Source organism: Paenarthrobacter sp. OM7, from assembly GCF_029873575.1.
Lineage (GTDB): Bacteria > Actinomycetota > Actinomycetes > Actinomycetales > Micrococcaceae > Arthrobacter.
Genome location: NZ_CP123579.1, coordinates 2286134 through 2343804 on the forward strand (window position 1 = coordinate 2286134; position 57671 = coordinate 2343804).

Sequence of the window (57671 nt, forward strand, 5' to 3'; positions counted from 1 at the left end):
GGCCAAGGAAGACGCAGACACCCAGGAACTGCTCAACAACAACCGACTCGCCAAGGGCGGCAAACGCGGCAAGTCGGCAGCCAAGGGTGCGGCGACAGTTCGGCAGGATGGCCTTGCCGCCGCTCCCGCCGAGGACCTGGTGGGACTCATTGAGCAACTCACCGAACAGATGCACGGGGCGGCTGCTGAGCTGCAGTTCGAAGTCGCTGCCCGCATCCGTGACGAAGTCAAGGAGTTGAAGCGCGAATTACGCCAGATGCAGTCCGCCGGGCACGCCTAAGGTAAGGTTTAGGTCACGTAGGGGAGTATCCCAAGCGCTACGTCCGTCAGCACGCAAGGCACAGATGCCTCGCCGGATCTAGCGGGCCGCCAATTCTTGCATTCACCGCACCCTGGCAGGCCGGAGAGACTTACACCGCTTTCCCGTACCCTGCGAAAGGCACCTTTAATGCAGCTTCCCGTCTGGTTTGAGATCGGCTCGTTTGTCGTTCTCGGAATCATCCTGCTGATCGACCTCCTGTTGGTCGTCAAGCGTCCCCATGAACCTTCCATGAAAGAAGCCGGCCTGTGGGTCGCCTTCTATGTAGGACTGGCACTGCTCTTTGCCGTGGCCATGTTCATCTTTGCCGGTGCAGAGTATGGCGGCCAGTTCGTCGCCGGCTGGGTCACTGAGTACAGCCTGAGCATCGATAACCTGTTCGTTTTCATCATCATCATGGCCCGTTTCTCGGTGCCCCGTAAGTACCAGCAGGAAGTGCTGATGGTGGGCATCATCATCGCCCTGATCCTCCGCGGTATCTTCATCGCGCTGGGTGCCGTGGTCATCGAGCAGTTCAGCTGGGTCTTCTACATCTTCGGCGCCTTCCTGCTGTGGACTGCCTGGAAGCAGGCGAAGGACTCCGGCGAAGACGAGGAAGACACCGAGAACCCGCTCATTGCCCGCCTTCGCAAGGTCCTGCCGATGTCCGAAAAGTTCGACGGCAACAAGATCCGCACCACCGTGGACGGCAAGAAGGTCTTCACCCCCATGCTGATCGTCTTCATCACGATCGGCCTGACAGACCTCCTCTTCGCAGTGGACTCCATCCCGGCGATCTTCGGCCTGACGCAGAGCGCGTTCATCGTGTTCACCGCAAACATCTTCGCACTCATGGGCCTGCGCCAGCTGTACTTCCTCCTCGGTGGCCTCATGACCCGCCTGGTGTACCTCAAGCACGCACTGTCCGTCATCCTGGCGTTCATTGGCGTCAAGCTCGTCCTGCACGCCATGCACGTCAACGAGCTTCCGTTCATCAACGGCGGACAGCACATCGAATGGGCACCGGAGATCCCCACCTACGTTTCCTTGGCGGTCATCGTTGGAACGATCGTCGTTGCGGTTGTAGCCAGCCTCCTGAGCCCGGCAGCACGCCAGGCCAAGATCGATGCCCGGTTGGAAGAAGACGCACGAAAGAGCTTGAGCGAGGCAGAGTAACTCTCCTTGGAAAGTTGTAGTCTCGTGAAGTGACTACCACTTCAACTACGGCGCTGGACCCACAACGGGTTCAGCGCCGTACTGTTTTCCTGCTCAGTTCCGCACAACTTCTCAGCGGCGTCGGCAACGGAGCCACGCTCTCCATCGGATCGTTGCTGGCAGTGGACCTGTCAGGGTCAGAAGCGTGGGCCGGCTCCATCACCACAGTGCTGACACTGGCCGCAGCGATCGCGGCTCTTCCCCTGGCGCGGCTGGCAGAAACGCGGGGACGCCGGACAGGTTTGGTGACAGGACTGGTGGCCGCGATGATGGGGGCGCTCCTGGTTATTGCGTCCGTGGTGGGCCAGTCCTTCGTGCTGCTCTTGTTGGGCGCAGCTTTACTGGGTCTTGGAACCGCCGCGAACCTGCAGGCGAGGTTCGCCGCCGTCGACCTCGCTGACCCGGAGCACCGCGGACGGTCATTGTCCACCGTGGTCTGGGCCATCACCATTGGTGCTGTCGCCGGCCCCAACCTGATCCAGCCGGGTGCAGTGGTTGGGGAGGCACTCGGGTTGCCGCCCATTGCCGGCCCCTTCGTATTTTCTGCGGCCGGCCTGTTCCTTGCAGCCGTCCTGTTGTTCGCGGGCCTTCGCCCGGACCCCCTGGTGCTGTCCAGGCGGCTGGCATCCCAGGCAAACGGCGACGCAGGCGAGGGCGCGCTGCCCGTCAGGGGTACCATCCGTTCAGGATTGCGCGCCGTGCGCTCATCACCGTCGGCGATGCTGGCGCTGGCCGCCGTTGTGGCCGCGCACGGCGTCATGGTGGCCGTCATGTCCATGACGCCCCTGCACCTGCAGCAACTCGTCGGCGGTTTCCATGCAGGACACCATGGCGGAACCACGGACAGCGAGGATGCCTTGGTGATCATCGGCCTCACGATTTCGCTGCACATTGCCGGAATGTTTGCTTTGTCGCCTCTCTGGGGGTGGCTCACTGACAAGGCAGGGCGCCTGCAAACCATCGCCATGGGCCACGGCCTGCTGCTGGTTGCCGTGTTCATTGCCGGTTTTGGCCAGCACGAGCCTGGTCTCGTCACCGCTGGCCTGATCCTCCTGGGCCTGGGCTGGTCCGCCGCAACCATCTCCGGGTCAACGTTGCTGGCTGAAAGCGTTGCCCCCGATGCGCGCGTTACCGTTCAGGGCGTCTCTGACACCCTCATGGGTGGCGCCGGCGCCATTGGCGGCGCCACCTCCGGTCTGCTGCTCGCGTGGATCGGATACCAAGGCTTGAACATCGCCTCGGGCGCCCTGGCTGCCGTAGTGCTGGTTTTGACGCTCGTCATGGCCGTACGGTCAGCACGGGCCCAGGACGCGCCGTCGCACCAGCCGCCGGCCTAACGGACCGCCCGAACCATCCCAAGGAGACGTGCGAAGATTCCCTCGCCGTCTTCCCCGATACCATCGTGGTGGAAATCCGCGGTGACCCATGGTTGAAGGCCCCGCACTGCAGCCGCAGTTTCCAGGGACAGGTCATGGTCCACATAGATATCGTCCTTATAGACGGCAGCCGCTACGGGGACAGTGTTTACCGCCAGCCGTTCGGGGCTGTACAGGGGCTTCCAGTCCTTCTTGGCCGCCAAATGCCCAGCCACGTCCCGCAGGGGAACCAAGGCCGGATCCTGTTCGAAATACCAGGGGTAGACCATCTCACCGGTGAGCAGTGGCTCGTTCGCGTCGGGTTTGAATTCCGGATGGTCCTCCAGCACCCGCCACGCGGCCCAGTTGGTTGCCTCACCCTGTCCGTAAATCGACTCATGGACGACGGCGTACAGAGGGTTGGCCGCGCGACTCACGAGGCTCCGCACTTGTTCAAGGAACGCCTCGGACAAGCGTGGACCGGAGGGCGTGTCAATAAATGCATCCTCCAGGAGGTAGTGCAGCGCATCCACCCGGGTGTTGCCCCCGAGGAAGGACCCGACCATCTGGAAACGCTCGGTCGTGAGCCTTTCGCCGCTGGCGAGGAACTCAGCATGCTGGTCCAGGTGGCGGGCGATCCGGGTGACGATGTCCCGGTCTTCCGGGTACCAGGAGAAGTATTCCGCGTTCCGCAAAGCGACACGGTGGAACGTGGCCTGGTACACGCGGTCCGCCGGACCGTGGAGCGGCGCCAGCCCACCAGTGATAAGGACCTCGCGGAGGCCCTCCGGCGCGAAGGAGAGGTACGTCAACGCGCAGAAGCCGCCGAAACTCTGGCCGAGGACAGACCATGGACCGGAACCGAGCACACGGCGGATGTACTCAGCGTCAGCCACGATCGAGTCGGCACGGAAGTGGGTCAGGTATTCGGCTTGTGCTGAAGGGTCGCCCCGGAGTTCGAGTGACTGTTGTTCAACGGGTGTGGACAAGCCTGTGCCGCGTTGGTCGAGCATCAGGATGCGGAATTCCTTCGCGGCCGCCTTCATCCAACCCGACAATGATGTGACCCGGTTGCCGCGGCCGCCCGGGCCGCCCTGCAGGAACAACAACCAAGGCAGCCTGGCGGCTTCCTCGGCCGTGTGGTCGGTGGAGGAGTATTCCCTGGCAAAGACCGTGATGGTCTCGCCGGCGGTGGCTGATTCATCCGGTACGTGCACCAAGGGAACGGTGAAATAGTGCTCCGCCGTTCGCAGCCCGCGGAACTCGTGGCGTGCGTGGACACTGTGCACGCCGGCAGTGCTGCGGCCGGCGGTCTGTCCGGGGGACTGGTCAGCCACGGGCGAGAGCCTCGTTCGCCTGGCCCGCGTTCGTGCCGAAGGCCTCAAGGGCCTCGCCGGTCAGGCGGAACGTGGACCACTCTTCCATGGGGAAAGCGCCCAGGTTCTTGTAGAACGTGATGGAGGGTTCGTTCCAGTCAAGGACGCTCCACTCAACACGGGCGTAACCACGTTCGACGGCGGTGGCCGCCAGATGCTGCAACAGCGCCTTGCCATGGCCCTCGCCACGTGCTTCGGGGATCACGTAGAGGTCTTCCAGGTAGATGCCGTGGACGCCCTCCCACGTGGAGTAGTTCAGGAACCAGAGGGCAAACCCTTGAACTGCGCCGGCACTGTTTTCGGCCATGGTGGCGTAGACACGGGGGTTCTCGCCGAAAAGTACTTCGGTAAGCATGGCCGGTGTATTTTTGACTGCGTCCGGTTCCTTCTCGTAGATCGCAAGATCATGGATCATACGGAGGATGGCAGGGACGTCGTCTACAGTGGCTGGGCGGATTACACTCATGGCTCCGAGCTTACTAGGGGAGCCGCGCCTGCCGCTCCCGGTTCTTCCTTACTGCCAAGCCAAGGCGGACGTTCCGTACTTCACCGGCGCTTTGCGGTATTGGAGGGGGACACCGTCCACGGTCAGGGGTGGCCCTACGAAGCGGAGTGGCCCGTAGGGGCTGTCCACCAGACGGAAGTCCGGGATGGGCATTCCGCCGACGCCGCTGGCGGGCCCGGGCACCGACAGGCGGAAGAGCACCTCCGCCGTGCGGACCAGGGAAACGTGTGCCGATCCTCCTCGTCCAGTGTGGAGGCGCTCTGACAGGAGAGCCAGGGCGGCTGCAGCAACACCGTACCCCGTTGCGTGGTCCAGTGCCTGGACGGGCAGCGCGCCGGGTGTCCACCCGTCGTCGACGTTTCCGTATCGCTCCGCGATTCCGCAGGCTGCCTGTACCAGGCTGTCGAAGCCGCGCCGGCCATTCCACGGTCCTGAGTCGCCCCAGGCGCTTAATGTCACCACCACCAGATCAGGCCTGGCGGCCAGCATCCCGTCCGGGTTCATACCGAATCTGTCCAGTCCACCGTGGCGGTAGCCGGTCACTGCGACGTCGGCCGCCGAAAGCAGGCGGTGCACCACGTCCAAAGCCTCGGCATTGTTGAGGTCGGCTTCGGCACTGCGCTTATCGAACCCGGAATCAACAAAGGCATCAGTGAGCTCAGGAAGACCCGGCGGATCGATCCGCAGGACATCCGCACCCAGGGCGCCCAGAAGTCGGGTGGCCGTGGGCCCCGCTATGACGCGGGTCAGGTCCAGGACCCTGAGTCCGGCCAGGGGACGGAATGGGTCCGTTGAGGGAACCCACGACGACGACCGCGGACTTTCACCCGGCGCTGCAGGAGACGTGAATCCGATCCACGGTCCCGTGCTTGCCGCGGTATGCATGGGTGTGGCAGTCCACTCTTCCCGGCTACGGACGGCCGCGGCCACACCCCTCCCGGCAATAATTGCTTCCTCTGCCTCCAGAGCGGTCATGGAAAGCAGCACTCGGTCAAGCCCATCGGGCGTCGAAATCCGAAGCGTTTCCATCAGCCGCGCCGCATGGTGCGGATAGTTGGCATGCAGACGGATCCAGCCATCTGCGGTGGGACGGAACCCGGACATCGGAGCAAAACCCTGGGGTTTCCGGCCCGAGATCCTCAGGTGCCCCAAGGAATCAAAAGACGCCGCCGTCAATTCTGACGACACCGCGTAACGGCCCGTAGAACCCGTCAGGGATTCGAGTGCAGTGGCTGCTGCCTGGACGGACCCCAACGCGAGCCCTTCGACGTCCAGGCTGCCACCCCACCACCAGCGCGGACCGATGCAGGCTGCCGGCTCTGCAGTAGCGAAGGCGTCCAGCAACCGCAGGCTGCCGGTCAGGTCCGGGACCGGTTCCACAGCGGTTGGCCTAGAGCCTGCCGGCGTCTGTCACGCGAACCACGGCGGTACCGGTCTCGTCAGATGCGGCCAGGTCAACTTCGGCCGAGATTCCCCAGTCATGGTTGCCCGCGGGATCATCGAAGATCTGCCGCACTTTCCAGGCGCCGGGTTCCTCGGTGATGATGAGCAGTCCCGGGCCACGGGCATCAGGACCCGTGCCGATGTCGTCGTGTTCATCAAAGTAGTCATCCAGGACTTCTTCCCAGCGTTCTGCGTCCCAGCCGGCATCGCCATCCAGCTCGCCCAGTGCCGCTGAGTCCTCATCAGCAAAGAGTTCAACCCGGCGGAACATTTCGTTCCGGACCATCACACGGAAAGCCCGGATGTTGGACGTCAGGAGCGGTGGCGGGGGAGGGGGAGCGTCGTGCGGTGTGGGGGCAAGCCCCGAAGTGAGCTCTTCCCATTCATCCAGCAGGCTGGAGTCAACCTGGCGGACCAGTTCTCCCAGCCACGCAATCAGGTCTTCAAGGTCCTCCCGCAGCGAATCCTGGGGAACGGTCTGGCGCAGGGCGCGGAACCCGTCCGCCAGGTAGCGCAGGACGATGCCCTCCGAGCGGGCCAGGCCATAGAACTGCACGAACTCACCAAAATTCATGGCGCGCTCGTACATGTCCCGGATGATGGATTTCGGCGCAAGCTCAAAGTCGCCCACCCACGGCGCAGCCTTGCGGTAGACCTCAAAAGCTTCGCCGAGAATGTCCGCCAAAGGCATGGGGTACGTAACTTCGTCAAGCATGGCCATCCGCTGGTCGTACTCGATGCCATCGGCTTTCATCGCCGCAACGGCCTCGCCGCGTGCCTTCTTCTGCTGCGCCGAAAGAATCTGGCGGGGCTTCTCCAAGGTTGACTCGATCACGGAGACAACGTCCAGGGCGTAGGACGGCGACTCGGGATCAAGCAACTCCAAGGCGGCCAACGCGAAGGGGGAGAGCGGCTGGTTCAGGGCGAAGTTTGCCTGCAGGTGAACTGTCAGGCGTACGGAGCGCCCCTCAACTTCCTGCTCCTCCTCCGGGATGCGTTCAACCACACCTGCGGCCAGCAGCTCGCGGTATATTCCCAAAGCTTTCTTCATGAGCTTGAGCTGGGAAGCGCGGTTCTCGTGGTTCTCGCTGAGCAAGCGCCTGGTGGCCTGGAACGGGTCACCCGGGCGCTCCATAAGGTTCAGGAGCATCGCGTGGGTCACAGTGAAACTGGACGTCAGCGGCTCAGGCACGGACTCCACCAGCCGCTTGAACGTGGGCTCACCCCAGGAGACAAATCCCTCAGGAGGCTTCTTCTTCACCACCTGCCGCAACTTCTTTTGGTCATCGCCGAACTTGGCAGTTGCCTTGGCCATCGCCTTGGTGTTTTCAACCACGTGGTCCGGCGCCTGGACGACCACCGTCCCGGCAGTGTCGTACCCCGCGCGTCCGGCGCGTCCGGCAATCTGGTGGAACTCACGTGAGTTAAGCGATCTGGTGCGTACGCCGTCGTACTTGCTCAGAGCAGTCAACAACACGGTCCGGATGGGCACGTTGATGCCCACCCCCAAAGTGTCGGTACCGCAGATGACTTTCAGCAGCCCGGCTTGGGCCAGTTGCTCCACCAAGCGGCGGTATTTGGGAAGCATGCCGGCGTGGTGGACACCGATACCGTGGCGGACCAGCCTGTTGAGGGTTTTTCCGAAACCGGCGGCGAACCGGAAACCTGCAATGAGCTCAGCGATCCGGTCTTTCTCCGCGCGGCTGCACATGTTGATGCTCATGAGGTTCTGGGCACGCTCAATGGCTTCGGCCTGGCTGAAGTGGACCACGTACACCGGGACCTGCTTGGTGGAGAGCAGTTCTTCCAGGCTCTCGTGGACCGGGGTCAGGTGGTAGTAGTAGTGCAGCGGGATAGGACGTTCGGCTGAGCTCACTGTGGTGGTGGACCGGCCAGTGAGTTCGGTCAGACCGGTTTCGAAGCGTGTGACGTCGCCCAGGGTCGCGGACATCAGGAGGAACTGTGCCTGGGGGAGTTCCAGCAGGGGTACCTGCCACGCCCATCCGCGCTGGGGATCGGAGTAGAAGTGGAATTCGTCCATGACCACAGAGCCGAGCTCCGCCGTCGAGCCTTCGCGGAGGGCAATGTTGGCCAGGATTTCAGCGGTGCAGCAGATGATCGGGGCATCCTGGTTGACGCCGGAATCGCCCGTAATCATTCCCACGTTCTCCGCGCCGAAGATGTCGCAGAGGGCAAAGAACTTTTCGGACACCAATGCCTTGATCGGAGCCGTGTAGTAGCTGCGCTGGCCCCGTGCCATCGCCTCGAAGTGTGCCGCGATGGCCACCAACGATTTTCCGGAGCCCGTGGGGGTGGCGAGGATGACGTTGGCGCCGGAGGCAAGCTCCATGATCGCTTCGTCCTGGGCCGGATACAGCTGCAGCCCGCGGGTTTCCGTCCACTCCACGAACCGTGTGTAGATTTCGTCCGGGTCCAGGGGACCGGTGGCGGTGGAACCGGGAAGCTGCTCAAGAAGTTTCATTGGTTTCCAGCTTAGTGCCCGCACGGTTTAGGCTCGGCCCAGCAATGGTGGCAGATGCGAGGAGGCTTTGATGAAGTGGGATCCGTCCAAGTATGTGGAATTCGGAAACCATAGGGACCGTCCATTCCACGACCTCGTCGCGAGGGTCCAGGCCAGTGAACCCCGCACGGTAGTGGACCTCGGCTGTGGCCCCGGAAACCTTACTGCTACGCTCACCGAGCGCTGGCCAGGCGCCCGCATTGTTGGCCTGGACTCCTCTGCGGAGATGCTCGCTCAAGCAGGCGCCCTCACGCAGCAGTTCACGCATCTGGAATTTATACAGGGCGATATCGCGAAATGGTCGCCCGACGCCGATACCGATGTAGTTGTCAGCAATGCGGCGCTCCAGTGGGTTCCCGGTCACCAGGACATGCTGGCCGGCTGGCTGCGGGCCCTGCAGCCCGGGGCATGGTTTGCCTTGCAGGTTCCCGGCAATTTCACCTCTCCTTCCCACGCCCTGATGCGGCACCTCGCGGAATCGCCCCAGTGGTCGGCCCGGCTGGACGGCGTTCTTCGACATGACGGTGCAGTAGGGAGCCCGGCGGACTACTTGGGAATCATGCTCGACGCCGGATGCTCGGCCGACGCTTGGGAAACCACCTACCAGCAGGTACTGCCGGGCAGTGACCCGGTCCTGCAATGGGTCCGCGGCACAGGTCTCCGTCCCGTGTTGGCGGCATTGTCCTCTGAAGAAGCTGCCGACTTCGAGACGGAGTACGCCGCAATGCTGCGCGAGGCCTATCCCGCAACAAGCCATGGAACCGTCTATCCGTTTCGACGCATTTTTGCCGTGGCACGGAAGAACGCGTGACGCCGTTGGATTCCCCGGGAGGGGAGGCAGCGACCTTCTTGCGCCGTGAGCTGCATGGTGATCTGCCTGGTCCTCGATGTGGATGTGCCTGTCGTCATGGCTTGTCCACTGCCGTCGTCGCTGGTCTAATTCTCGGCATGGACCAAGGACGCTTCCGACATCAAACGCCCCGCCACATGCCGGCACCCGGGCGGAGGTCGTTGTGACTCCCACCGGCGATTTCCCGGGCACCTGGCGGCCCAACACCACCAGCGCTGTCGCCCTCTTTGAACAGTTAAGGTTGCGGATCATCGAGCTCGCTGACTCGGGAGTCCTGGCGGTTGGAGCGAAACTTCCCCCCGTGCGCAATCTGGCCGGCGTACTGGACGTCGCACCCCACACCGTCGCCCGGGCTTACAAAGAACTGGAAGCCGCGGGCGTCGTGGCAACCCGCGGTCGGAACGGCACCGTGGTCTGTGCACGGGACGATCGCTGGGGAGCGCTGGCCGAGGTGGCCGGGCAGTATGCGTCCGCCGCGAAGGCACAGGGCGCCTCTTTCGCCGAGGCAGTCCAGCTTCTCGCCGCAGCGTATGACGCGGATTGATACCGATCGGTAGCATGTGAGGCACGACATGGAAATTCGAAGAAGTTTTCGATTAGCATTGGTAAGTGCCCAAAGCCTTAGCTGAAGATACCGCCATCGAATCCCCGAACAGCATCCCTGTGGTTCCTGACTCCAAACCCGCGAGGCCAGACCTCTCGCGGCTGGTGGTCAAGGGTGCCCGGGAACATAACCTGCGCAACGTGGACGTCGACCTTCCGCGCGATGCCATGATCGTGTTCACGGGACTCTCGGGTTCCGGTAAGTCATCGTTGGCTTTCGACACCATCTTCGCCGAAGGGCAGCGCCGCTACGTAGAGTCGCTGTCCGCGTACGCGCGCCAGTTCCTGGGCCAGGTGGACAAACCTGATGTCGACTTCATCGAGGGATTGTCGCCCGCGGTCTCCATCGACCAGAAATCCACCAGCAAGAACCCCCGTTCCACCGTGGGTACCATCACGGAGATCTACGACTACATGCGGTTGCTGTGGGCCCGCGTTGGCCGCCCGCACTGCCCCGTATGTGGCGAACCCATCGCCCGCCAGACACCGCAGCAGATTGTTGACCAGCTTCTGGAACTTGAGACAGGCACACGTTTCCAGGTCCTCGCCCCGGTGGTCCGCGGACGCAAGGGCGAATTCGTCGACCTGTTCAAGGAACTGACCGCCAAAGGCTATTCCCGTGCACGCGTTGACGGCGAGCTCGTCCAACTGAGCGATCCTCCCAAGCTGGGGAAGCAGTTCAAGCACACCATCGAAGTGGTGGTTGACCGCTTGGTGGTCAAGGAAGACATCAGCCAGCGGCTCACGGATTCCGTGGAGACCGCCCTGGGCCTGGCGGAGGGCCGTGTCCTGGTGGAGTTCGTGGATCTTGACCCCGCGGATCCCGGTCGTATCCGGGCTTTCTCCGAGAATCTTGCCTGCCCCAACGAGCACCCTTTGGCGATCGATGAAATCGAGCCCCGCTCGTTCTCCTTCAACAACCCCTTTGGTGCCTGCTCGGCATGCAGCGGCATCGGAACCAAGCTTGAAGTCGACGAAGAACTCATCGTCCCCAATCCTGAACTCTCCTTGGGTGAAGGCGCCATTGCCCCGTGGTCCTTGGGAACGGCAACCACTGAGTACTGGAACCGCCTCCTTGAGGGCCTGGCCCATGAGCTTGGTTTCTCCATGAAGACGCCCTGGGAGAAACTCTCCAAAGAAGTCCGGAACACCGTGCTGCATGGCAAGGACCACAAGGTTGTTGTCCAGTACAAGAACCGTTTTGGCCGTGAACGCAAGTACAGCACGGGCTTTGAAGGCGCTATCCAGTACGTCCACCGGAAGCACGGTGAAACCGATTCCGACTGGGCCCGTGACCGGTACGAAGAGTACATGCGCCAGATTCCCTGCCCTGAGTGCAATGGTGCACGCCTCAACCCGGCATCGTTGTCCGTGTTGATCAACGGCAAGTCGATCGCAGCGGTTGCTGCCATGCCTATGCGCGAATGCGCTGAGTTCCTGGGCAGCCTGACCCTCACCAGCAGGGAAGCGCAAATCGCCAATCAGGTGCTGAAGGAGATCCAGGCCCGCCTGACCTTCCTTCTGGACGTGGGGTTGGAATACCTCAATCTCGAGCGGCCGTCAGGAACCCTGTCCGGCGGGGAGGCCCAGCGCATCCGGCTGGCAACCCAGATCGGTTCCGGCCTGGTGGGCGTCCTGTATGTCCTTGACGAGCCGTCCATCGGTCTCCACCAGCGTGACAACCGTCGACTCATCGAGACCCTTACCCGTCTCCGGGACCTCGGCAACACGCTGATTGTGGTGGAGCATGACGAAGACACCATTCACGAGGCTGACTGGGTGGTGGACATCGGACCAGGCGCCGGTGAGCACGGAGGCCAGGTGGTGCACTCAGGTACCTACAAGGAGCTGTTGGAGAACACGGATTCCCTGACGGGTGACTACCTGTCAGGACGCCGGAAGATCGACATTCCCACCAAACGCCGTAAGTACGACAAGAAGCGTGAGCTCAAGGTTGTCGGTGCCCGTGAGAACAACCTGAACAATGTCGATGCCACGTTCCCGCTGGGGCTCTTTACTGCGGTGACCGGCGTCAGCGGTTCCGGTAAGTCCACGCTGGTCAACGAGATCCTGTACAAGGTCCTCGCCAATAAGCTCAACGGTGCCAAGCAAGTGGCAGGACGGCACCGGACGGTGGCCGGCCTGGAACACCTGGACAAGGTGGTCCATGTCGATCAGAGTCCCATCGGGCGTACTCCGCGCTCCAACCCCGCGACGTACACCGGGGTGTTCGACAACATCCGCAAGCTCTTCGCCGAGACCACCGAAGCCAAGGTCCGTGGATACCTGCCCGGACGGTTCTCCTTCAACGTCAAGGGCGGTCGCTGCGAGGCGTGTTCGGGCGACGGCACCTTGAAGATCGAGATGAACTTCCTGCCGGACGTCTATGTTCCTTGCGAGGTCTGCCATGGTGCCCGGTACAACCGGGAAACCCTTGAAGTCCACTACAAGGGCAAAACCATTGCTGATGTCCTCAACATGCCCATTGAGGAGGGTGCGGAGTTCTTTGCCGCCTTCACTCCCATTGCGCGCCACTTGACTACTCTGGTGGACGTTGGCCTTGGCTACGTGCGTCTGGGACAGCCGGCAACCACGCTGTCCGGTGGCGAGGCCCAGCGCGTGAAGCTTGCCGCAGAGCTGCAGAAGCGCTCCAACGGACGCAGCATCTATGTCTTGGACGAGCCCACCACGGGCCTTCACTTCGAGGACATCCGTAAGCTCCTGATGGTGCTTCAGGGCCTGGTGGACAAAGGCAATACGGTCATCACCATCGAGCACAACCTCGACGTCATCAAGTCCGCGGACTGGATTGTGGATCTGGGCCCCAACGGTGGCTCGGGTGGCGGAAAGATTGTTGCCACCGGAACACCCGAACAGGTGGCAAAATCCACGGAGAGCCACACAGCAACGTTCCTGGCCGAGATTCTCGGATAGGCGCCAGAAGTATTCCGGTAGCGGCATGCGAGTTTCAGGCATGCCGCTACTCGTGAGAAACTAACCCGGTGACTCAAACAACGGTGCCCGTAATATTCGATCTGGACGGCACCCTTGTCGATCCAGCCGGCGGTATCACGGGAGGAATCTCCGCGGCCCTCCGTGAATTGAACCTTCCCGTTCCTGGGCAGGCCGTGCTGAATTCCATGGTGGGTCCCAAGCTCAGCGATTCCCTGCTGCATTTGGCCAACGTCCCGGAAACCCTGGTCAATGAAACCATTGAGCGTTACCGGCGCCATTACAAGGAAACGGGTATCGGGCAGAGCAAGCTTTACCCCGGGATCTTCGAACTTCTTGAGTACTTTGCTGAATCCGGCCGGGCTGTAGCAGTTGCTACTCAGAAGCCGCAGTCCATTGCGAGGCTCGTCCTCGAACACCATAAAATTGCTGATTTCTTCGTGTCCATACGCGGGGCGGCTGACAACGAGTCCCTGGAAGCGAATACGGCATCCGGCAAAGTCGAGATTGTTGGGGCAGCCTTGGCTGACCTGCATTCACAGCCGGCAGTGATGGTGGGAGACAGGCATCAGGACGTCGCAGGAGCCATGGCAAACGGCCTGGATTGCATCGGGGTGGCCTGGGGATTCGCCCCGGACGGTGAACTCGAAGAAGCCGGCGCTGTGGCCGTAGTGCAAACCGCAGCCGAATTGCGGATCAAAATTGAAGAACTTGACGCTGTCCGTGCGGCAGCCCTGAGCGAGGTACAAAACGATGGCAGTCTTTGATGCGATCCGGTGGACAACCCGTGGACTGATTTCCTCCACGTGCCGGCCTACTGTCATTGGTTTGGAGAACGTTCCCAAAGAGGGGCCCTTCATTGTGGCCCCCAACCACCTTTCCTTCCTTGACAGCGTGATCGTCCAGGCTCTGATGCCGCGCCCGGTCGCCTTTTTTGCCAAGGCCGAATACTTCACCACCAAGGGCGTCAAAGGTGCCGTCATGAAGTCCTTCTTCGAAGCCGTGGGATCCATTCCGGTGGAACGAGGTGAGCAGGCTGCCAGCGTGCAGGCGCTCAAGACCCTGCTGGACATCCTCGAGTCAGGCAAAGGCATCGGCATCTACCCCGAGGGCACCAGATCGCGCGATGGCATCCTCTACCGTGGGCGTACGGGCGTGGGGTGGCTTGCCCTGACCACAGGCGCGCCTGTCATTCCCGTGGGCCTGATCGGGACCGAAAGGCTGCAGCCTGCGGACAAGAACGCTGTAAGGCCACAGCACTTCACCATGAAGGTGGGCGAGCCGCTCTATTTCGAGAAGACCGGGCCGGACCACTCCCTTCCGGCGCGGCGTGAAGTCACCGACAGGATCATGGACGCCATCGCCCTGCTCAGCGGCCAGGAACGCTCTGCAAGCTACAACCAGAGCAAATCCGTCGACTAGCAGCAGCTGCCGGGGGATGACGTGGCAATGGTTGTCGTTCCGGTTCACTAGACTGGAAACGTGGCAGATCCAGCAAGTTACCGGCCCCAAACAGGTGAGATTCCGACCACCCCGGGCGTCTATCGATTCCGCGACCCCCATGGCCGGGTCATCTATGTAGGCAAGGCAAAGAACCTCAGGTCCAGGCTTAATTCCTACTTTGCCAACCCTGCAGGACTGCTTCCCAAGACCCACGCCATGGTGCATGCGGCCAGCAGCGTCGAATGGACCGTGGTGGGCAGCGAGCTGGAATCGTTGCAGCTGGAATACACGTGGATCAAAGAATTCAAGCCGCGCTTCAACGTAGTTTTCCGCGACGACAAAACCTATCCCTACCTTGCCGTCACCATGGGGGAGAAGTACCCCCGGGTGCAGGTCATGCGAGGTGAGCGCAGGAAGGGCACCAAGTACTTCGGGCCCTACACCGCCGGCGCCATCCGCGAAACGATGGATACCCTGCTGAGGGTTTTCCCGGTCCGCAGCTGCAGCGCGGGCGTCTTCAAGCGCGCGGAATCCAGCGGGCGTCCTTGCCTGCTCGGCTACATCGACAAATGTTCGGCCCCTTGCGTCGGCCGGGTGAGTCCGGATGAACACCGCAACCTCGCCGAGGATTTCTGTTCCTTCATGGGCGGCGAAGCGAAACGATTTATAAGCCGCCTGGAAAAGGACATGGCAGCAGCCGTGGCCGAACTCGACTACGAGCGGGCTGCCGGGCTCAGGGACGACATCATCGCGCTCCGGAAGGTTTTTGAGCGCAATGCCGTGGTCCTCGCCGAAGATACCGACGCTGACGTCTTCGCGCTCCACGACGACGAACTGGAGGCTTCCGTGCAGGTCTTCCACGTCCGCGGTGGCCGGGTCCGCGGACAGCGTGGCTGGGTGGTCGAGAAGGTTGAAGATGCCACGACCCCAGAGTTGATCGAACATTTGCTGCAGCAGGTCTACGGCGAGGACAGCGAGGTCCAGGGCCGGATTCCCCGCGAAGTCCTGGTGCCGGAAGCACCCAGCAACCATGCCGAACTCACTGAGTGGCTGGGCGGACTGCGTGGTGCCAAGGTGGACATCCGCGTGCCCCAGCGTGGTGACAAGGCCGCCCTGATGTCCACGGTGCGCGAGAACGCGGAGCAAGCCCTAAAATTGCACAAGACCCGCAGGGCCGGCGACATCACTGTCCGCTCCGTGGCGCTTCAGGAATTGCAGGAAGCCCTGGAAATTCCGGTTCCCTTGCTGCGGATAGAGTGCTTCGATATCTCGCACGTGCAGGGCACCAACGTGGTGGCCTCCATGGTGGTGGTGGAGGACGGTCTGCCCAAGAAAGCGGACTACCGCAAGTTCTCCATCACGGGCGCAGCGGCAGCTGACGACACCGCGGCGATGCATGACGTCCTGACCCGTCGGTTCCGGCATTACCTGACGGACAAGGCTGCCCAGGTCCCCGTGATATCCGGCGAGATCGTCAACCCGACGCGTGCGGGGGCCAAGAGCAACACTGAAGCCCCGCCGTCGGACCCCACGATGCCGGCCCCCAAGGCCAAGTTCGCGTACCCGCCCAACCTGGTGGTGGTGGACGGCGGGCAGCCGCAGGTCAACGCCGCCAAGCGTGCGCTGGCGGAGCTCGGCATCGACGACGTCTACGTGGTGGGCCTTGCCAAGCGCCTGGAAGAAGTCTGGCTGCCTGACAGCGACTTCCCGGTCATCCTGCCGAGGACATCGCAGGGACTGTATCTACTTCAACGGATCCGTGACGAAGCCCACCGCTTCGCCATCACTTTCCATCGGCAGAAGCGCGGGAAGGCCATGACGGTGTCCGTCCTGGACGGGGTGCCGGGCCTTGGTGAAGCCAAGCGCAAGGCTTTGGTGGCGCACTTCGGCTCGCTGAAAAAGATCAAAGCGGCTTCCGTTGAAGAGCTCACGTCTGCCAAAGGTATCGGCCCTGCGCTGGCAGCTGCCGTGGTTCAACACCTGGGTAACACGGAAGACTCCGCCGGGGCAGTCCCGGCGATCAACATGACCACCGGCGAAATCCTTGAATCTTAGCTAGGGTTAGAACCTGGCCGATGGCCGCATCAGCGGCCACCGGCCCTTGAACATGTCGAGGGTGCGTTGACCCAAGGGGAGCGCACCTCAGGCCGTAAACACCACTTCGGACGAAACGGGGAACAACTCATGGATGAGGCAACGGCAGGGTCCGGAACGGAGCAGGACGGCCTCACGCCCGTCAAGCCCCCGGAGGCGGAACTGCTGGTCGTCACCGGCATGTCAGGGGCAGGACGCAGTACGGCCTCGGATGCCCTGGAAGACCACGGCTGGTATGTGGTGGACAACCTCCCACCGCAGATGCTGGGAACCCTGGCCGAAATTGTCTCGCATGCTCCCAAATCCATTCCCAAGCTGGCGGTGGTGGTGGATGTCCGCAGCAAGGACCTCTTCACTGACATCCAGACGGCGCTGGGCGCGCTCAGCGCCAGCGGCATCACCTTCCGGGTGCTCTTCCTGGACGCCAATGATGACGTCCTGGTCCGCCGTTTCGAGCAAGGACGCCGTCCGCATCCCCTGCAGGGCGGCGGCAGGATCCTTGATGGCATCGGGGTCGAGCGCGAGGTCCTGAGGGAACTGCGCGAGCATGCCGACGTCGTGCTGGACACCTCCGACTTCAATGTCCACGGCCTGGCAACAGCCATCACCGAACTGTTCAGCGACACAGGCCCGGTGACCCTGCGCCTGAACGTCATGAGCTTTGGATTCAAGTACGGACTCCCTGTGGATGCCAACTTCGTGGCCGATGCCCGTTTTATTCCCAACCCGCACTGGGTTCCCAAGCTTCGGCCCCATACAGGGCTGGATGAGGACGTCAGCAACTACGTGCTGGCTGCCGATGGCGTGCACGAGTTCGTGGACAGGTACGTACGGGCCCTGGAGCCTGTCCTGGACGGCTACCGCCAGGAGAACAAGCACTACGCCACCTTGGCTGTTGGCTGCACTGGAGGCAAGCACCGATCGGTGGCGGTCGCCGTCGAACTTTCGAAGCGTTTGGCGCAGTATCCCCGTGTCACAGTCACCACCACCCACCGAGACCTGGGACGCGAGTAGTGGGCGTCCTCACCGGCCCACTGCCCCTGATCCCGCCCAAAGGCGTCCCCGGCAGCCAGCAAAAGAAAAGTCCGTCAGTGGTTGCCCTGGGTGGCGGCCACGGACTGGCGGCGTCGCTGTCGGCACTGCGCCTGCTCACCTCCGAGCTGACGGCAATCGTCACAGTAGCGGACGACGGCGGCTCGTCCGGGCGTCTTCGCGAGGAGTACGGCGTCCTTCCGCCCGGCGACCTGCGGATGGCGCTCAGCGCCCTGTGCGACGATACCGACTGGGGCCGGACCTGGCGGGACGTCATGCAGCACCGTTTCAATGCCGGGTCCGCCAAAGGCGGCTCACTGGACCATCACGCCATGGGCAATCTGCTGATCGTGACCCTGTGGGAGCTCTTGGGAGATACGGTTGCCGGCCTGAAGTGGGCCGGCGCCCTGCTGGGAGCCAGGGGCCAGGTGCTGCCCATGTCCAGCGTTCCCCTCACCATTGAGGGCCAGGCCCACATTGACCTTCCGGGAGGTGGCCAGGAACTGCGTACGGTCCGGGGCCAGGCAAAATGCGCTGTGGCGGGCAAGCTTGAAGACGTCAGGCTGCTGCCTGAGGATGCTCCGGCCTGCACAGAAGCCCTGACGGCCATCGAACTGGCTGACTGGGTCATCCTTGGACCCGGTTCCTGGTACACCTCGGTCCTGCCGCATCTGCTGCTGCCTGAGCTGCGCCAAGCCCTGGGCGACACCGCTGCGAAGCGCTGCCTCACCATGAACCTTGACGTCGAAACCAAGGAAACCTCGGGCATGACGGCCGCGGACCATCTGGACGTCCTGCGCCGCTATGCACCTGAATTCAGCGTCGATGTGGTCCTTGCGGATCCTGCTGCAATCCAGGACCTCAAAGCCTTCGAGAAGGCCGCGGGGATGATCGGGGCTGAAGTGGTGTTGGGTAGAGTGGGGGCGTCGAGGCGCCGCCCCGTCCATGATCCACTGCTGCTGGCAGCGGCGTACCACGATATTTTCGGGAACAGTTAGGAATACGCGATGGCACTTACTGCGTCGGTCAAGGACGAACTGTCCCGGCTGGACATCAAAAAGTCTTCAGTCCGCAAGGCTGAAGTTTCGGCAATGCTGCGCTTCGCGGGTGGCCTGCACATCATTTCGGGCAGGATCGTCATCGAGGCTGAAGTCGACCTCGCTTCCACGGCACGCCGCCTCCGGGCCGCGATCGCGGAAGTGTACGGCCACCAGAGCGAAATCATCGTCGTTTCCGGTGGCGGCCTGCGCCGGGGAAGCCGCTATGTTGTCCGTGTGGTCCGGGACGGTGAAGCACTCGCCCGCCAAACGGGCCTGCTGGACGGACGCGGACGTCCTGTGCGAGGGCTGCCCTCGGTGGTGGTCAACGGCTCGGCTGCAGACGCCGAGGCTGTCTGGCGGGGAGCGTTCCTCGCCCACGGTTCACTCACTGAGCCGGGTCGTTCTTCCTCGCTGGAAGTCACGTGCCCCGGCCCCGAATCCGCGCTGGCACTCGTTGGGGCTGCCAGGCGGCTCGGCATCCAGGCCAAGGCCCGTGAGGTGCGCGGAGTGGATCGCGTAGTCATCCGAGACGGAGACACCATTGCTGCCCTCCTGACCCGCATGGGTGCGCATGACGCGCTGATGGTGTGGGAAGAACGGCGCATGCGCAAGGAAGTCCGGGCGACGGCCAACAGGCTTGCCAACTTTGACGACGCCAACCTGCGCCGGTCTGCCCAGGCAGCAGTGGCCGCGGGTGCCAGGGTGGACCGTGCCCTGGAAATCCTGGGAGACGACGTACCGGACCATCTCAAGTACGCCGGGGAGCTCCGTGTTGCCCACAAGCAGGCCAGCCTGGATGAACTCGGACGCCTGGCGGATCCGCCCATGACCAAGGACGCCATTGCGGGTCGCATCCGCCGCCTCCTCGCCATGGCGGATAAGCGGGCCCTCGACCTGGGCATCCCGGGTACTGAGGCAAATGTGACTCCGGAAATGATGGACGAGTAGTCCGCACCCATAGAATCGAAAATGCGTGGAGGAAATACTGCGAGGCCACCCGGGGTTGTTCCCGATGGAGGCAAGAGCAGGCTTCTTCGCCAAGGATTTCCGGCCAGCATGCTGGCCGGATGACATAACGAGAGTTACCAACCCGGACGTCAGTCCATTACATTGGAGGATTTCGTGACAGAGTACGTTCTGCCCGAGCTCGGCTATGACTATGCAGCACTCGAGCCGCACATTTCGGCAAAGATCATGGAGCTGCACCACAGCAAGCACCATGCTGCTTACGTTGCAGGCGCCAACAATGCCCTCTCCCAGCTGGCCGATGCCCGCGAGAAGGGTGACTACGCCAACATCAACCGTCTCTCCAAGGACCTCGCGTTCCACACCGGCGGACACATCAACCACTCCGTTTTCTGGAACAACATTTCCCCGGACGGCGGCGACAAGCCCGAAGGTGAGCTCGCAGCAGCCATCGATGACGCCTTTGGTTCGTTCGACGCTTTCCGTGCGCAGTTCAGCGCTGCCGCACTTGGCTTGCAGGGTTCCGGCTGGGCTTTCCTGGCCTACGAGCCCATCGGTGGCAACCTGCTCATCGAGCAGCTCTACGATCAGCAGGGCAACGTTGCAGTAGGTACCACGCCGCTCCTGATGCTGGACATGTGGGAGCACGCCTTCTACCTGGACTACGTCAACGTCAAGGCTGACTACGTCAAGGCCTTCTGGAACATCGTCAACTGGGCGGACGTTGCAAAGCGCTTCGAAGCCGCGCGCGCCAACGCCACGGGCCTCATCGTCCTTTAGTTGGTGAGCCCCGGTTCACGCCGATGTAACAAAAGTCACTTTTTGCGTGAATTGGGGCCAAATGCTGGAAAGCCTGCCTCCGCAGTTGCGGGGGCAGGCTTAGTTAAACGTAAGATGGATCACGGAAGGCGGTTAGCCTTCAGCAACGTGGCTGGTCGCCCTCCGATCTGATAATCACCTCTGCCCAAAGACGTGCGGGGTCTGTTGGTTGGAAATAATAAATCCGACTCACTAGGCGTGCTTGCAAGAGCACCAAGGAGATTGACACATAGTGACCACCCGTATTGGTATCAACGGCTTCGGCCGCATCGGCCGTAACTACTTCCGCGCAGCACTGGCCCAGGGCGCAGACCTTGAGATCGCCGCCGTCAACGACCTCACCAGCCCCGAGACTCTCGCCCACCTCCTGAAGTACGACTCCGTCGGTGGACGCCTCGCCCAGACCGTGGAAGTTGTCGATGGAAACCTGGTAGTCGATGGCAAGTCCATCAAGGTCCTGGCTGAGCGCGATCCCGCCAACCTTCCGTGGGGCGAATTGGGCGTTGACATTGTCATCGAGTCCACCGGCTTCTTCACCAAGGCCGCAGCAGCCCAGAAGCACATTGATGCCGGCGCCAAGAAGGTCCTCATCTCGGCTCCCGCAAGCGACGAAGACATCACCATCGTCATGGGCGTCAACCACGAGCTTTACGATCCCGCAGCGCACAACATCATCTCCAACGCCTCCTGCACCACCAACTGCCTCGGCCCGCTGGCCAAGGTAGTCAATGACGCCTTCGGCATCGAGCGTGGCCTCATGACCACGGTCCACGCCTACACGGCCGACCAGAACCTGCAGGACGGACCGCACGGCGATCTCCGCCGCGCCCGTGCCGCCGCCATCAACATGGTTCCTACGTCCACCGGTGCAGCCAAGGCAATCGGACTGGTCCTGCCGGAGCTCAAGGGCAAGCTGGACGGCTACGCCATCCGCGTTCCGGTCCCCACGGGTTCCGCTACGGACCTCACGTTCACCGTCTCCCGCGAAGTAACGGTTGAAGAAGTCAACGCAGCAGTCAAGGCTGCCGCTGAGTCAGAACAGTTCGCCGGCATCCTTAGCTACACCGACGCTCCCATCGTGTCCTCTGACATCGTCGGAGACCCGGCGTCTTCCATCTTCGACTCCGGCCTGACCAAGGTCATTGGCAACCAGGTCAAGGTTGTTTCCTGGTACGACAACGAGTGGGGTTACTCCAACCGCCTCGTAGACCTCACGGAGCTCGTCGCATCCAAGCTGGGCTAGGGTAGACACATGACATCTCACACCCTCAACGAACTCATCGCTGAAGGTGTCCGCGGGCGGTACATTCTGGTCAGAAGTGACCTCAATGTGCCGCTCGACGGCTCTACAGTGACCGACGACGGCCGCATCAAGGCCTCACTTCCGGTCCTCAAGAAGCTCTCGGACGCCGGTGCCCGTGTGCTCGTTACCGCACACCTTGGACGCCCCAAGGGCGCTCCCGAAGAAAAGTACTCCTTGAAGCCCGCTGCGGCCCGCCTTGCGGAGCTGGCGGACTTCCCGGTACAGCTCGCCGCGGACACGGTGGGGGACTCCGCCAAGGAGCTCTCATCCGGCCTCAACGACGGGGACGTACTCATCTTGGAGAACGTTCGCTTCGATGCCCGCGAAACCAGCAAGGACGACGCCCAGCGCGGCGCCTTCGCCGACGAGCTGGTTGCCCTCACGGGAAGTAACGGCGCCTTCGTGGACGATGCCTTTGGAGCGGTCCACCGCAAGCACGCGAGCGTTTATGACGTGGCCACCCGGTTGCCGTCCTACCTGGGCGACCTCGTCCACACCGAGGTAGAGGTTCTCCGGAAGCTCACCACGGACACGCAGCGCCCGTATGTCGTAGTTCTTGGTGGCTCCAAGGTCTCGGACAAGCTGGCGGTGATCGAGAACCTTCTGGGCAAAGCGGACACCATCCTTGTTGGCGGCGGCATGCTCTTTACTTTCTTGGCCGCAGCAGGCCACAAGGTTGCGGGAAGCCTTCTTGAGGAGGACCAGATCCCCGTAGTCCAGGACTACCTCCAGCGCGCTTCGGCTGCGGGTACCTCCTTTGTGATCCCCACCGACGTAGTAGTGGCCAGCCGCTTTGCAGCTGATGCAGACCACGAGGTCGTCAGGGCGGACGCCATTGAGGACAGCGCTTTCGGAGCTTCCGGTATCGGCCTGGACATCGGACCGGAATCCGCTTCCGCGTTCGCAGCCCAGATCGAAGGCGCCAAGACCGTCTTCTGGAACGGCCCCATGGGTGTCTTCGAATTCGAGGCCTTCTCCAGCGGCACGCGGGCCATCGCCCAGGCGTTGACGGATACGGTTGCCTTCACCGTTGTGGGGGGTGGCGATTCCGCCGCAGCCGTTCGGACCCTAGGGTTCGAGGACTCGCAGTTCGGACACATCTCCACTGGTGGTGGCGCAAGCCTGGAATACCTTGAAGGCAAGGAACTTCCCGGCCTGAGCGTCCTGGACCGCTAAGCACCATCCGGCCGGCAGGACGCCATCGCGTTCTGCCGGCCGTTCCATATTTCAACGCATTCTTTGGAGTTCATGTGACTACCTCTGCCAACGGCAACTTTGTCCGCAAGCCCTTCATCGCCGGCAACTGGAAGATGAACATGGACCACGTCCAGGGCATCACCTTGCTGCAGAAGCTCGCCTGGACGCTGTCCGACGCCAAGCACGACTACAACCGTGCCGAGGTTGCCGTCTTCCCGCCGTTCACGGACCTCCGTGGCGTCCAGACGCTGGTCCAGGGTGACGACCTCGAGGTGGTCTACGGTGGCCAGGACCTCTCGCAGTTCGACTCCGGAGCCTACACCGGTGATATCTCCGGTCAGTTCCTCAGCAAGTTGGGCTGCACCTACGTCCTGGTGGGCCACAGTGAGCGCCGCACCGTCCACAACGAATCCGACGACGTCCTGAACGCCAAGGTCAAAGCTGGGTTCCGCCACGGCGTCATCCCTGTCCTCTGCGTCGGCGAAGGCCTCGAGATCCGCCAGGCAGGAACGCATGTGGAGCACACCCTTGCCCAACTGCGCGCCGGTGTTGAAGGACTCACGGCTGAGCAGGCTGCGGAACTCGTGGTTGCCTACGAACCCGTCTGGGCCATCGGCACGGGCGAAGTTGCCGGTCCGGAGGATGCACAGGAAATGTGTGCAGCCATCCGAGCCGAACTTGCCGAACTCTTCGACGAGACCGTCGCAGCAAAGACCCGTCTCCTTTATGGCGGTTCCGTCAAGGCCAACAATGCAGCCGCCATCATGGCCGAAAGTGACGTTGACGGATTGCTTGTGGGTGGCGCAAGCCTTGACCCCGCTGAGTTTGCTAACATTGTCAGGTTCGAGAGCCACCTCGTCACGGACTAGTCCGGCTCCCGTTTTCCGCTTCTTCGAAAGGCCGTCGTGGACGTTCTTCAAGTCATTCTGCAGATCCTGCTGGGAATCACCAGTCTTCTGCTGACGCTGCTCATTCTCCTGCACAAGGGACGTGGCGGCGGTTTGTCCGACATGTTCGGTGGCGGAATGAGCTCCGGATTGAGTTCGTCCGGTGTAGCCGAGCGCAACCTGAACCGCTTCACCATCATTCTCGGTATCACATGGGGAGCTGTCATCATCGGCCTTGGCCTGATCATGCGCTTCACCTCAGGTGGCGACTCCTAGTCCCCACCTCAACGGATCTGTCACAAGAGGAGTGGTTCCTTCCCAGGGACCACTCCTCTTTTTGTTGGTTACCCATCCCCAGTGCCGTCGTCGAGCACTTCGCACTAGAATGTCCGTGTTGGCCGAAAGGCCCACGGGCCGTGACGGCCGACCACCGAGTCGCTAGGGGTTCGAAAATGGTTCATGGCACGCCAGGATATCGGGGCACCCGCGTAGGTGTGGCCCAAGGTTCTACTCCGAGAAACCAAAGCGACCATGGCGGGGGAGTCCAGCTGCCGCGGATTCGGGTTCCCTATTGGTGCGCCAAAGGACACGAAACCCGGCTTGTTTTTCTTAAACTGCCGGACGAGCAAATTCCCAGGACCTGGGACTGCCCTAAGTGCGGCCTTCCGGCCTCCCGTGATCCCGGCCATCCGGCCTCGGCCCGGCCAGAGGACGAGCTCTTCAAATCGCACCTCGATTACGTTAAAGAGAGACGCTCCAGCCAAGACGCAGAAATTGTCCTGACTGGAGCGTTGGAGCGGCTACGCGCCCGCGGGGTCCTTCCGGACCAGCTGCTGGGGGACGCGTGAGGCTGCGTTCTCGTCGATAAGCCACAGGGTCCGCGCACGGCCAACGGGACCGGAGGCGGGCACCTGGACCGGGTTGGCGCCAGCCAAGGCCAGGCCAACAGCTCCTGCCTTATCCTCGCCGGCAACAACCATCCAGATCTCCTGGGCGGTGTTGATGGCGGGCAGCGTCAAGGAGATACGCGACGACGGCGGCTTGGGCGAGTTCTCGACACCCACCACCGTGCGTTTCTTCTCACGGACGCCGGCCTGCTCGGGAAAGAGCGACGCCACGTGGGCGTCCGGGCCCACGCCAAGAAGCAGGACATCAAAGCGCGGCAGGAGGCCAGGCTCGTCGGAGCGGCTATCAGACATGTCAGCTGCATGCTCGGCTTCGGCTGCTGCCTTGAGTTCCTCGGCATAGGCAAAGGCGGCTTCGTCAGCTGTGGCAAAGTCGTCCGCCGAGCCGGGCTCGTGGATCCTGGCAGGATCTACAGCCAGGTGGGCCAGCAGGGCCTGGTGCGCTTGACGGGTATTCCTGTCCTCGCTGTCAGCAGCAACGAAGCGTTCATCACCCCACCAGAAGTTAACTTTTGACCAGTCGACGGCCGGTGCTGCAGCTGAATCGGCCACAGCCTTCAGCGTTCCGATTCCGACGGTGCCGCCGGTCAGGACCACCGTGGCCTCGCCGTGCTTGTCCTGGACATCCACAAGCTTGGTAATGAGGCGTGCCGCGATGGCGGCCATCAACACCTTGGAGTCGGGATGGATGCTAACTCTTGGCTCAGCGTGCACTTGTCTGGACTCTCCTCTGGCTGGTAAGTGGCAGTCCCATCGTAATCACTTCTCCGAAGACTTCGTCGGGGTCGAGCCGTCGGAGTTCTTCGGCGAGGCAATCTTTAAGGCTGCGCCGGGGGAGGGTGATACGCTGTGCCGGCTGTCCAGGTTGGGTCAGTTCCGCCACGGACAGTCCGGGACGGAAAAGCTGGACATCGCCGCTTGCACGGGTCAGCCGGACCCGCCGAATGCCGGTACCTGCAGGGTCCGCCACAATCGTGACGGGCGCCTCCAGCGCCAGGCTCAGCCAGGCAGCCAGCAGCAGGGTGCTGGGAGAGTCCGATGCGCCTTCCACAGCCACGGCTGAGACGGGGTCGCTGTCGACTTGGTCGAAGACAGCTGCGAGTTGCATGCGCCAGTTGGTCAGGCGGGTCCAGGCAAGGTCGGTGTCGCCGGCTTTGTACGTTGCCCGGATGTTCTCCAGTGCCCGGCGGGGGTCAGGTTCGTTGGCGGAGTCGGTGATGCGGCGGTGCGCGATGCGGCCGATGGAGGTTTCGCAGGCGCTTTCCGGGGCTCCGTGCGGCCACCAGGCAACGATCGGGGCATCCGGCAACAGCAGGGCGGCCACCAGGGATTCGCTCTCGTGGGCCATGTGCCCATGCCCGCGCAGGACGATGACCTCGGATGCGCCGGCGTCGCCGCCGACACGGATTTGAGCATCAAGACGGTCAGGACCCTCAACGCCGGCATCGGCCAGGACAATGATCCGGCAGGGGTGTTCCCGGCTGGCTTCATTGGCGGCCTCGATGGCTTCTTCTTCCTGCCCGGACTTGGTCACCACCACCAGGGTCAGGACACGGCCCAAGGCGATGACGCCGCCCTGTTCACGCAGCGACATGATCTTCTTGGAGATCTTGGAGGTGGTGGTATCGGGAAGATCTACAATCATGGCCTTCTCCAGGTTCGTCCGTCACGGGCGAGCAGGTCATCGGCCGAGGCCGGTCCCCAACTGCCGGGTGCATAGGGTTGCGGTTGTTCGTCCAGGCCGGCCCAGTATTCCTCGAACGGGTCCAGGATCTTCCAGGACAATTCCACTTCCTGGTGGCGCGGGAAGAGCGGCGGTTCACCCAGGAGTACGTCCAGAATGAGTCGCTCGTAGGCTTCGGGGCTGGACTCCGTGAAGGAGTGGCCGTAGCCAAAGTCCATGGTGACGTCGCGGACTTCCATCTGGGTGCCCGGGACCTTGGAACCGAAACGGATGGTGGCGCCTTCGTCGGGCTGGACGCGGATCACCACGGCGTTCTGGCCGAAGTCGTCCTCACCATGGTCGCGGAACAACAGGTTCGGCGCGCGCTTGAACACCACGGCGATTTCGGTGACACGACGACCCAAACGCTTACCGGCGCGCAGGTAGAACGGCACACCGTTCCAGCGGCGGGTGTTGATGTCCACCCGGATCGCAGCATACGTCTCGGTCTTGGAATCGGCAGGGATGCCGTCCTCATCCAGGTAACCGAGTACTTCTTCGCCGCCCTGCCAGCCACCGGTGAACTGACCACGTGCGGAGTGGGTGGAGAGGTCGTCGGGCAGCTTGACCGCCGCGAGGACTTTTTCCTTCTCCGCCCTCAAATCATCGGCATTAAAGGAAATGGGCTCCTCCATCGCCGTCAACGCCAGCAACTGGAGCAGGTGGTTCTGGATGACATCGCGGGCAGCACCCACGCCGTCGTAATACCCTGCACGCCCGCCGGTGCCGATGTCCTCGGCCATGGTGATCTGGACGTGGTCCACGTAGTTGGCGTTCCAGAGCGGCTCAAACAACTGGTTCGCGAAGCGCAAAGCCAGGATGTTTTGCACCGTCTCTTTGCCGAGGTAGTGGTCAATCCTGAACACGGCATCGGCCGGGAACACGGATTCGACGATGTCGTTCAGCTGGCGGGCGGACTCGAGGTCATGCCCAAACGGCTTCTCGATCACCACACGTCGCCATTGGCCAGGCTTGGCCTGGGCAAGGCCATGCTTGGACAGCTGGCGGCAGACCTGCTCAAAGGCCTTGGGTGGGATCGACAAGTAGAAGCCGTGGTTCCCGCGGGTTCCGCGGGTCTCATCCAGCTCATCAAGGACATCACCGAGGCGCTCAAAAGCGTCGTCGTCGTCGAACTCTCCCTGGACAAAGCGAATACCCGAGGCCAATTGCTCCCATACCGCTTCATCGAACTTGGTCCGGGCGTGGGCTTTGACGTTTTCCTTGACCTCGGCCGCGAAGTCAGCGTTGTCCCAGTCACGGCGGCCGAAACCAACCAGCGCGAAGCTGGGAGGCAACAGACCACGGTTGGCGAGGTCATAGACCGCCGGCATGAGTTTTTTACGGGCGAGGTCGCCGGTGACTCCGAAGAACACCAACGACGACGGCCCGGCGATGCGGTTCAGGCGCCGGTCCCGCGGATCCCGCAGAGGATTCCGCAGACCGGCGTTTTTCCTGCCGTTTTCAGTTTCTGGCATGTTTGGTTCTGTGCCTTAGCTTTCGAGTGCGCTGGCTTGGTCGGCCAACGCAGCGACGACTTCCTGGAGTTGGGCCACGCCGGCAGCACGTTCGGTGAGGTGCAGGCGCAAAACAGGACGGCCATGGCCTTCCAAGACCTGGGCGTCGCCCGAGGCCTGGGCGGCAATGAGCTGGCCGAAAGTGAAGGGCCGCTCCGGGATGTCCAGATCAGTGGAGGATGCTGCAGTGACCTGCAGGAATACTCCGATGGCCGGTCCGCCCTTGTGGAACTGGCCCGTGGAGTGAAGGAACCGCGGACCCCAACCGAATGTCACAGGACGCCCGCTGACGGCCGCGAGTTCATCCCGGATACCTTCAAGCGGCGCGTGGGAAATACGGTCGAGGTATGCCTGCACGCTCAAGTAGCCATCCGTGCCGAGCTGGCTGAGCAGTGCCTGCACAGCCTCGCTTACCGTTGAGGCGTTACCGAGCCATCCACCTCCGCGTACTTCCACAGCACCGTCGGTGAAGGCCGCGGGGGTGGGTTCGGGACGGGCGTCCAGCAAGCCGCGGGCTGCCACCTTGGCGGCCTCGACGTCGGGCTGGTCAAACGGGTTGATGCCCAGGAGCCGGCCCGCCACGGCGGTTGCGAATTCCCAGACAAACATCTGCGAGGCCAGCCCACCGGCGATGGCTACCTCGTTCCCACGAAGCTCGACGTCGGCATCCGCGCTGACCAGCCGCACCACCAGGACGTCGTCGGCACCGTTCAGGGCCTCAGGAGAGTCCGGGCCGGCAACGACAGGCAGGACGCCCGTACCCAGTTTGCCGGTGGATTCCGCAATGAGCTGTTCGGCCCAATCAGCGAAACCGACAATACCTGATCCGTCTTCGGCGATGACCACCTTGTTGCGCAGCGGGCTGGTACCACCCAAAGCTATGCCCAGTGCCAGGCCGATGTTGTCGGCGGAGTCCTCGTTGAGGATCTCCGCAGCTTCCTCCGCCTCATCCAGGAAGGCCTGGATGTCCACACCGGCAAGCCCACAAGGGACCAGGCCGAAGGCAGTCAGTGCTGAGAAACGGCCTCCCACGTTGGGGTCGGCGTTGAATACCGCGCGGTAGCCTGCCTCGCGCGACGCCTTATCCAGGGGCGACCCCGGATCAGTAACGATGATGATGCGGCTCCCAGCGTCGATGCCGGCGTCGTTGAACGCCTTCTCGAATACACGGCGCTGGGAGTCGGTCTCGACGGTGGAGCCGGACTTGGAGGAAACGACGATCGCCGTTTCCGCCAGCCGATCCGCCAGTGCAGCACTGACCTGTTCAGGATCAGTGCTGTCCAGCACAGTCAGCTCGACGCCGGCAGTAACGGCAATGACCTCGGGAGCCAGCGAAGACCCACCCATGCCACACAGGACAATGCGGGTAACGCCTTCGGCACGAAGGGCGTCACGAAGTTCCAGAATGTCACCGACCAAGGCCTGGGACACTGTGGCGGCCTCTACCCAGCCGAGACGGATCGCAGACTCGGACTCTGCCTCAGGACCCCACAGAGTGTGGTCCTTGGCGAAAATCCGCGTGGCGATCCTGTCCTCAACCAGGCTGTCAATGTGCTGGGCGATGGCCTGTTGCGCGGCACCGCTGGCGTCGTAGCTGATTGTGCTCATGGTGGGTTAGGAAACCTTCCGTGCGGTGGCGAGGGCGCCTTCGACGTCGGCGAGGAGTTCCTTCCAGGAGCCTACGAACTTCTCAAGGCCTTCGGTCTCAAGGAGGGTGACGACGTCGTTGTAGGAAACGCCGAGGGCTTCGAGGGCGTTGAGGGTCTCGTTTGCCTCGTCGTAAGTGCCGGTGATGGTGTCACCAGTGACGACGCCGTGGTCGAACGTGGCATCCAGCGTTTTCTCCGGCATGGTGTTGACCACGCCGGCTGCCACGAGTTCGGTCACGTAGAGGGTATCCGGGTAGGCAGGGTCCTTGACGCCGGTGGAGGCCCACAGCGGACGCTGCGGGAGGGCGCCGGCCTCTGCCAGCACTGCCCAGCGCTCGGTGGAGAAGAGCTCTTCGTAGACCTGGTAAGCCAGGCGTGCGTTGGCGACACCGGCCTTGCCCTTGAGTGCCTTGGCTTCATCGGTGCCGATGGCGTCGAGGCGCTTGTCGATCTCGGAGTCAACGCGGGACACGAAGAACGAAGCAACGGAGTGGATCCTGGAGAGGTCGTGGCCGTTCTCCTTGGCCTGCTCAAGGCCGGACTGGAAGGCGTTGATGACCGCGCGGTAGCGCTCCAGGGAGAAGATCAGGGTCACGTTGACGCTGATGCCCTCGGCCAGGGTAGCCGTGATGGCTTCGAGGCCTTCCAGGGTTGCTGGGATCTTGATGTGGACGTTGTCCTTGTTGACCTTGGCGTAGAGGTGCTTGGCCTCGGCGATGGTGCCGGCGGTGTCCCAGGCAAGGCGGGGATCCACCTCGATGGAAACGCGGCCGTCCACACCATTGGTGGCGGCGGCTACCGGTGCAAAGAGATCGCAGGCGTCTGCGACATCAGTGGTGGTGATTTCAAAAATGGTCTCTTCGACGCTGGCGCCGGCCGCGGCCTGCGCTGCGATGGTGGCGTCGTAGTCCGTGCCGGCGGTGATCGCGGCGTGGAAGATGGACGGGTTGGTGGTCACGCCAACCACGTTCTTTTCGTCGATGAGCTTCTGCAGGGTGCCTGTGTCCAGGCGGGTGCGGGAGAGGTCATCGAGCCAGATGGAAACGCCGGCGTCGGAGAGCTGCTGCGTGGGAGTGCTAGACATGTGTTTTTCTCCTGTGAGAGGGGAGCAGACTGTTATGCGTTGACGTCTGCGAGGGAGTCTTTGGCTGCGGCTGCGACGGCTTCGGCGGTGATGCCGAATTCGTTGAAGAGCCGCTTGTAGTCGGCCGAGGCACCGAAGTGCTCAAGGGAGATGGAGCGGCCGGCGTCGCCGACGAATTCGCGCCAGCCGAGTGCAAGGCCGGCTTCAACAGAAACGCGGGCTTTCACGGAAGCGGGGAGCACGGATTCGCGGTAGGCCTCGTCCTGCTTGTTGAACCACTCAACGCAGGGCATGGAGACAACGCGGGCTGCGATGCCTTCGGCCTGGAGGGCTTCGCGGGCCTGGACTGCCAGCTGGACTTCGGAGCCGGTGCCGATCAGGATGACCTGGGCGTCAACGGTTTCGCCGTCCTTGGAAGCTTCGGCCAGCACGTAGCCGCCCTTGGCAACGCCTGCGGTGGAACCGAACATGTCACCGGTTGCTTCACCTTCGCCGCGGGCGTAGGTGGGGATGTTCTGACGGGTCAGGACGATACCTGCCGGGTTCTCGTGGTTCTCCAGCATGGCCTTCCATGCCGCGGAAACCTCGTTCGCATCACCGGGACGGACAACGTCCAGGCCCGGGATGGCGCGCAGCGAAGCGAGCTGCTCAACCGGCTGGTGGGTGGGGCCGTCTTCGCCCAGGCCGATGGAGTCGTGTGTCCATACGTACAGGGACGGAACACCCATCAGCGCGCCAAGGCGGATGGCCGGGCGCTGGTAGTCGCTGAAGATGAGGAATGTACCGGAGAAAGCGCGGGTGCGGCCGTGCAGGGAAATGCCGTTCACAATCGACGCAGCAGCGTGCTCACGGATACCGAAGTGCAGCACCCGTCCGTACGGGTTGCCCTTCCAGGCGTCCGTGGAGCGCGAAGTCGGGATGAACGACGGCGAGCCTTCGATCGTGGTGTTGTTGGACTCCGCGAGGTCGGCCGAACCGCCCCACAGCTCCGGCAGGACCGGGCCGATGGCGTTCAGGACCTTGCCCGAAGCCGCGCGGGTGGAAACGTCCTTGCCTGCTTCGAACACGGGAAGCGCAGCGTCGATGCCGACGGGGAGCTTCTTGGCTTCAACACGCTCCAGCAGGGCAGCGGCGTCCGGGTTGGCGGACTGCCATGCCTCGAACGAACTCTGCCAGGCAGCGCGTGACTCGGCGCCACGGTCCAGGACCTTACGGGCGTGTGCCAGGACTTCTTCGTCAACATCGAAGGACTTGGCAGGATCGAAGCCGAGCACGGTCTTCAGGGCCGCGACTTCCTCGGCACCCAGGGCGGAACCGTGGATCTTGCCGGTGTTCTGCTTCTTCGGCGCCGGGTACCCAATGATGGTGCGCAGCGAAATGATGGACGGCTTGTTCGTCTCAGCCTTGGCCGCGAGCAGTGCTGCGTAGAGTTCCTGGACGTCTTCGACGTAGTCGCCGGTCTTGGTCCAGTCAACGCGCTGGGTGTGCCAGCCGTAGGCCTCGTAGCGCTTGAGGACGTCCTCGGTGAAGGCGATGTCGGTGTCGTCTTCGATGGAGATGTGGTTCTCGTCGTAGATCACTACGAGGTTGCCAAGTTCCTGGTGGCCGGCCAGCGAGGACGCCTCGGAGGTCACGCCTTCCTGGAGATCGCCATCGGAGGCGATGACCCAGATGGTGTGGTCGAACGGCGATTCGCCGGCGGGAGCATCGGCGTCGAACAGGCCGCGCTGGCGACGCTGGGAGTACGCGAAACCAACAGCCGAGGCCAAGCCCTGGCCCAGCGGGCCGGTGGTGATTTCCACGCCGGCGGTGTGCTTGTACTCGGGGTGGCCAGGGGTCAGTGAACCCCAGGTGCGGAGCGCCTCAAGGTCCTTCAATTCCAGGCCGTAACCGGACAGGAACAACTGGATGTAAAGGGTCAACGACGTGTGGCCGGGGGACAGGACGAACCGGTCGCGGCCAAGCCAGTCCGGGTTCTTCGGGTCATGGCGCATCAGCTTCTGGAACAGCAAGTATGCTGCCGGAGCCAAGCTCATCGCCGTACCGGGGTGGCCGTTGCCGACCTTCTCCACGGCGTCTGCGGCCAACACACGAACGGTGTCAACTGCCTTCTTGTCCAGATCGGTCCATGACAGTTCTTGCTCTTCCAAATGTGGCACGAAAACCGAGCCCCTCTCTGTGCTGACGGCAGGCGTATGGACACGGCACGCAGGAAGCACAGGATGGCGCCCGCTGCAATGTGTCTACCAGCCGTTCACCATTGAAACGTTGATCTCTCATCCAGACGCACGGATTCCCGAGAATACGGTTTCCCGGATCGTCAACGTGTGCTGATCTGCTCAACAGCTTAGCCCTAAACGTGTCACGGAACTCAGGGAATCCCACTAACTGGACAGAAATTCCCTTATATGAATCACGATGGCCCGGAAGCGGAGTGAAGATTCGGAAACATTGACGGATTTTGCGGACATTGGTCCACTTCCGGCCACGGTATGATATTTGGAGGCCACCAGCGGTTCATGCGCCCGTGTCAGCTTTCGAAGACCGGGACGGCAGCCGTTGCGAGAACCCCAGAGCATAGAACAGAGTGACTGCCGCCGTGAGCACAACTGATACGCCCCTCAACGCGTCCCCGGCCCGGGGAAGCATCGGAATTTCCCGTAAGTTCAAGGCGTATCTGGCACTCACCAAACCCCGGGTCATCGAACTCCTCCTGGTCAGCACCCTGCCCACCATGATCTTCGCCCAGCGTGGCTTCCCCTCCATCGGCCTGATCCTGGCCACCCTCGTCGGCGGAGCGTTTGCAGCCGGCAGCGCCGGCGTCTTCAACTGCTACATCGACCGCGACATCGACAAACTGATGCACCGCACCGAGAAGCGCCCCTTGGTCACGGGTGAGGTGACGCCGCGCGAGGCCCTGGTCTTCGCCTGGATCCTGGGTGCAGCGTCAATCGCCATCCTGTGGTTCGGCGCCAATCCTCTGTCCGCCTGGCTCGGGCTCGGTGCCATCGTCTTTTATGTGGTTATTTACACCATGATCCTGAAGCGCCGCACGGCCCAGAATATTGTGTGGGGCGGAGCGGCCGGATGCTTCCCCGTGCTGATCGCCTGGGCCGCTGTCACCAATACGGTGGAGTGGCCGGCAATCGTGCTCTTCATGGTGATCTTCCTGTGGACGCCCCCGCACTACTGGCCCCTGTCCATGCGCTACGGCGAGGATTACCGCAACGCCAAGGTGCCCATGCTCGGTGCCATCGCCGGCGCCAAGGTGGTATCGGTACAGGTTGTCCTCTACGCCTGGGCCATGGTTGCCTGTTCACTCTTGATGGTTCCCGTTGGAGGTGCCGGCTGGGTTTACACGATCGTCGCCGTTGCCGCCGGCGCTTGGTTCCTCTACGAGAGCCACGCTCTGTACAAGCGCGCACAGGGTGGCGACGTCTCCAACAAGGGCGCCATGAAGGTCTTCCACGGATCCATCAGCTACCTGACGCTGCTCTTCATCGCACTGGCCGTTGACCCGTTCATTGGCTCAGCGATCGTCGGCGGCTAAGTTCCGCGCTTCGTCAGGAAACAACGTTCGACGCCGGTGCCCGCCAGAGTGCCGGCGTCGCGCTTTTCCCTCACGCCACCTGACGCTCGCACACATCCCAAGCCCTTGATCCCAACGCCCGCTCACATCCCAAAAGACGCAACCAAGTGAGCCAACGGGGGAGGCGCCTTGCCGGCGGGCAGCGCAGAGACCAGCAGGGGAGCGTAGCGAATCTTGTTGCCACTCCGGCCCCCGAAGAACCGCCGTAATTGGACTTCCACGGACCGGTCCCGCAGTAAGGGCTGGCGTTGGAGGAGCCTGAACGAGGCCAGCTCGCCTTCAGCCCCGATGACGTCGAGCACGGCGTCGATTCCCAGGCATCGGATAAGTTCATCCTCCAGATCGGTGTCACAAACCTGGAACCCGCGCTCTTCCAACGGTCCGGATCCCACACCGGCATGCAGGAGTGCCCTGGCAATGACTTTGGACTCGCCTGCATCACAAAGCCCAAGTATTCGGTGGCCGGCTCCCTTCGGGCCGTAGCGCTCGAGGTAGTGGACGATACTCGTGGCGCCACCCATCGGGATGATTTGCACACGTTCTGAAGCCAAGTTGTGGTCACATCGAAAGGCCAGGGCTTCTACGGCCAACCTGTCGCTTTCACCCTCGACCAGCACAGTTGTCGCCTGCATAAGACAAGTATGTCGGACGCGGCAACGGAGGGCTTTGACGCGCTTCTATACCTAGAGTTCTCGTGGCAGCACCTAGTTTCGCCCTTCCGGGCACCTATTTCTTGCCCAAATGCCACCTAGTTTGCGGAAAAGTCGTCTAGGTGGTGCCGTGCGCACCCTAATGTTCGAAATGGAACAGAGCCGTTCCACACCGCACGAGCATTGGGGAAAACAATGAAAGCGCTCCTCCGTACTGCAGGAATCGTGACCATCGCGTCGGCTTCAGTTTTGACCGGTGTGACAGCCGCGCAAGCAGCGCCGGCCTGCTCCACGGCACGTGTATGTCTCTACGACAACTACTGGTTCACCGGAACGCAGCGGACCTACAACTGGGTCGCTTCGTATGTGGGCGACGCGGCGAACGATAAAGCCAGTTCCGTCGTCATAGGCCCGGCCGCGAACGTTCAATCGCCCTACGTGTATCTGTACCGGGACCTCAATTACTCCGGGCATGCAGTGATCTTCCGTGGTGGGAACGCAGTGAACGATCTCCGGGGTGTGTCAATGTATGCCGGTGTGAACTGGGACGACGAGATCTCAAGCATTTGGGGTTAGCCTTGCAATCGCCCGCTCTTCGGTCCACCGTGAAGGTCGCCTCGTTGCTGGCAGGGATCGTGATGGCCTGCGCTGCCTGTTCCGGCCCGCCGGCATCGTCGCCCAGCGAATCCATGGCCACCAGTTTGCCCGCCATCGATCGCTCTGCCGGCGCCGGGGCCAAAGCGTCCCTCAACGAAGTGAGCGGTGAGGTGCTCCTTCCCATGAGTGCCTACTGGTACTCGGACCGTGAGAACGTGATCGTAAATTCGGCGGTCGCTTTCCTCATCTACGACTGCGTGGAAGAAGCCGGGTTTACGGTGGCGCCGTGGGGCGGCGGAGGCAAGGCCCTGCAGGACTACAGGTTTGGTCAATGGTCCCGTCCATTGGCAGCCAGGAACGGCGCCATGCCGGAGATACGCGAAGTACCAGGGGTGCTGGACGAGCAACCGGAGCGCCCGCCCCTGAGCGCCAGGCAGCAGGAGGAAGAAGTGAAGTGCACCAACTCCGTGGGGCGGGCAGGCTTGCCCGAACTCCTGGAGGGGCTGGCCGGAGACACATCCCTCCAACACCGGATCACCGGTAACGCCGTGGCGCTGACGGAGCGCGATTCCGACTACCTTGCCTACCGGAAGAGCTGGGAGGACTGTGTGGCCGGCAAGGGCCTGAAGGTCGCGGAGGCGGGTTCATGGAATCTGTCATCGAGCGGCTCCAAGGAAGACGAGATTCGAGTCGCCTTGCTGGACCTTGAATGTAAGGAGGCCAGCGGCGGGGCCAGGAAACCCTATGACATTCTCGCGGAATACCAGGCAGCACAGATGAAGGACCATCAGGCCGAGCTCAACGCCCTGGCAGAAGAGAAGACGGCCGCCGTGGAGCGGGCCAAGCAAATACTGCGGGACCATGGCGTGGCTGATGCAAGACTCTGAGTCAATCCTGATTCGACGCGGCATGCGGCGTGTTCCGCGCTGGTGGCTGATGCCTGTCGCCGCGTCCATTGTCATTGCAGGTTTGGGCGTCACCTATTGGGCGGGGGCTGCCAGCACGGCCGGGATGGAGCCAGGGCCACCCGTGCCCGAGGTGGTTCCTGTTTCGGCCACGGTGGAGCGCCGTGTGGTGGCCAAACAGGTGGTTCTTTCGGGAAAAGTCATAGCAGGAGCCCAGTCCGCACTGCAGGCAAGCCCGGCCGAAGGTGTTGACAGGCTGGTGGTGACGGCGGTGGCCAAAGAAGCTGGGAGCGTCGTGGTGCCCGGTGAACTGCTGGCGGTCGTTTCCGGCAGGCCCCTGCTGATACTGCCCAGCAGTGTGCCGTTGTACCGTGACATTATCCATGGGGAGTCGGGACCTGACGTCATCGCCCTCCAGACGGCACTGGCGATGTTTGGGTATGCATGCACCACAACAGGAACCTTTGACCTGGATACCCAGCAGGCATTGGGATCCTGGTACGGGTCCGCAGGGTTCAAGGCGCCCACAGCGCCCGCTCAACTCCCCCAGGGGGACGCCGACAAGGCGGCACGAAAGCCTGCCGGGTCCGACATCATGTTCCGTTGGCGGGAATTCGTGCAGGTCCCCGGCGACTCCGGGACAATTGCATCCGTAGCTGGCCCGGGGGCCCTGCTGGCTGAGGATGGAATCGTAGCCCGCATAAGAGTTGCCGACGATTCGATTGTTGCGCGGGCCGACGTTGTCCAGTCCGAGAGTTTTGCGGTGGGTGCGCCCGTCACGGTCAGGGTCGGCTCAACGGTTCTGGACACCACTGTGGCGAAGATCAGCGGCTTCCTGGAGGGGGACCCAAGCAAAAATGAAATCCCTGGAAGAGACATCACGGTGGCAATTCCCCCAGGGTCACCGGGATTCGCGGCGGACCAATCAGTCACCGTAACTGCAGGCAGCGAAACTGCAGAGTCCCTCGCCGTTCCCCTGATAGCGATTCGCCAGGATCGTGGGACACCGTACGTCTTGATTGAAGGGAGCCACGAGCCCCGCCGCCTTGAAGTGAAGGTCACCGCACAGGCGGATGGTTGGGCGGCGATCGCTGACGTGGATGGTCTGGTTGTTGGGGAACGGGTGAAACTCCAATGAGCGCACCGGCTTCCACGCACGAATCTGCAGGGTCTGCTCACCCCCTGCCTGTCCTTAGCCTGCGGGGCGTAAACCGGGGGTTTCCCGGAACGAAGGCACTGGTGGACGTGGATCTCGACATTCACGAGGGGGAGTTTGTCGCCATAGTCGGTCCCTCCGGTTCGGGAAAGTCCACGCTCCTCAATGTCCTGGGCCTTCTGGACAGACCCACGTCAGGTACATATCGCATCAGAGGTACGGACGTCGCCGAGTTCGACGAGAGGCAGCGGGAAGATCGGCGGGCCGAAGTTTTTGGCTTCGTCTTCCAGGAATCACATATGGTGGGCCGGGACGCCGCGGCCCGCAATGCTGTGTTGGGGCTACGTGCACGGGGCATCGGGTTTGTGGTTCAGAAACAACTGGTCATGCCTGTTCTTGACAAGTTTGGGCTTGGGCATAGGGCAGCAACCCCGGCGTCACTCTTGTCCGGGGGAGAGCGACAACGCCTTGCCATCGCCAGGGCAGTGATCGGAGCACCCAAGGTAGTCCTCGCGGACGAGCCCACAGGCAGCTTGGACACAGAGAATGGCAACATCGTCATCCGCCATCTGCGGGGGCTCAGTGATGCCGGCACCACGGTGGCCATGGTGACCCACGATCCGGACATTGCGGCAACCGCAGACCGGATCATCACGATGCGCGATGGAGCGATCGTCACGGACACAGGCCACAGCAGGGGAGCCGATCCCGTTCCAGCAACATCAGCTGCAGGTCCGGAAAGCACTCAACGCGCCTTCGTTCGGCGCCGGCGCCACGAGGCCATTGATGTTGTTGCCGACGCGCTGTCTGCGCTGACGGTTCGTCCCGCCAAGGCCCTTTTGCTGATCATGGCATTCCTCCTTGGCAGTGGAGGATTGGTTGCGGCCATCGGACTCAGCCAGAGCGCCTCTGTCAAGGTATCCGCCCGGATTGACGCAGCCTCGAGCGACGAAGTCAGGGTGACCCGAGCGGCTGGTTATGCATCATGGGAAGCCGTCAAAAGCGATCTCAAGGCATCCGAGGGACTGAACGGCGTGCACGATGCCGGAGTCATCGCCGAACTCTCATCCTCCGTGGTGCAGCCATCAACATTCCGGCCTGCGTCCTTTCCCGAACAACCCGCTTTCAACGGAGCCGTCCGGATTATCGACTCAGCTTACCTGCGGGTCCAAGGGGCTACCGTCTCCTATGGTGACGCCGCCTTGCTGGACCACTCATTCGGAGGGCCCGTCGCCGTTCTGGGTCAGGATGCCGCCCTACAGCTGGGAATCGCAAGGCCCGGTCCCGGCGTCGTGGTGTGGTTGTATGGCCAGGCGGTCCCGGTGGTGGGAATCGTTGAAGACCCGGGACGTGACCCGGTACTGCCGTCAGCGGTGATGGTGGGTGCGGGGTCTTACACTTTGACCAGCAACGTGGCAGCCAGCCTGGTCCTTCGGACGAGTCCAGGGATGCCGGCAGCTATTGCAGAGGCACTGCCAAAAGCACTCAATCCTGCTGAACCCGGGATCGTGGAAGTACAAACGGTGGCCGACCTCCGGGAACTCAAACAAGGGATTGATACGGACCTCGGCCGGCTGGTGGCCATTGTCTCCGTCATCCTGCTCGCCATGGCCGTCCTCAGCGCCGGAACCACCATGTACCTGGGCGTGCTGGCGCGATCAAGCGAGATTGCACTGCGACTGGCCTTGGGCATGCGACGAGGAATGCTGGCGTCGATGTTCCTCACCGAGGGCGCCGCAGTGGGAGCCTTGGGCGGGGCAGCAGGCGCAGCAGCCGGAATGGGCGCAGTCCTGGCCTACGCGGCCAGTGAAGGCTGGGTGGCAGTAATTCCTTGGTACGCGTCCATGTGGGGCCTGGGGGCAGGACTCGTCAGCGGCACCCTGTCTGCCGTATACCCGGCGATTCTGGCCATGCGGTCAAACCCCGCGCACCTGATCCGGGCGTAGGAGCGGCGGAGGAAATCTGCTAGCCGACCGGGCTGTGCTTCGCAAGGTCGGCCGCATTGGTAGCGGCACTCATGAGGACGGCTGCCCCGAACATGTGCGCACCGACCAGGAGAGCCGGAATTCCGTTGTAGTACTGGGTGAAGCCGATGACAGCCTGCAGCAGTGTCACGCCGAGCAGCAGGTATGCCGCTGTCCGGAACGGACCGTTGATCTTGTGGCGGACCACCAAGTACACCGCGAACAGCGTTCCGGCCGTGATCAGGTAAGCGGGGACGGCGTGGATGTGGGAGAAGAGGTCCCAGTCGAGGTCGTTCCGGGGTGCGTCAGCGTCTCCAGCATGAGGCCCGGCACCAGTAACCACGACACCCAGCATCACCGACACTGCTGAGAAAACAGCAACGGCCAGCATCACAGGGCGAGCCAAGGCCGGCAGCGCGGGCAGGATCCGGTTCATATGGCCACCGGTACGACCATAGGCCCGGTTGACAAGCAGCGTGGCGAAGACCACCAAAGCCATGGAGACCAGGAAGTGCAGGCCCACCACCCATGGGTTGAGGCCGGACAAAACAGTGATGCCGCCGATAATTGCCTGGGCCGGGATGCTTGCCAGCAGGCCCAGGGCAAGGATGAACAGGTCGCGGCGTTCTTTGCGGAGGTTCCACAAGTACACCAGCATGAGCGCGGCAACGGCTGCGAGGGCGAAGGTCAGCAGGCGGTTCCCGAATTCGATGAACCCGTGGATGCCCATTTCCGGTGTATTGACCAGCGAGTCATTGGTGCATCGCGGCCACGTGGGGCAGCCCAGCCCGGAAGCGGTAAGGCGGACGGCACCTCCGGTCACCACGAGGACCGTCTGCCCAATGAGTGACAACAAAGCCAGCCGGCGGACGGCCTTATTTACCTCGGTAGGCAGCTTGGACGTGAACCGCTGAACGGTTTTGGGGAGGCGCGATGCCGTGCTCACAGTTTTCTCACTTCTCAGTTCTGCATTGTTGTTGGTGCCCGTTGGATTAGTTCCACTTGAACCAGCGTATGGCCGCGGCGCCGGCAAGTACCGTCCACAGCAAAAGGACAAGGACCGCCGGGAATGGAACGGCGCCCATCAGGAAAGCGTCGCGGAGCGCCTGGCCAAGGGCGCCCGACGGAAGGAAGTGGACGATGCCCTGGAGCAGGCCGGGAAGTCGTTCGGACGGGACCACGATGCCGCCCAACGCACCCAACAGGATCCACAGCAGATTGGTGATGGCCAGCGTTGCTTCCGGGCGGACCGTGCCCGCTACCAGCAGTCCCAGGGCGGTGAAGGCGGCGGCACCGAGAACCAGCAGTCCGAGCCCGGGGAGCCAAGCCTCGGGCCGGGGCTGCCACCCCAGCAAGGCGGCAATGGCGCCCACCACCACTACCTGCAGGAATAGAACCACCAGCACGGCAAGGATCTTGCCGGCAATGAGCCCGCCCCTGCCCAAGGGTGTGGTGGACAGGAACCGGAGGACTCCATAGCGACGGTCGAAGCCGGTGGCAATACCTTGCCCGGTGAAGGCCGTCGACATCGCGCACAGAGCGAGGATGCCCGGCGTGGCTACGTCCACACGTGATCCCCCCAGGCCATCCAGGAGGGGCGTCACAACCAGTCCCACCAAAGCCATCAAGGGCAGAACGATGGCAAGGATCAGCTGTTCGCCGTTCCGCAGCATGGTGATGGTCTCATATCGTCCCTGCAGCATGATGCGGCGCGGCAGGGATGCGGGTCCCGCGTTGGGGGAGAGGAGCTTGCTCATCGGAGGTCCCTTCCTGAAATGTCCAGGAACACGTCTTCAAGGCTGCGGGCTTCCAGCCGAAGTGAGGCGGGCATGATGTTCCGTTCCGCCCACCAGGCAGTCAGCGCTGCAAGGTCTTTTGGTGTGATCGCACCCGTGATGGAGTAGCTTCCCGAGCGTGTCTCTGTCACTTGAAGTCCCGGGCCCAGTGCGCCGGCGAAGTCGAGTCCGCCCGGAGCATCGAAGTAGAGCGTCCGGTCCGTGATGGCAGAATCCGTGGCGTGGTCATGTCGAAGGAGTTCCGCAACCGTTCCCTCCACCACATTGTGGCCGCCGTCGATGATGTAGACGTAGTCGGCCAGGCGCTCGGCGTCGTCCATCAGGTGCGTGGTCAGGACAATCCCCATGCCGGCGTCCCGAAGTTCGGCGATCAGGTCGAAAACCATCTGGCGCGATTGCGGATCCAGCCCCGCACTGGGCTCATCGAGGAACAGGATCTCCGGGTTTCCCACCAAGGCTGCCGCCAGGGCGAGGCGTTGCTTTTGGCCGCCGGAAAGCCGACGGACGCTGGTCCTGCTGAACTGGCCGATTCCCAACCGTTCCACCAGCGCGTCAACATCCATGGGGTTTTGGTACATACCGGCCACGTGCCGCAACAGCGGGATGGGACGGGCCGACGGCGGCAGCCCGCCGTCCTGGAGCATGACGCCCACGCGGGACCTCAAGTCGGCGCCGGCAGCATCGGGGTCCGCGCCGAGGAGCGAGATACTCCCGCCGGTCCGCTTTTGCAGGCCTTGCGCACATTCAAGGGTGGTGGTCTTGCCGGCTCCATTGGCGCCGAGGAGGGCGGTCACCTGGCCGCGCTCCGCAACCAGGGACAGTCCGCTGACCACCCGGAGCATTTTGCCGTCAAGGGAGGCCAGGGGGCCTACATCCTTAATGAGTCCGTCTATGGTGAGGACAGGGGATTCGGGTGAGCGCACCAGAGTATTCTACGTGAAGTAGTACGGTCACACTTGGCGGGCGGCTGAGGTCAGTCTTGCCTTACTGGATGCATGAAACAAATTACGACATGATTGTGTTGTGTATTCCATGAGCAGTCCAACTTCCATGCCCTCACCACGGCATGCTGCAGCGGCGGGGGCATTCGCTGCCCCACCTGCGCTGCCGGACGCGGATGACCGTACAAGGGACCGGGTGCTGAGCGCCGTCCTCGAAAACGGTCCGGTGAGCGCCGCTGAACTCGGCGACCTCCTCGGTTTCACGCCGGCTGCGGTCCGCCGCCACCTTGACCACTTGGAACGCAGCGGCGTCATTGAGGTCAAACGTGTGGCAAAGGCTGGTTCCGGGGCGGGACGTCCCGCGCGCCGCTACGTCCTAAGCTCCCAGGGGCAGTCCACTCTGGGCGACGACTACCTGAACATCGCCAGTTCGGCGCTCCGCCGCCTCCAGGAACTCGCCGGCGAAGAGGCAGTCCGTGAATACGCGGAGGAACGCTTCTCCGACATGGAACGGCGCTACGCCCCCGAGGTCGACGCCGCCGGAGATGACATCACCGCCCGGGCCATGGCACTCTCCAAGGCCCTGAGCCGCGACCGCTTCGTGGCGTCAGCACACTCCGTTGAGGCCAAAGCCCCGTTTCCGGCTGCGCTGTCCAGCGTTCAGTTGTGCCAGGGTCATTGCCCCATCCAGCGGCTCGCCGCGGAGTTTCCCGTTTTTTGCGATACCGAGACCAAGGTCTTCTCGCGTTTGGTCGGCGTCGATGTCCGGCGCCTCTCCACACTCGCGCAGGGCGGCCATGTCTGCACCACCCACATACCTACCGGGCGCCCGGCTGCCACGGCATCCCCAGATGTCGCAGAGCAGACCGGGAACCCGTACCAGGAATCAAACAACCAGCAAGAAAGGCCGTGATGACGGACCAAATAGCAGAGAAAGCGGTAGCTGACGGCACTGTGATCTCGGAGATTCTGGAGAAGAATCCCGAACTGCACGGTATCGGAAACTACGAGTACGGCTGGGCCGACAAGAACGACGTAGGCGCAAACGCCCGTCGTGGCCTCAACGAGGAGGTCGTCCGCGACATCTCCTCGAAGAAGAACGAGCCCGAATGGATGCTCGATCTGCGGCTTAAGGGCCTGAAGTACTTCGACCGCAAGCCCATGCCTACCTGGGGTGCAGACCTCTCCGGCATTGACTTCGACAACATCAAGTACTTTGTGCGTTCCACCGAGAAGCAGGCGGCAACGTGGGAAGATCTTCCGGAAGACATCCGGAACACTTACGAGAAGCTGGGCATCCCGGAAGCTGAGCGCAGCCGCCTCGTCTCGGGCGTCGCTGCCCAGTACGAGTCCGAGGTGGTCTACCACCAGATCCGCGAGGACCTTGAAGCCCAAGGCGTCATCTTCCTGGACACTGACACCGCACTGCGCGAGCACCCGGAGATCTTCCAGGAGTACTTCGGCACCATCATTCCGGTGGGCGACAACAAGTTCGCATCGCTGAACACGGCTGTCTGGTCAGGCGGTTCCTTCGTGTACGTGCCCAAGGGTGTCCACGTGGACATTCCGCTGCAGGCCTACTTCCGTATCAACACGGAAAACATGGGCCAGTTCGAGCGCACGCTGATCATCGCCGATGAGGACTCCTACGTTCACTACATCGAGGGCTGCACGGCTCCGATCTACACCTCGGATTCCCTGCACTCGGCCGTTGTGGAGATCATCGTGAAGAAGGGCGCCCGCGTCCGCTACACGACCATCCAGAACTGGTCCACCAACGTGTACAACCTGGTCACCAAGCGCGCCATCTGCGAAGAGGGCGCCACCATGGAGTGGATCGATGGCAACATCGGTTCCAAGGTGACCATGAAGTACCCGGCCGTGTACCTTGTGGGCGAGCACGCCAAGGGTGAGACGCTGTCCATCGCCTTCGCCGGCGAGGGCCAGCACCAGGACACGGGCTCCAAGATGGTGCACATCGCACCGAATACCAAGAGTTCCATCATTTCCAAGTCCGTGGCCCGCGGCGGCGGACGTGCTGCTTACCGCGGCCTCGTCCAGGTCCGCGAAGGCGCCAAGCACTCGGCCAACACGGTCCGTTGCGATGCCCTCCTGGTGGACACCATTTCCCGCTCGGACACGTACCCGTACATCGACATCCGCGAGGATGACGTTGTCATGGGCCACGAGGCCACCGTTTCCCGCGTCAGCGAAGAGCAGCTCTTCTATCTGATGTCCCGCGGTATGCCTGAAGACGAGGCCATGGCCATGATCGTGCGCGGCTTCATTGAGCCGATCGCCCGTGAACTGCCCATGGAATACGCCCTTGAGCTGAACCGCTTGATTGAACTGCAGATGGAAGGGTCCGTCGGTTAACAATGACTGATATCACTACTGAAAAGGCGCGCATCGGCGCGCCCTCGGCCCAGCCGTTTATCAACGGCTTCACCGAGGAAGGCGAGAACCTTTCGCCTGTGAACACCGGAACGAACACCAGCACGACGTCGGAGCAGCCTTCCGCTGGTCCGCTGGCCGGCGCTTCGGCCAAGAGCCACTCGCATGGTGGCGGCGTAGGCATCCCGGACAGCTCCCGTGCAGGCCGCCTCACCTCCTACAAGCTGGCAGACTTCAAGCCCCTGAACGGACTTGAAGAAGACTGGCGCTTCACTCCGCTGAAGCGGCTTCGCGGCCTTCACACCGACGTCCTCAACGGCGCAGCCCCGGCTGTCAGCGTCACCGCACCAGCCGGCGTCGTTGTTGAAACCGTTGGTCGCGATGACCAGCGCATCGGCCAGGCAGCCATCCCGGAGGACCTTGTGTCCGCCAACGCCTGGGAGAACTTCGCCGAGGCCACGGTCATCACCGTGCCCGCCGAGCTGCAGGCCGAGAGTGAAGTTTCGGTCCTGATCACCGGTGCGGGCGAGGCACCATCTGCCCAGCACATCGTGATTGTGGCAGAACGCTTCTCCAAGGGTGTCGTAGTCCTGGACCACCAGGGCACCGCGGTTGTCTCCGAGAACGTGGAAATCATCGTTGAAGACGGTGCTGAACTGACCGTTGTCTCCTTGCAGGAATGGGCAGACAACGCTGTCCACGCGTCATCGCAGCAGGCAAAGATCGGCCGCGACGCCAAGTTCAAGCACATCGTGGTCAGCCTTGGCGGCGACCTCGTTCGCGTCACGCCGTCCACGCGCTTCACGGCTCCCGGTGCCGACGTCGAGATGTTCGGCCTGTACTTCGCCGATGCCGGACAGCACCTTGAGCAGCGCCTCTTCGTTGACCACGCAGTGGCCAACTGCAAGTCGCGCGTTCTCTACAAGGGTGCGCTCCAGGGCCGCAATGCCCACAGCGTGTGGGTCGGCGACGTCCTGATCCGCAAGGAAGCAGAGGGCACGGACACCTACGAGGCCAACCGCAACCTGGTCCTCACTGACGGTGCCCGCGCCGACTCCGTACCCAACCTCGAAATCGAAACCGGGTTGATCGAGGGTGCTGGCCACGCCAGTGCCACCGGCCGGTTCGACGACGAACACCTGTTCTACCTCATGGCCCGCGGCATCCCCGAGAAGGTTGCCCGCCGCCTGGTGGTCCGAGGCTTCCTCAACGAGATCATCCAGCAGATCAAGGTCCCGGCAATCGAAGATCGCCTGACCGCAGCTGTTGAGCGCGAACTCGCCGCGACCGACAACTAAGACAGGCCAGGCAGAGCAACAATGAGTGAAGAAACCAAGGGCGAACTGGTATGCAACGCCAATGACATCCAGGTCAAGCAGGCGCTGCGCGTCCTGATCGATGACTACCCCGTAGCCATCGTCAAGGACTCGATGGGCGAGATCCACGCCATCGCCGATACTTGCTCGCACGCGGACATCTCGTTGTCCGAGGGTGAGGTTGAAGGCTGCGCGATCGAGTGCTGGGGCCACGGTTCCCAGTTTGACCTCCGCAGCGGACAGCCGCTCCAGCTGCCTGCTTATGACCCCGTCCCTGTTTTCGCCGTCACCATCGACGGAGACGACGTGTATGTGGACGTGACCAACGTTGTGAACGGCGCCTCGGTAGATCACTACTGAGCGCCCAGTACCGCCAGACTTACGAACGGAAAGAAAGAAGAGCATGTCAACTCTTGAAATCAAGGACCTGCACGTCAGCATCGAGACGGAGCAGGGCACCAAGGAGATCCTGAAGGGCGTCAGCCTCACCATTAAGACCGGTGAGACGCACGCCATCATGGGCCCCAACGGCTCGGGCAAGTCCACTCTCGCCTCCACGATCGCCGGACACCCGCGCTACAACGTCACCAGCGGCACCATCACGCTGGATGGCGAAAATGTGTTGGAAATGAGTGTCGACGAGCGCGCCCGCGCAGGCGTCTTCCTGGCCATGCAGTACCCGGTAGAGGTTCCCGGAGTCACCATGACCAACTTCCTGCGGACCGCCAAGACCGCAATCGACGGCGAAGCACCGGCACTGCGCACGTGGACCAAAGACGTCAAGGCTGCCATGCAGCAGCTCCGTATCGACGCCGACTTCGCACAGCGCAATGTCAACGAGGGCTTCTCCGGTGGTGAGAAGAAGCGTGTTGAGATCCTTCAGCTCGAACTCTTCAAGCCGAAGTTCGCCATCCTTGACGAGACCGATTCCGGTCTTGACGTTGACGCCTTGAAGGTTGTCTCTGAGGGTGTTAACCGCGCTCATGAAGAGGGCAACATGGGCACCCTGCTCATCACGCACTACACCCGCATCCTGCGGTACATCAAGCCGGACTTCGTTCACGTGTTCGTTGACGGCAAGGTTGTCGAAGAGGGCGGCCCCGAGCTCGCCGACCGTCTTGAAGACGAGGGCTACGACCGCTATGCCCCAGGCGCCGGCGTTGCCGTTGCTCCTGCCGTACAGGCCTAGTTAGGATCGTTTCATGACCGAAATCAACACGGCGCGCACCAGCCTCGAGGACGTTGAGGAAGCGCTCAAGGACGTCATTGACCCCGAACTCGGGGTCAACATTGTGGACTTGGGCCTTCTTTACGGACTGAAGTACTCCGACGACGACGGCGCCCTCCTGATCGACATGACGTTGACCACTGCGGCCTGCCCGCTGACGGACGTGCTTGAAGAGCAGGTCGGCAAGTCCCTTGACGGCGTGGTTGATGATTGGCGCCTGAACTGGGTATGGATGCCGCCATGGGGTCCCGAGCGGATCACCGATGACGGCAAGGACCAGATGCGGGCCCTCGGCTTCAACATCTGATCAGCAGTCTCCGCTCGCTTCCTGCAGGCAAAAGGAAGGGTTCCGGGCCATCGGCCTGGAACCCTTCCTTTGTCGTTTGCCCGCTGCACTAAGGCGTGGGTACCCCAAACGTGTCGCATTTGTTGATGTCGCCCGTGGTGTATCCCTGATAGAACCACTTTTGCCGCTGCTCACTGGAGCCGTGAGTCCATGACTCAGGGGAGACGCGCCCTGTAGCCGCCTCCTGGATGCGGTCATCGCCGACCGCGGAAGCAGCGGAGAGCGCATCCTGCAGATCCTGCTCGGTCAGGGGATCAAGGAAGGGCCTGCCGCTGGCATCCGTTTGCGTCGTTGCATGCCTGACCCACAAACCCGCATAGCAGTCAGCCTGCAGTTCCACCCTGACGGCACCCGACTGCGGGCCCTGGGGATCCTGCTGTGCCTGATCCAGGTTTCCGAGGACATTCTGGACATGGTGTCCGAACTCGTGGGCCACTACATACTCCTGCGCCAGCGGTCCTCCGGAGGACCCAAAGCGGGTCACCAGTTCGTCGAAAAAGCCAGGGTCAAAATACGCGGTGGTGTCTGCAGGGCAATAGAACGGACCCACAGCGCTGGTGGCTGCACCACAGCCGGTGTTGGTGGCCGCACTGAAGATGACGGTCTTGGGGCGCGGATACTGGACGTTGTAGTCGGCCAGGTAGTCAGGCCAGAAAGCGTTCAGGCTGTTCACCGTTCCAGTGATGCGGCAATCCAGTCGTTTGTCCGCGTCGGCTCCGGTCTGGCATTCCTGGACACCTCCGGCGCCGCCACTTTCGACGGCGGGCGGCTGGGTTCCGCTGCCTGTCAGGTCGCCCAGGATGTTGGGGTTTATACCGAAGAGTGCCAGCAGCAGGACCACGATCCCGCCGCCAATGCCACCGCCGATCTTGGTCCCGCGGCCCATACCACTGCCACGTCGGTCCTCCACCTGGGAGGGGTCAAGCTGTGCGCCGTCATTGAAACTCATACAGTCAGAATAGACGTCACTATTGGTGCCCGGCGCCTGACACTGCCGTAAAATCGTGAGGATGCCTTTCCTGGACAAACTTCAGCTCTGGGCCGAAGAGCGCCCCCACGACACCGCGGTCGTTGTGGGCAGCAGCCGGCTCACCTGGGCGGAACTCCGTGACGCCGCAGCAGCGCTGCTGGACGACGCGAACGCCACTGCTGTTCTTGCCGAGCCAAACTCCGTTCGCTTTGTGGAGCGCTACACGGCGGCGGTGGCCGGGGAGCGGAGCTGCGCCGTGCTCGACCCCGAGTGGCCGGTTCCGATGATCGAAGAAGTCTCGGCGCGCATCGGCGGGACCATCAGGCCAGTCGAGACCGGGTTGTTGGACGGGGACCCGTCCAGTACGTTCCTCATCGGCCTGACGTCGGGCACTACCTCCGTCCCCAAAGCCTTCACCAGGTCCCGCCGGTCCTGGCAAGTGTCCTTCGAGGCATCCATCGAGTTCTTCGGCCTCTCACAGGACGACCGGACACTGGCGCCGGGCCCTCTGTCAGCCAGCCTTAATCTGTACGCGCTCTCGGAGTGCCTGTACGCGGGTGCCGCGTTTCACACGCTCGAATCCTTCGACGTGGGAGACGCCCACGCTGCCATCAGCCACGACGGCATCACCCGCTTGGTCCTCGCACCCACCGCGCTGCGATTGCTCAGCGAACGGGGACTGGCAGGAGACGTGGACGCCTCAGGCATCCGGAGCATCATCTGTGCTGGTTCCAAGCTGGACGGCCGAACCTTGGAGGCGGCCCGGCGGTGGGCGCCCCGGGCGGCCATCTACGAGTACTACGGCGCTTCCGAACTAAGCTTTGTTTCGGGCACCCGCCTGGCTGCCGGGGAACCAATGGACGCCGGTGGTACCGGCATTGGCTCGCCTTTCCCGGGCGTTGAACTGAGCATCCTCGACGACGACGGCAAGCCACTGCCGGACGGCGGCCACGGAAACATCAGCGTTCGCAGCGGGATGGTCAGCAATGGCTACCTGTGGGGAGACGATGGCCAAGCCCTGAGGTGCCTCGACGGTTGGTACACCGTAGGAGATCAGGGTTTCCTGGAGAAGGGCACCCTCCACATCCTGGGCCGCAGGTCAGACATGATCATTACCTCGGGAAAGAACGTCTACCCGCATGAGGTGGAGCTTGCCGTCGCCTCCGTACCCGGCGTGGACAGTGTTGTTGCGGCCGGGGCGCCCGACGATGTCCGCGGCCAGAAGGTGATCGCCGGCGTTGTGCCTGCCTGCGGTGCGGTCACTGCCACCCAGCTCCGAACGGGACTGGATGGTTTGCTGGCACGGGACAAATGGCCTCTTCAGTACTACTTATTGGCGGAGTTGCCCCTGACCGACCGGGGCAAAGTCAGCAGAAAAGTTCTCCTGGACTGGATCAAGAACCATGACCCCAGGGCGCAGCTTCTTGGATAGCGGCTACGACTCCGCCAGAGAAGCCGACGAGTCCCGCCTGCCGGTGATCATCGCTGCGCTTCGGTCTCCAATTTGTCGCGCCAACGGCCAACTGAAGCATCTCCGTGCCCCGGACCTCGCGGCACCTGTCCTGGCCGCCCTGGTGGAAACAACAGGTATGGACCCGGCGGACGTTGACGACGTCATCTTGGGCAACGCCGTCGGCGGCGGCGGGAACGTGGCGCGCTTCGCGGCGCTCCAGGCGGGCCTGCCCATCACCGTTCCCGGGATTACCGTTGACCGGCAATGCGGTTCGGGCCTGGACGCCATTTCACTGGCGTCCCGCCTGGTGGCGGCGGGCGGTGATCCGCTGTTCCTGGCAGGCGGCGTTGAAAGCATCAGTACCGCCCCGGCAAGGGCCAACAGGAACGACGACGGCGAACTCGACTTCTACTCCAGGGCCAGCTTTGTGCCACCACAGTTTGGCGACCCTGACATGGGCGTTGCCGCCGAGAACGTTGCCCGCGCGTTCGGCGTTACACGTGAGCGCCAGGATGACTACGCCCTCCGGAGCCATCGTCGCGCCGTTGAAGCGGCCAGGACAGGCGGCTTCTCTGCGGAGATCGTTCCCCTGCGATGCAGCGAAAAATTGGTGGATTGCGACGACGGCCCCCGTGCTTCCCTCCGGGCGCCGTTGATGGCCAGGTTCCCTGCGGCATTCGTGCCCGGCGGAACGGTTACGGCAGCGAACTCTTGCTTCGACGCGGACGCAGCATCCGCCGTCGTCATCACGTCACTGAAACGTGCCCGCACCATGGGGGCCACCGACGGATTGATGGTGCTGGGGTGCGACACCACCGGGGTTGATCCGCAGTTTCCCGGTATGGGTGCGGCGCATGCGGCAGGACGTCTCCTGGACAGCCACGCTGTAGACGCAAGTGACATTCACCTTGTGGAATTCAACGAGGCCTTCGCATCCCAAACCATTGCCTGCCTGGAGTACGTGGGCATCGATCCGGCGAGAGCCAACCTCCAGGGCGGCGCCTTGGCACTGGGGCACGGTTATGGTGCCTCCGGGGCTGTCCTGGTGACCCGTTTGCTGGCCCAGGCACGCAGCATGGATACCGTCAAAGGACAGCGCCCACTGCTGTTGGCCATGATCAGCAGCGCAGGCGGCATGGGAACCGCAGCGCTCCTGCGGTACTCAAGGCTCTAGTTTCTGCCCTGGTCAGTCCCTTTCGCCCAATCCGCGGGCTGCCAGGGCATCACCGGTTTGCCGGGCATACGCCACAGTGGTGATGAAGACCGGAAGAACCAGCGCCCGGGGATTGCGTTCAAGCCCGCGTGCCCGTGCTGAGTCCCTTACGTCCGAGAAGGCGCCGGCGATAAAGGGAATGCTCCTGAGCATCACTGCGATGGTCAAAGCAAAGCGCTCAGGGTCGGCCCCGAAGCGCCGGAAGGGCTTTGCCAGTGCCACCACACCATCCAACAAATCCTGCACGGGGGTGGTGGCTGTCAACACTGAAGCTGCCACCACACACACCAGCACGTTCAACACGATGCGGGCAGCGGTGGGCGCGCCGAGTTGCCACCACTGGAAGAGGCCGATGACCAAGAGGATGGGCATCACCATCCAGATAGCCCGCACGAGGCGACGGAACCCGGCGCCGGTCAGCATGAACAACCCACACATGACGGCAAAAATTGCCAGCGACACGGCCCAGTCGATAATGAGGAACGACGCCGCTCCACAGGCCGCCACCACCACAAATTTCAGCCACAGGGGAGTGCGGTGGATGATCGAGTTGCCGCGGACATGGTTGGCGAGCAGGAAACCATGGCCTCTCACCTGGACACGTCACCCAAGCGGGCACTGGGCAGGGGAGTTGCGCACAGCGCACGGTAATGGGCAACGCCTTCGGCAGCACCGCCGTCGAACACGATGCGTCCGGACTCCACCACCAGGACCCTGTCCATGTCGAGCGCAAGGTCCAGATCATGGGTGGACATGATCACCTGTTGGTCCAGGCCGGCGACGGTACGCCGCAGGAGTTCACGGTTCCTTAGGTCCAGCAGCGTCGACGGTTCGTCAAGGACCAGCACGGTGGGATCGACGGCCAGGACTGCGGCCAAGGCCAGCAACTGCCGTTCACCACCGGACAGTTCGTAGATGCTCTGATCGGCCAGGTGCAGCAGGCCGAATCGATCCAGGACTGTTTCTGCCCGGGCCGCCCGCTCTTTGGAGTTCTTGATGGAACGGCGCAAGGAAAGCTCCACGTCTTCGCGCCCTGTGGGCATCACCAGTTGCGACAAAGGATCGGTGAAAACAAAACCCACGTTGCCCCGGACGCGGCGCACGGCGCCAACAGTGTTGTCACCGTGGACCACTACGCTGCCCTGGGTCGGCGCAACCAAGCCATTCACAAGCCGCAGCAGAGTGGACTTCCCGGATCCGTTGGCACCGATCACTCCGATCCGGCGTTCGGCCAGGTCAAGGGAAAAATCGTGCAGCAGGGTCTTGGGCGTGTCGCTGCCATCGACGGCGACACGCACCGCGACCCTACTGAAACTGATGGAATTCATGGCGTGGTTGGTCCCGCTTTACTTGACCCGACGCACCAGGACGTCCGGGAAGGCTTTATGGATTGCCGTGGCGATGATCACGGCCAGGACGTTCTTAAGGATATCGCCGGGAACAAAAGGAAGGTCGGCGAGGAAGGCCTTGGCGAAGTCCAGCTTTGCGTTGACCATCATGCCCACAACACCCAGAGCATGAATGACCACGATGCTGCTCACCATGGTGGCGGCGAACAACCAGAGGGCCCTGGACTTAACGGTCCGACGGATGACTATGGCCGCCAGGTAGCCGGTGGCTGCTGCGGCCAAGGGAAACGCAATGATGTAACCGGCGGAGGGAGTCGCCAGGATACCCAATCCGCTGCGGCCGCCGCTGAAGATCGGCAGCCCCGCCAAACCCAGCAGTACATAGAGACCGACGGCGGCGAACCCGCGCCCGGCGCCGAGCACCAGACCGCTGAGCATCACCGTCAGGGTCACCAGGGTGATGGGAACGCCCAGGGCGCCTACCGGGATGCCGGGAACGATCGCGGAGGCTGCCACGAGGGCTGCGAAAACCGCGATGAGACCGAGATCGGTGGCAGTCCACCGTTGACGGGTCGTTGGTTTGTGCTGCACCGTGGCAGCGTTTGTCTGGCTCATGGCGGGTCCAATCAGGTGTAATGCGATGCGATGAATGCGGAGCGTTCTCCCCTGTTCTCGAGAATACGGATGGCGCGGACACAGGATTTCAGAGCCTTCCCACAAAGCCGGCCAGGAATTGTTTGGCCGTTGGCACAGTTTCCGCTTGCGGGGCCCGTTGTCACCCCGCGGCCGGGGTACCGGTAGACTTGGACAGGCTGTTCTCATAGCCGCACCCCGCCGCACTTATCGGACCCACCGGTCCCCGCGAGCGTTCCCCATTGAAAGGCATCACCCGAATTGATTACCGTCCAGGACCTCGAACTCCGCGCCGGCGCACGCCTGCTCATGGACCAGGTCAACTTCAGGGTGGACAAAGGGGACAAGATTGGACTCGTCGGACGCAACGGTGCCGGCAAGACCACCCTCACCCGGGTCCTCGCCGGCGAAGGCCTTCCGGCAGGCGGCAAGGTCACCCGTACCGGTGAAATCGGCTACCTTCCCCAGGACCCGCGGACCCCGGACATGGAGCAGCTCGCCCGCGACCGCATCCTCTCCGCGCGCGGCTTGGACGTGGTGGTGGGCAAGCTCAAAAAGGCCCACGACGACATGGCCAGCGACGACGCAGCCGTCCAGCGCAAAGCCATGAACCGCTACGACCGTCTGGAAGCTGAATTCCTGGCCGGTGGCGGCTACGCTGCCGAAGCTGAAGCCGCCGCGATCTCCTCCAACCTCGCACTGCCGGACCGTCTCCTCAACCAGCCCCTGAAGACCCTTTCCGGCGGCCAGCGCCGCCGCGTCGAATTGGCGCGCATCCTGTACTCCGACGCCGAGACCTTGCTCCTCGACGAACCCACCAACCACCTCGATGCCGACTCCATCACGTGGCTGCGCGACTTCCTGAAGAACCACCAGGGTGGACTGATCGTGATCAGCCACGACACCGAACTGCTGGAAGCAACGGTCAACAAGGTCTACCTGCTGGACGCCAACCGCGCCCAGATCGATTACTACAACATGGACTGGAAGCGCTACCTGCTCCAGCGCGAAACGGACGAGCGCGCCAGGAAGCGCGAACGTGCCAACGCTGAAAAGAAGGCCCAGGTCCTGATTGACCAGGCCAACAAGATGCGGGCCAAGGCCACCAAGGCTGTCGCCGCCCAGAACATGGCCAAGCGTGCTGAGCGGCTCCTGAGCGGCCTGGAGGCTGTACGGGAGAACGACCGCGTGGCCGCACTGCGGTTCCCGGATCCCTCACCCTGCGGCAAGACTCCCCTCACCGCGGAGGGTCTCAGCAAGTCTTACGGTTCGCTGGAAATCTTCACGGATGTGGACCTCGCCATCGACCGCGGATCCAAGGTGGTCATCCTGGGTCTCAACGGTGCCGGCAAGACCACCCTGCTGCGCATGCTGGCTGGCGTCGACAAGCCGGATACGGGCGACATCATTCCCGGTCATGGTCTCAAAGTGGGCTATTACGCCCAGGAACATGAGACGCTCGACGTCGACCGCACCGTCCTGGAAAACATGCGGTCATCCGCGCCGGACATGAAAGATGCTGAAGTCCGCGGCATCCTGGGTTCGTTCCTCTTCTCCGGTGACGACGTCGACAAGCCGGCTGGGGTTCTCTCCGGTGGTGAGAAGACCCGCTTGGCCCTCGCAACCATCGTGGCTTCCAGCGCCAACGTCCTCCTCCTCGATGAACCCACCAACAACCTGGACCCCGCCAGCCGTGCGGAAATCCTGGGTGCACTCAAGAACTACAGCGGCGCCGTCGTCATGGTCAGCCACGACGAAGGCGCTGTGTCCGCGTTGAACCCCGAACGTGTGGTGTTGCTCCCGGATGGCGTGGAGGATCACTGGAACGAGGACTACCTGGACCTGATCACGCTGGCGTAAGCCTCGCTGGGCCGTCCGCGGCGTGTGTTGCGTTCCGCTGCGCGGCGCGCCTGATCTGCCGCGTGCTGCCTAGCGGACTTGCAATGGTTCGGCGGCGGTGATGCGCGCCAGCTCTTCGTAGCTGATGGAGAACATGGACTTGTGGTCGCCGGCTCCGGCCCAGAGCAGCGGGTGTTCCTGCAGGGACGTGTCCAGAATAGTGCGGAGTTTCTCCGGGTGGCCCACTGGGGCTACGCCTCCGACCTGCTGGCCGGTGTGTTCCAGGACGAAGTCCGGCGTTGCGCGCCGGATCTTTCCACTTCCCAGCTGATCTGCCACCAACGCTGTATCTACCCTTGCCGCGCCGCTGGCAAGGATGAGCAGGGGTGACCCGTCGAGCTCGAAGATCAGGCTGTTGGTGATCGCGGCGACCTCGCACCCCAGGACAGACGCAGCTGCGGCCGCCGTCGGAACCTCGTCCTCGAAGATTTGCACCGTGTCCGCAACACCGGCGGCAGTCAGGGCTGATTTTACGTTCAGTACAGGATCCGGAATCATTCAGTACCCTTGGGCGTCCAGGATGGCGTCTTCCTCTTCTTCGGACGTAGCGCGCTTGTTCTTCCGGGGAGCCGGACTACGCTTCTTCGGCGTGCCACCAGCAGCGATGATGTGCTCGTCCTCTTCCTCTTCGGCGTCAATGGCCGCGTTGCGGGCCTGTTGCCGCGCTGCGTAGCCGAACCCGATAAACATCAGGACACCAAAGGCAAACCACTGCAGGGAGTAGGAGAGGTGCGTCCCCTCCTCGGTTGCCGGTTTAGGGAAGGGCGTCGGCATCGGCTGTACTGCAGGATCTTCACTGGCCAGCTGCCCATAGGCCCCGGTGGCGATGGGGTAGGGGAGCTCGCTGGCGAAACCCGCCAGGTCAATGGAGGCCAACTGCCCGTCCACCGCTCCGCGGTCCAACTTGGGTTCAGCAGGCTTGAGGCGCGCCACCACCGTCACCTGACCCGCTGGTGGGGCCGGTATAACGTCGGGACGGCCGGGAGTGTTGTTGCCGATGGGCAGCCAACCACGGTCAATGACCACCGCTTCGCCGGTGGTAAGCCGGAAGGGAACCACGACGTCGTAACCTGGCTGCCCGTTCAGCGGGCGGTTTCGGACAACCCGCTGGCCCTCCACGTCGTAGCTGCCGCGCAGCTGGACCTGGGTCCATTCCTTTTCGGGATCCAGGGAATTGAACTGGTCCTTGATTTCTGTGTAGGGGACAGGCGTGGCCGAGTAGTTGCTCACCACGCGATTGATTTCGGCCAAAGTCTCGGCGCGGCGGTCCATCTGCCAGCGGCCCAGGAAAACACACGCTGTGGCAAAAATGACAGCCAGGACAAAGTACCCCAGCCACTTGCTGGAGAAGAGGAAGCGGTACATTCAGCCGGCCTCGTTCACTGCAGCGTCGCCGGCCGTGAAGGCAATCGTTTCTTTCCAGAGTCCCCGGGTGGTCAGATACTCCTCCAACCACTCCCGATGGTCTCCGCAGGAAAGCCACACTTTGCGCCGTTCCGGAGTGTGGATACGCGGGTTGTTCCACAGGAGTTGCCACTGGGCACCGGACCGGCACCCCTTCCGGGAGCACACAGCCGGAGCCGTGGCACGTTCGGAGTCCTGGCCGGCCGTACCTGGGCCACCGAGGTTGAAGATGTTCATGAAGCCGCCCGTTCGTCGCCGGGGTGTCCGGCCTCGCTTGCAGGTCCCCTCGAAGGGCCGCCTGGATTGCTTGTTGGTTCGTCGTCCACCAGCTCGCCCTGGAGCACCGTGGGTCCATCCGCGGTGGCTTCTTCCGGCTGGGAGGAGCGCTCGATTTCAGGGACAGCCACGTAGTCCAACAACGACTCGCTGTGGTCCTCAGCTTTGTCATTGCCGTTGGCGATGACAACCGCGATCCAAGGGAGGAAAACAGCGCCTGCGATCGCAATGATCTTGAACCATCCATCAACCACGAAAATGAGGACGATGCAGACCATACGGATACCCATGGCCACCGCATACTTGATCATGCGCTCACGCATGTCCTCGGAGTGGGCAGCGGCGGCATCCGTGATGCTGTGGACCTCGGGGTCGCCGGAAAAAGCGCCCGGTTCCCCGGGCACTTGCTGCAGGGGACTGTTTTCTCGTGTCACAACTGAATCATCACGCTCCAAAGGCCTCTCCCAATTCTCTCACCAAGGCCGTAACGGCCCAAACCGCGCAGGCTGAGGGTTACCCACGGGTTGGGATGGGCGACGGATAAGATCGACACAGGAAAATCCCCCTTTAATGCGGCACTTCGATGCCGCGGAACCTGGAGCCACAGCATGTCTGAAGCAGTCACAACCGGCCGCAGCGTCTTGATCACCGGCGGCAACCGCGGCATTGGCCTGGCCATTGCCGAATCGTTCCTCGCCAACGGCGACAAGGTGGCAGTGACCTACCGGAGTGAAACACAACTGCCTGAAGGCATCCTGGGCGTTCGGGCAGACGTCACGGACGAGGCCTCCGTTGACGCTGCGTTCAAAATCGTCGAG

Annotated in this window: 55 protein-coding genes (2 of these 55 running past the window's edge); 33 read left to right on the plus strand and 22 right to left on the minus strand. The window is 62.7% G+C overall.

Annotation, left to right across the window (positions count from 1 at the left end; translation table 11 throughout):
* The 3 genes from uvrB to QEH68_RS10540 form a co-directional block, all read left to right on the plus strand.
* Positions 1–280 carry the end of an excinuclease ABC subunit UvrB gene (uvrB, locus tag QEH68_RS10530; RefSeq protein WP_011774759.1) on the plus strand. It extends 1820 nt beyond the left edge of the window, so only the last 280 of its 2100 coding nucleotides appear in the window; its start codon lies beyond the left edge, outside the window; it ends in the stop codon at positions 278–280.
* Positions 281–448: 168 nt separating this feature from the next.
* A complete protein-coding gene (locus tag QEH68_RS10535; RefSeq protein ID WP_280627918.1) occupies positions 449–1474 on the plus strand; it encodes a TerC family protein in 1026 nt (341 codons plus the stop codon).
* Between the two features lie 29 nt (positions 1475–1503).
* Positions 1504–2850 carry an MFS transporter gene (locus QEH68_RS10540; RefSeq protein ID WP_280627919.1) on the plus strand — a complete coding sequence of 449 codons (1347 nt, stop codon included), beginning with the start codon at positions 1504–1506 and terminating at the stop codon, positions 2848–2850.
* Here QEH68_RS10540 and QEH68_RS10545 read toward each other — a convergent pair.
* Genes QEH68_RS10545 through QEH68_RS10560 form a run of 4 tightly spaced genes read right to left on the minus strand, consistent with a single transcriptional unit; the run spans position 2847 to position 8674 of the window.
* On the minus strand, positions 2847–4205 hold the full coding sequence (locus tag QEH68_RS10545; RefSeq protein ID WP_280627920.1) for an alpha/beta fold hydrolase: 1359 nt from the start codon (positions 4203–4205) through the stop codon (positions 2847–2849). The genes QEH68_RS10540 and QEH68_RS10545 overlap by 4 nt on opposite strands.
* Complete coding sequence (locus QEH68_RS10550; RefSeq protein WP_207593500.1) at positions 4198–4710, minus strand: GNAT family N-acetyltransferase; 513 nt, start codon at positions 4708–4710, stop codon at positions 4198–4200. The genes QEH68_RS10545 and QEH68_RS10550 overlap by 8 nt, the downstream gene beginning before the upstream one ends.
* 48 nt (positions 4711–4758) lie before the next feature.
* The gene (locus QEH68_RS10555) at positions 4759–6129 is read right to left on the minus strand and encodes a CoA transferase (RefSeq protein WP_280627921.1); all 1371 of its coding nucleotides are present in this window, start codon (positions 6127–6129) and stop codon (positions 4759–4761) included.
* A gap of 10 nt (positions 6130–6139) precedes the next feature.
* Positions 6140–8674 (minus strand): DEAD/DEAH box helicase, encoded by a 2535-nt coding sequence (locus QEH68_RS10560; RefSeq protein WP_280627922.1) that lies wholly within the window; start codon positions 8672–8674, stop codon positions 6140–6142.
* 70 nt (positions 8675–8744) lie between these two features.
* Here QEH68_RS10560 and QEH68_RS10565 point away from each other — a divergent pair, with 70 nt between their 5' ends.
* The 15 genes from QEH68_RS10565 to QEH68_RS10635 all read left to right on the plus strand — a co-directional run bounded on the left by QEH68_RS10565 (position 8745) and on the right by QEH68_RS10635 (position 24747).
* Positions 8745–9524 (plus strand): trans-aconitate 2-methyltransferase, encoded by a 780-nt coding sequence (locus QEH68_RS10565; protein ID WP_280627923.1) that lies wholly within the window; start codon positions 8745–8747, stop codon positions 9522–9524.
* A 202-nt stretch (positions 9525–9726) separates the two neighbouring features.
* Positions 9727–10107, plus strand: a complete 381-nt coding sequence (locus QEH68_RS10570) for a GntR family transcriptional regulator (RefSeq protein WP_207593504.1) — start codon at positions 9727–9729, stop codon at positions 10105–10107.
* A gap of 65 nt (positions 10108–10172) precedes the next feature.
* Positions 10173–13100, plus strand: coding sequence for an excinuclease ABC subunit UvrA (gene uvrA / locus QEH68_RS10575; protein ID WP_280627924.1), 2928 nt, complete (start codon positions 10173–10175; stop codon positions 13098–13100).
* A gap of 68 nt (positions 13101–13168) precedes the next feature.
* Positions 13169–13885 carry an HAD hydrolase-like protein gene (locus QEH68_RS10580; RefSeq protein WP_280627925.1) on the plus strand — a complete coding sequence of 239 codons (717 nt, stop codon included), beginning with the start codon at positions 13169–13171 and terminating at the stop codon, positions 13883–13885.
* Positions 13872–14540, plus strand: coding sequence for a lysophospholipid acyltransferase family protein (locus QEH68_RS10585; RefSeq protein ID WP_207593507.1), 669 nt, complete (start codon positions 13872–13874; stop codon positions 14538–14540). Before QEH68_RS10580 ends, QEH68_RS10585 begins: the two co-directional genes overlap by 14 nt.
* 60 nt (positions 14541–14600) lie before the next feature.
* Entirely contained in the window at positions 14601–16616 is a 2016-nt protein-coding gene (uvrC, locus tag QEH68_RS10590; RefSeq protein ID WP_280627926.1) for an excinuclease ABC subunit UvrC, read from the plus strand.
* 129 nt (positions 16617–16745) lie between these two features.
* Positions 16746–17669, plus strand: coding sequence for an RNase adapter RapZ (gene rapZ, locus QEH68_RS10595; RefSeq protein ID WP_089595052.1), 924 nt, complete (start codon positions 16746–16748; stop codon positions 17667–17669).
* Positions 17669–18685, plus strand: a complete 1017-nt coding sequence (yvcK, locus tag QEH68_RS10600; protein WP_207593509.1) for a uridine diphosphate-N-acetylglucosamine-binding protein YvcK — start codon at positions 17669–17671, stop codon at positions 18683–18685. Before rapZ ends, yvcK begins: the two co-directional genes overlap by 1 nt.
* A gap of 9 nt (positions 18686–18694) precedes the next feature.
* Complete coding sequence (gene whiA, locus QEH68_RS10605) at positions 18695–19675, plus strand: DNA-binding protein WhiA (RefSeq protein ID WP_018777554.1); 981 nt, start codon at positions 18695–18697, stop codon at positions 19673–19675.
* A 174-nt stretch (positions 19676–19849) separates the two neighbouring features.
* A complete protein-coding gene (locus QEH68_RS10610) occupies positions 19850–20473 on the plus strand; it encodes a superoxide dismutase (protein ID WP_089595054.1) in 624 nt (207 codons plus the stop codon).
* Between the two features lie 271 nt (positions 20474–20744).
* Positions 20745–21755 (plus strand): type I glyceraldehyde-3-phosphate dehydrogenase, encoded by a 1011-nt coding sequence (gene gap / locus QEH68_RS10615; RefSeq protein WP_280627927.1) that lies wholly within the window; start codon positions 20745–20747, stop codon positions 21753–21755.
* Between the two features lie 9 nt (positions 21756–21764).
* Positions 21765–22991 (plus strand): phosphoglycerate kinase, encoded by a 1227-nt coding sequence (locus QEH68_RS10620; RefSeq protein WP_207593510.1) that lies wholly within the window; start codon positions 21765–21767, stop codon positions 22989–22991.
* Between the two features lie 74 nt (positions 22992–23065).
* Positions 23066–23881 (plus strand): triose-phosphate isomerase, encoded by an 816-nt coding sequence (gene tpiA, locus QEH68_RS10625; RefSeq protein WP_207593511.1) that lies wholly within the window; start codon positions 23066–23068, stop codon positions 23879–23881.
* 36 nt (positions 23882–23917) lie between these two features.
* Positions 23918–24175, plus strand: coding sequence for a preprotein translocase subunit SecG (gene secG / locus QEH68_RS10630; RefSeq protein ID WP_024821019.1), 258 nt, complete (start codon positions 23918–23920; stop codon positions 24173–24175).
* A 176-nt stretch (positions 24176–24351) separates the two neighbouring features.
* Positions 24352–24747 carry an RNA polymerase-binding protein RbpA gene (locus tag QEH68_RS10635; RefSeq protein WP_280627928.1) on the plus strand — a complete coding sequence of 132 codons (396 nt, stop codon included), beginning with the start codon at positions 24352–24354 and terminating at the stop codon, positions 24745–24747.
* Here QEH68_RS10635 and pgl read toward each other — a convergent pair.
* Genes pgl through tkt form a run of 6 tightly spaced genes read right to left on the minus strand, consistent with a single transcriptional unit; the run spans position 24700 to position 32933 of the window.
* Entirely contained in the window at positions 24700–25470 is a 771-nt protein-coding gene (gene pgl / locus QEH68_RS10640; RefSeq protein WP_280627929.1) for a 6-phosphogluconolactonase, read from the minus strand. The genes QEH68_RS10635 and pgl overlap by 48 nt on opposite strands.
* A 37-nt stretch (positions 25471–25507) precedes the next feature.
* Positions 25508–26449 carry a glucose-6-phosphate dehydrogenase assembly protein OpcA gene (locus tag QEH68_RS10645; RefSeq protein WP_024821021.1) on the minus strand — a complete coding sequence of 314 codons (942 nt, stop codon included), beginning with the start codon at positions 26447–26449 and terminating at the stop codon, positions 25508–25510.
* The gene (gene zwf / locus QEH68_RS10650; protein ID WP_207593514.1) at positions 26446–28002 is read right to left on the minus strand and encodes a glucose-6-phosphate dehydrogenase; all 1557 of its coding nucleotides are present in this window, start codon (positions 28000–28002) and stop codon (positions 26446–26448) included. Before zwf ends, QEH68_RS10645 begins: the two co-directional genes overlap by 4 nt.
* A gap of 15 nt (positions 28003–28017) precedes the next feature.
* Complete coding sequence (locus QEH68_RS10655; RefSeq protein WP_280627930.1) at positions 28018–29649, minus strand: glucose-6-phosphate isomerase; 1632 nt, start codon at positions 29647–29649, stop codon at positions 28018–28020.
* A 6-nt stretch (positions 29650–29655) separates the two neighbouring features.
* Positions 29656–30774, minus strand: coding sequence for a transaldolase (gene tal / locus QEH68_RS10660; RefSeq protein ID WP_280627931.1), 1119 nt, complete (start codon positions 30772–30774; stop codon positions 29656–29658).
* A gap of 32 nt (positions 30775–30806) precedes the next feature.
* Positions 30807–32933: a transketolase gene (gene tkt, locus QEH68_RS10665; protein ID WP_280627932.1), complete on the minus strand. Its 2127-nt coding sequence runs from the start codon at positions 32931–32933 to the stop codon at positions 30807–30809.
* A 428-nt stretch (positions 32934–33361) separates the two neighbouring features.
* On the opposite strand from tkt, the gene QEH68_RS10670 reads away from it, so the two are divergent.
* Positions 33362–34324 (plus strand): heme o synthase, encoded by a 963-nt coding sequence (locus QEH68_RS10670; RefSeq protein ID WP_089595064.1) that lies wholly within the window; start codon positions 33362–33364, stop codon positions 34322–34324.
* Positions 34325–34446: 122 nt separating this feature from the next.
* On the opposite strand, the gene QEH68_RS10675 is transcribed toward QEH68_RS10670, so the two are convergent.
* Positions 34447–34995 (minus strand): TOPRIM nucleotidyl transferase/hydrolase domain-containing protein, encoded by a 549-nt coding sequence (locus QEH68_RS10675; protein WP_280627933.1) that lies wholly within the window; start codon positions 34993–34995, stop codon positions 34447–34449.
* Between the two features lie 213 nt (positions 34996–35208).
* On the opposite strand from QEH68_RS10675, the gene QEH68_RS10680 reads away from it, so the two are divergent.
* From QEH68_RS10680 to QEH68_RS10695, 4 genes are all read left to right on the plus strand, one after another.
* Positions 35209–35589, plus strand: coding sequence for a peptidase inhibitor family I36 protein (locus QEH68_RS10680; protein ID WP_207593519.1), 381 nt, complete (start codon positions 35209–35211; stop codon positions 35587–35589).
* Between the two features lie 2 nt (positions 35590–35591).
* A complete protein-coding gene (locus tag QEH68_RS10685; protein ID WP_280627934.1) occupies positions 35592–36497 on the plus strand; it encodes a hypothetical protein in 906 nt (301 codons plus the stop codon).
* Positions 36484–37653: a hypothetical protein gene (locus tag QEH68_RS10690; RefSeq protein WP_280627935.1), complete on the plus strand. Its 1170-nt coding sequence runs from the start codon at positions 36484–36486 to the stop codon at positions 37651–37653. Before QEH68_RS10685 ends, QEH68_RS10690 begins: the two co-directional genes overlap by 14 nt.
* 107 nt (positions 37654–37760) lie before the next feature.
* On the plus strand, positions 37761–39617 hold the full coding sequence (locus QEH68_RS10695) for an ABC transporter ATP-binding protein/permease (protein WP_280627936.1): 1857 nt from the start codon (positions 37761–37763) through the stop codon (positions 39615–39617).
* Between the two features lie 19 nt (positions 39618–39636).
* On the opposite strand, the gene QEH68_RS10700 is transcribed toward QEH68_RS10695, so the two are convergent.
* Genes QEH68_RS10700 through QEH68_RS10710 form a run of 3 tightly spaced genes read right to left on the minus strand, consistent with a single transcriptional unit; the run spans position 39637 to position 42354 of the window.
* Positions 39637–40581, minus strand: a complete 945-nt coding sequence (locus tag QEH68_RS10700; RefSeq protein ID WP_207593523.1) for a COX15/CtaA family protein — start codon at positions 40579–40581, stop codon at positions 39637–39639.
* A gap of 46 nt (positions 40582–40627) precedes the next feature.
* Positions 40628–41392 carry an ABC transporter permease gene (locus tag QEH68_RS10705; RefSeq protein ID WP_207593524.1) on the minus strand — a complete coding sequence of 255 codons (765 nt, stop codon included), beginning with the start codon at positions 41390–41392 and terminating at the stop codon, positions 40628–40630.
* A complete protein-coding gene (locus QEH68_RS10710) occupies positions 41389–42354 on the minus strand; it encodes an ABC transporter ATP-binding protein (RefSeq protein ID WP_280627937.1) in 966 nt (321 codons plus the stop codon). The genes QEH68_RS10705 and QEH68_RS10710 overlap by 4 nt, the downstream gene beginning before the upstream one ends.
* A gap of 109 nt (positions 42355–42463) precedes the next feature.
* Here QEH68_RS10710 and QEH68_RS10715 point away from each other — a divergent pair, with 109 nt between their 5' ends.
* From QEH68_RS10715 to QEH68_RS10740, 6 genes are read left to right on the plus strand one after another with little or no spacing between them, the layout of a single operon-like run.
* Positions 42464–43285, plus strand: a complete 822-nt coding sequence (locus tag QEH68_RS10715; protein WP_280627938.1) for a helix-turn-helix domain-containing protein — start codon at positions 42464–42466, stop codon at positions 43283–43285.
* On the plus strand, positions 43285–44748 hold the full coding sequence (gene sufB, locus QEH68_RS10720) for a Fe-S cluster assembly protein SufB (RefSeq protein WP_011774792.1): 1464 nt from the start codon (positions 43285–43287) through the stop codon (positions 44746–44748). The genes QEH68_RS10715 and sufB overlap by 1 nt, the downstream gene beginning before the upstream one ends.
* Positions 44749–44750: 2 nt before the next feature.
* On the plus strand, positions 44751–46064 hold the full coding sequence (gene sufD, locus QEH68_RS10725; RefSeq protein WP_280627939.1) for a Fe-S cluster assembly protein SufD: 1314 nt from the start codon (positions 44751–44753) through the stop codon (positions 46062–46064).
* A gap of 21 nt (positions 46065–46085) precedes the next feature.
* Positions 46086–46442, plus strand: coding sequence for a non-heme iron oxygenase ferredoxin subunit (locus QEH68_RS10730; RefSeq protein WP_089595076.1), 357 nt, complete (start codon positions 46086–46088; stop codon positions 46440–46442).
* A gap of 43 nt (positions 46443–46485) precedes the next feature.
* Entirely contained in the window at positions 46486–47271 is a 786-nt protein-coding gene (sufC, locus tag QEH68_RS10735; protein WP_089595077.1) for a Fe-S cluster assembly ATPase SufC, read from the plus strand.
* A 13-nt stretch (positions 47272–47284) separates the two neighbouring features.
* A complete protein-coding gene (locus tag QEH68_RS10740; RefSeq protein WP_089595078.1) occupies positions 47285–47617 on the plus strand; it encodes a metal-sulfur cluster assembly factor in 333 nt (110 codons plus the stop codon).
* Between the two features lie 88 nt (positions 47618–47705).
* Here the strand turns inward: QEH68_RS10740 and QEH68_RS10745 are convergent, their stop codons facing one another.
* On the minus strand, positions 47706–48605 hold the full coding sequence (locus QEH68_RS10745; RefSeq protein ID WP_207593528.1) for a neutral zinc metallopeptidase: 900 nt from the start codon (positions 48603–48605) through the stop codon (positions 47706–47708).
* A gap of 61 nt (positions 48606–48666) precedes the next feature.
* Between QEH68_RS10745 and QEH68_RS10750 the strand changes: the two genes are divergently transcribed.
* Both QEH68_RS10750 and QEH68_RS10755 read left to right on the plus strand, forming a co-directional pair.
* Positions 48667–50058, plus strand: coding sequence for an AMP-binding protein (locus QEH68_RS10750; RefSeq protein WP_207593529.1), 1392 nt, complete (start codon positions 48667–48669; stop codon positions 50056–50058).
* Positions 50030–51253, plus strand: coding sequence for a thiolase family protein (locus tag QEH68_RS10755; protein WP_280627940.1), 1224 nt, complete (start codon positions 50030–50032; stop codon positions 51251–51253). Before QEH68_RS10750 ends, QEH68_RS10755 begins: the two co-directional genes overlap by 29 nt.
* 12 nt (positions 51254–51265) lie before the next feature.
* On the opposite strand, the gene QEH68_RS10760 is transcribed toward QEH68_RS10755, so the two are convergent.
* From QEH68_RS10760 to QEH68_RS10770, 3 genes are read right to left on the minus strand one after another with little or no spacing between them, the layout of a single operon-like run.
* Positions 51266–51886 (minus strand): energy-coupling factor transporter transmembrane component T, encoded by a 621-nt coding sequence (locus QEH68_RS10760; RefSeq protein ID WP_280627941.1) that lies wholly within the window; start codon positions 51884–51886, stop codon positions 51266–51268.
* On the minus strand, positions 51883–52620 hold the full coding sequence (locus QEH68_RS10765) for an ABC transporter ATP-binding protein (RefSeq protein WP_207593532.1): 738 nt from the start codon (positions 52618–52620) through the stop codon (positions 51883–51885). The genes QEH68_RS10760 and QEH68_RS10765 overlap by 4 nt, the downstream gene beginning before the upstream one ends.
* Positions 52621–52638: 18 nt before the next feature.
* Positions 52639–53256, minus strand: coding sequence for a biotin transporter BioY (locus QEH68_RS10770; RefSeq protein ID WP_207593533.1), 618 nt, complete (start codon positions 53254–53256; stop codon positions 52639–52641).
* 279 nt (positions 53257–53535) lie between these two features.
* Between QEH68_RS10770 and QEH68_RS10775 the strand changes: the two genes are divergently transcribed.
* A complete protein-coding gene (locus QEH68_RS10775) occupies positions 53536–55134 on the plus strand; it encodes an ABC-F family ATP-binding cassette domain-containing protein (RefSeq protein ID WP_207593534.1) in 1599 nt (532 codons plus the stop codon).
* A 69-nt stretch (positions 55135–55203) separates the two neighbouring features.
* Here QEH68_RS10775 and QEH68_RS10780 read toward each other — a convergent pair whose 3' ends face one another.
* The 4 genes from QEH68_RS10780 to QEH68_RS10795 are packed head-to-tail and all read right to left on the minus strand — an operon-like array spanning position 55204 to position 57308.
* The gene (locus tag QEH68_RS10780; protein ID WP_280627942.1) at positions 55204–55671 is read right to left on the minus strand and encodes a YbaK/EbsC family protein; all 468 of its coding nucleotides are present in this window, start codon (positions 55669–55671) and stop codon (positions 55204–55206) included.
* Positions 55672–56538 carry an SURF1 family protein gene (locus QEH68_RS10785; RefSeq protein ID WP_207593536.1) on the minus strand — a complete coding sequence of 289 codons (867 nt, stop codon included), beginning with the start codon at positions 56536–56538 and terminating at the stop codon, positions 55672–55674.
* Complete coding sequence (locus tag QEH68_RS10790) at positions 56539–56814, minus strand: hypothetical protein (protein WP_207593537.1); 276 nt, start codon at positions 56812–56814, stop codon at positions 56539–56541.
* On the minus strand, positions 56811–57308 hold the full coding sequence (locus QEH68_RS10795; RefSeq protein WP_280627943.1) for a DUF3099 domain-containing protein: 498 nt from the start codon (positions 57306–57308) through the stop codon (positions 56811–56813). Before QEH68_RS10795 ends, QEH68_RS10790 begins: the two co-directional genes overlap by 4 nt.
* Before the next feature lie 153 nt (positions 57309–57461).
* On the opposite strand from QEH68_RS10795, the gene fabG reads away from it, so the two are divergent.
* Positions 57462–57671 carry the 5' end (the start) of a 3-oxoacyl-ACP reductase FabG gene (gene fabG, locus QEH68_RS10800; RefSeq protein ID WP_207593539.1) on the plus strand. The gene runs 516 nt beyond the window's last position, so only the first 210 of its 726 coding nucleotides appear in the window; the start codon lies at positions 57462–57464; its stop codon lies off the right edge, out of view.

Excerpts from the sequence above, each read along its gene's own strand:
- QEH68_RS10730 (WP_089595076.1), top strand. The coding sequence starts at position 46,086 with ATGAGTGAAGAAACCAAGGGCGAACTGGTATGCAACGCCAATGACATC.
- QEH68_RS10745 (WP_207593528.1), bottom strand. The coding sequence starts at position 48,605 with ATGAGTTTCAATGACGGCGCACAGCTTGACCCCTCCCAGGTGGAGGAC.
- QEH68_RS10565 (WP_280627923.1), top strand. The coding sequence starts at position 8,745 with ATGAAGTGGGATCCGTCCAAGTATGTGGAATTCGGAAACCATAGGGAC.
- QEH68_RS10620 (WP_207593510.1), top strand. The coding sequence starts at position 21,765 with ATGACATCTCACACCCTCAACGAACTCATCGCTGAAGGTGTCCGCGGG.
- QEH68_RS10755 (WP_280627940.1), top strand. The coding sequence starts at position 50,030 with ATGACCCCAGGGCGCAGCTTCTTGGATAGCGGCTACGACTCCGCCAGA.
- sufB (WP_011774792.1), top strand. The coding sequence starts at position 43,285 with ATGACGGACCAAATAGCAGAGAAAGCGGTAGCTGACGGCACTGTGATC.
- zwf (WP_207593514.1), bottom strand. The coding sequence starts at position 28,002 with ATGCCAGAAACTGAAAACGGCAGGAAAAACGCCGGTCTGCGGAATCCT.
- QEH68_RS10560 (WP_280627922.1), bottom strand. The coding sequence starts at position 8,674 with ATGAAACTTCTTGAGCAGCTTCCCGGTTCCACCGCCACCGGTCCCCTG.
- rapZ (WP_089595052.1), top strand. The coding sequence starts at position 16,746 with ATGGATGAGGCAACGGCAGGGTCCGGAACGGAGCAGGACGGCCTCACG.
- QEH68_RS10550 (WP_207593500.1), bottom strand. The coding sequence starts at position 4,710 with ATGAGTGTAATCCGCCCAGCCACTGTAGACGACGTCCCTGCCATCCTC.
- whiA (WP_018777554.1), top strand. The coding sequence starts at position 18,695 with ATGGCACTTACTGCGTCGGTCAAGGACGAACTGTCCCGGCTGGACATC.
- QEH68_RS10655 (WP_280627930.1), bottom strand. The coding sequence starts at position 29,649 with ATGAGCACAATCAGCTACGACGCCAGCGGTGCCGCGCAACAGGCCATC.
- QEH68_RS10690 (WP_280627935.1), top strand. The coding sequence starts at position 36,484 with ATGCAAGACTCTGAGTCAATCCTGATTCGACGCGGCATGCGGCGTGTT.
- tal (WP_280627931.1), bottom strand. The coding sequence starts at position 30,774 with ATGTCTAGCACTCCCACGCAGCAGCTCTCCGACGCCGGCGTTTCCATC.
- QEH68_RS10785 (WP_207593536.1), bottom strand. The coding sequence starts at position 56,538 with ATGTACCGCTTCCTCTTCTCCAGCAAGTGGCTGGGGTACTTTGTCCTG.
- QEH68_RS10705 (WP_207593524.1), bottom strand. The coding sequence starts at position 41,392 with ATGAGCAAGCTCCTCTCCCCCAACGCGGGACCCGCATCCCTGCCGCGC.
- QEH68_RS10635 (WP_280627928.1), top strand. The coding sequence starts at position 24,352 with ATGGTTCATGGCACGCCAGGATATCGGGGCACCCGCGTAGGTGTGGCC.
- QEH68_RS10790 (WP_207593537.1), bottom strand. The coding sequence starts at position 56,814 with ATGAACATCTTCAACCTCGGTGGCCCAGGTACGGCCGGCCAGGACTCC.
- QEH68_RS10715 (WP_280627938.1), top strand. The coding sequence starts at position 42,464 with ATGAGCAGTCCAACTTCCATGCCCTCACCACGGCATGCTGCAGCGGCG.
- QEH68_RS10765 (WP_207593532.1), bottom strand. The coding sequence starts at position 52,620 with ATGAATTCCATCAGTTTCAGTAGGGTCGCGGTGCGTGTCGCCGTCGAT.
- sufD (WP_280627939.1), top strand. The coding sequence starts at position 44,751 with ATGACTGATATCACTACTGAAAAGGCGCGCATCGGCGCGCCCTCGGCC.
- QEH68_RS10740 (WP_089595078.1), top strand. The coding sequence starts at position 47,285 with ATGACCGAAATCAACACGGCGCGCACCAGCCTCGAGGACGTTGAGGAA.
- sufC (WP_089595077.1), top strand. The coding sequence starts at position 46,486 with ATGTCAACTCTTGAAATCAAGGACCTGCACGTCAGCATCGAGACGGAG.
- QEH68_RS10780 (WP_280627942.1), bottom strand. The coding sequence starts at position 55,671 with ATGATTCCGGATCCTGTACTGAACGTAAAATCAGCCCTGACTGCCGCC.
- QEH68_RS10675 (WP_280627933.1), bottom strand. The coding sequence starts at position 34,995 with ATGCAGGCGACAACTGTGCTGGTCGAGGGTGAAAGCGACAGGTTGGCC.
- QEH68_RS10645 (WP_024821021.1), bottom strand. The coding sequence starts at position 26,449 with ATGATTGTAGATCTTCCCGATACCACCACCTCCAAGATCTCCAAGAAG.
- pgl (WP_280627929.1), bottom strand. The coding sequence starts at position 25,470 with ATGGCCGCCATCGCGGCACGCCTCATTACCAAGCTTGTGGATGTCCAG.
- QEH68_RS10750 (WP_207593529.1), top strand. The coding sequence starts at position 48,667 with ATGCCTTTCCTGGACAAACTTCAGCTCTGGGCCGAAGAGCGCCCCCAC.
- QEH68_RS10535 (WP_280627918.1), top strand. The coding sequence starts at position 449 with ATGCAGCTTCCCGTCTGGTTTGAGATCGGCTCGTTTGTCGTTCTCGGA.
- QEH68_RS10770 (WP_207593533.1), bottom strand. The coding sequence starts at position 53,256 with ATGAGCCAGACAAACGCTGCCACGGTGCAGCACAAACCAACGACCCGT.
- QEH68_RS10680 (WP_207593519.1), top strand. The coding sequence starts at position 35,209 with ATGAAAGCGCTCCTCCGTACTGCAGGAATCGTGACCATCGCGTCGGCT.
- QEH68_RS10585 (WP_207593507.1), top strand. The coding sequence starts at position 13,872 with ATGGCAGTCTTTGATGCGATCCGGTGGACAACCCGTGGACTGATTTCC.